Origin of the sequence: Nonomuraea sp. NPDC050691, assembly GCF_040654455.1 — a bacterium.
Classification (GTDB): Bacteria; Actinomycetota; Actinomycetes; order Streptosporangiales; family Streptosporangiaceae; genus Nonomuraea.
Map to the genome: position 1 here is coordinate 1 of NZ_JBFAIA010000023.1, position 54898 is coordinate 54898.

The 54898-nt window shown below is 71.3% G+C and carries 55 protein-coding genes and 1 tRNA gene (1 of these 56 cut by a window edge); 11 read left to right on the forward strand and 45 right to left on the reverse strand.

The features are described 5' to 3' along the window. The 4 genes from AB0H81_RS12680 to AB0H81_RS12695 form a co-directional block, all read right to left on the reverse strand. A partial coding sequence (locus tag AB0H81_RS12680) for a DNA-directed RNA polymerase subunit beta (RefSeq protein WP_358373141.1) occupies positions 1-2120 on the reverse strand: 2120 nt, incomplete at its 3' end. A 436-nt stretch (positions 2121-2556) separates the two neighbouring features. After that, complete coding sequence (locus AB0H81_RS12685) at positions 2557-3054, reverse strand: hypothetical protein (protein WP_358373144.1); 498 nt, start codon at positions 3052-3054, stop codon at positions 2557-2559. 28 nt (positions 3055-3082) lie between these two features. Then, positions 3083-3580: a hypothetical protein gene (locus AB0H81_RS12690; RefSeq protein WP_358373147.1), complete on the reverse strand. Its 498-nt coding sequence runs from the start codon at positions 3578-3580 to the stop codon at positions 3083-3085. Positions 3581-3820: 240 nt separating this feature from the next. Beyond that, on the reverse strand, positions 3821-4381 hold the full coding sequence (locus AB0H81_RS12695; protein ID WP_358373149.1) for a TetR family transcriptional regulator: 561 nt from the start codon (positions 4379-4381) through the stop codon (positions 3821-3823). 88 nt (positions 4382-4469) lie between these two features. Between AB0H81_RS12695 and AB0H81_RS12700 the strand changes: the two genes are divergently transcribed. Continuing rightward, positions 4470-4862 (forward strand): nuclear transport factor 2 family protein, encoded by a 393-nt coding sequence (locus tag AB0H81_RS12700; protein WP_358373151.1) that lies wholly within the window; start codon positions 4470-4472, stop codon positions 4860-4862. 402 nt (positions 4863-5264) lie between these two features. Here the strand turns inward: AB0H81_RS12700 and AB0H81_RS12705 are convergent, their stop codons facing one another. From AB0H81_RS12705 to AB0H81_RS12745, 9 genes are all read right to left on the reverse strand, one after another. Then, the gene (locus tag AB0H81_RS12705; protein ID WP_358373154.1) at positions 5265-7412 is read right to left on the reverse strand and encodes a glycosyltransferase family 39 protein; all 2148 of its coding nucleotides are present in this window, start codon (positions 7410-7412) and stop codon (positions 5265-5267) included. A 239-nt stretch (positions 7413-7651) separates the two neighbouring features. After that, positions 7652-8044, reverse strand: a complete 393-nt coding sequence (gene rplL, locus AB0H81_RS12710; RefSeq protein ID WP_175605165.1) for a 50S ribosomal protein L7/L12 — start codon at positions 8042-8044, stop codon at positions 7652-7654. Positions 8045-8113: 69 nt separating this feature from the next. Then, positions 8114-8638, reverse strand: coding sequence for a 50S ribosomal protein L10 (rplJ, locus tag AB0H81_RS12715; protein ID WP_358373157.1), 525 nt, complete (start codon positions 8636-8638; stop codon positions 8114-8116). Between the two features lie 272 nt (positions 8639-8910). After that, positions 8911-9738, reverse strand: coding sequence for an LppX_LprAFG lipoprotein (locus tag AB0H81_RS12720; protein ID WP_358373160.1), 828 nt, complete (start codon positions 9736-9738; stop codon positions 8911-8913). Between the two features lie 467 nt (positions 9739-10205). Continuing rightward, complete coding sequence (rplA, locus tag AB0H81_RS12725) at positions 10206-10925, reverse strand: 50S ribosomal protein L1 (protein ID WP_358373163.1); 720 nt, start codon at positions 10923-10925, stop codon at positions 10206-10208. Between the two features lie 59 nt (positions 10926-10984). Continuing rightward, on the reverse strand, positions 10985-11416 hold the full coding sequence (gene rplK / locus AB0H81_RS12730) for a 50S ribosomal protein L11 (RefSeq protein WP_175595475.1): 432 nt from the start codon (positions 11414-11416) through the stop codon (positions 10985-10987). Between the two features lie 117 nt (positions 11417-11533). Then, on the reverse strand, positions 11534-12328 hold the full coding sequence (gene nusG / locus AB0H81_RS12735; protein WP_358373166.1) for a transcription termination/antitermination protein NusG: 795 nt from the start codon (positions 12326-12328) through the stop codon (positions 11534-11536). Between the two features lie 80 nt (positions 12329-12408). Next, a complete protein-coding gene (gene secE / locus AB0H81_RS12740; RefSeq protein ID WP_358373168.1) occupies positions 12409-12654 on the reverse strand; it encodes a preprotein translocase subunit SecE in 246 nt (81 codons plus the stop codon). Between the two features lie 78 nt (positions 12655-12732). Further along, positions 12733-12805, reverse strand: a tRNA-Trp gene (locus tag AB0H81_RS12745). A 182-nt stretch (positions 12806-12987) separates the two neighbouring features. Between AB0H81_RS12745 and AB0H81_RS12750 the strand changes: the two genes are divergently transcribed. Beyond that, positions 12988-14196 carry a pyridoxal phosphate-dependent aminotransferase gene (locus AB0H81_RS12750; RefSeq protein ID WP_358373171.1) on the forward strand — a complete coding sequence of 403 codons (1209 nt, stop codon included), beginning with the start codon at positions 12988-12990 and terminating at the stop codon, positions 14194-14196. 48 nt (positions 14197-14244) lie between these two features. Here the strand turns inward: AB0H81_RS12750 and AB0H81_RS12755 are convergent, their stop codons facing one another. The 4 genes from AB0H81_RS12755 to AB0H81_RS12770 all read right to left on the reverse strand — a co-directional run bounded on the left by AB0H81_RS12755 (position 14245) and on the right by AB0H81_RS12770 (position 17249). After that, positions 14245-14748 carry a hypothetical protein gene (locus tag AB0H81_RS12755; protein ID WP_358373173.1) on the reverse strand — a complete coding sequence of 168 codons (504 nt, stop codon included), beginning with the start codon at positions 14746-14748 and terminating at the stop codon, positions 14245-14247. A gap of 27 nt (positions 14749-14775) precedes the next feature. Then, complete coding sequence (locus AB0H81_RS12760) at positions 14776-15609, reverse strand: hypothetical protein (protein ID WP_358373176.1); 834 nt, start codon at positions 15607-15609, stop codon at positions 14776-14778. A gap of 240 nt (positions 15610-15849) precedes the next feature. Then, a complete protein-coding gene (locus AB0H81_RS12765; RefSeq protein WP_358373179.1) occupies positions 15850-16752 on the reverse strand; it encodes a PASTA domain-containing protein in 903 nt (300 codons plus the stop codon). After that, positions 16749-17249 (reverse strand): SigE family RNA polymerase sigma factor, encoded by a 501-nt coding sequence (locus AB0H81_RS12770; RefSeq protein ID WP_358373181.1) that lies wholly within the window; start codon positions 17247-17249, stop codon positions 16749-16751. The genes AB0H81_RS12765 and AB0H81_RS12770 overlap by 4 nt, the downstream gene beginning before the upstream one ends. 69 nt (positions 17250-17318) lie before the next feature. On the opposite strand from AB0H81_RS12770, the gene AB0H81_RS12775 reads away from it, so the two are divergent. Further along, a complete protein-coding gene (locus AB0H81_RS12775; protein ID WP_358373183.1) occupies positions 17319-18338 on the forward strand; it encodes an adenosine deaminase in 1020 nt (339 codons plus the stop codon). A gap of 77 nt (positions 18339-18415) precedes the next feature. Here the strand turns inward: AB0H81_RS12775 and AB0H81_RS12780 are convergent, their stop codons facing one another. Next, complete coding sequence (locus tag AB0H81_RS12780) at positions 18416-19234, reverse strand: hypothetical protein (protein WP_358373185.1); 819 nt, start codon at positions 19232-19234, stop codon at positions 18416-18418. Beyond that, complete coding sequence (locus AB0H81_RS12785; RefSeq protein ID WP_358373187.1) at positions 19221-19760, reverse strand: RNA polymerase sigma factor; 540 nt, start codon at positions 19758-19760, stop codon at positions 19221-19223. Before AB0H81_RS12785 ends, AB0H81_RS12780 begins: the two co-directional genes overlap by 14 nt. A gap of 124 nt (positions 19761-19884) precedes the next feature. Between AB0H81_RS12785 and AB0H81_RS12790 the strand changes: the two genes are divergently transcribed. After that, a complete protein-coding gene (locus AB0H81_RS12790; RefSeq protein ID WP_358373190.1) occupies positions 19885-20619 on the forward strand; it encodes a methyltransferase domain-containing protein in 735 nt (244 codons plus the stop codon). Positions 20620-20637: 18 nt separating this feature from the next. Here AB0H81_RS12790 and AB0H81_RS12795 read toward each other — a convergent pair whose 3' ends face one another. The 5 genes from AB0H81_RS12795 to AB0H81_RS12815 all read right to left on the reverse strand — a co-directional run bounded on the left by AB0H81_RS12795 (position 20638) and on the right by AB0H81_RS12815 (position 27184). Further along, positions 20638-21522, reverse strand: coding sequence for a carbohydrate ABC transporter permease (locus AB0H81_RS12795; protein WP_358373192.1), 885 nt, complete (start codon positions 21520-21522; stop codon positions 20638-20640). Continuing rightward, positions 21522-22406, reverse strand: coding sequence for a sugar ABC transporter permease (locus tag AB0H81_RS12800; protein ID WP_358373195.1), 885 nt, complete (start codon positions 22404-22406; stop codon positions 21522-21524). The genes AB0H81_RS12795 and AB0H81_RS12800 overlap by 1 nt, the downstream gene beginning before the upstream one ends. 69 nt (positions 22407-22475) lie before the next feature. Continuing rightward, positions 22476-23747, reverse strand: coding sequence for an extracellular solute-binding protein (locus tag AB0H81_RS12805; RefSeq protein ID WP_358373197.1), 1272 nt, complete (start codon positions 23745-23747; stop codon positions 22476-22478). A gap of 203 nt (positions 23748-23950) precedes the next feature. After that, the gene (locus tag AB0H81_RS12810; RefSeq protein WP_358373200.1) at positions 23951-25813 is read right to left on the reverse strand and encodes an acyl-CoA dehydrogenase family protein; all 1863 of its coding nucleotides are present in this window, start codon (positions 25811-25813) and stop codon (positions 23951-23953) included. 99 nt (positions 25814-25912) lie between these two features. Continuing rightward, complete coding sequence (locus AB0H81_RS12815) at positions 25913-27184, reverse strand: APC family permease (protein WP_358373203.1); 1272 nt, start codon at positions 27182-27184, stop codon at positions 25913-25915. Between the two features lie 80 nt (positions 27185-27264). On the opposite strand from AB0H81_RS12815, the gene AB0H81_RS12820 reads away from it, so the two are divergent. Continuing rightward, positions 27265-27726 (forward strand): Lrp/AsnC family transcriptional regulator, encoded by a 462-nt coding sequence (locus AB0H81_RS12820; RefSeq protein WP_358373205.1) that lies wholly within the window; start codon positions 27265-27267, stop codon positions 27724-27726. Between the two features lie 472 nt (positions 27727-28198). Here the strand turns inward: AB0H81_RS12820 and AB0H81_RS12825 are convergent, their stop codons facing one another. From AB0H81_RS12825 to AB0H81_RS12850, 6 genes are all read right to left on the reverse strand, one after another. Continuing rightward, positions 28199-29344, reverse strand: coding sequence for an acetyl-CoA C-acetyltransferase (locus tag AB0H81_RS12825; protein WP_358373208.1), 1146 nt, complete (start codon positions 29342-29344; stop codon positions 28199-28201). Positions 29345-29404: 60 nt separating this feature from the next. Beyond that, positions 29405-30082 (reverse strand): hypothetical protein, encoded by a 678-nt coding sequence (locus AB0H81_RS12830; protein WP_358373210.1) that lies wholly within the window; start codon positions 30080-30082, stop codon positions 29405-29407. 23 nt (positions 30083-30105) lie between these two features. Then, positions 30106-30861, reverse strand: coding sequence for a class F sortase (locus tag AB0H81_RS12835; protein ID WP_358373213.1), 756 nt, complete (start codon positions 30859-30861; stop codon positions 30106-30108). A 7-nt stretch (positions 30862-30868) separates the two neighbouring features. Then, positions 30869-31735, reverse strand: a complete 867-nt coding sequence (locus AB0H81_RS12840) for a hypothetical protein (RefSeq protein WP_358373215.1) — start codon at positions 31733-31735, stop codon at positions 30869-30871. Positions 31736-31866: 131 nt separating this feature from the next. Then, positions 31867-32772, reverse strand: coding sequence for a class F sortase (locus AB0H81_RS12845; protein WP_358373218.1), 906 nt, complete (start codon positions 32770-32772; stop codon positions 31867-31869). Continuing rightward, positions 32772-34148: a hypothetical protein gene (locus AB0H81_RS12850; RefSeq protein WP_358373221.1), complete on the reverse strand. Its 1377-nt coding sequence runs from the start codon at positions 34146-34148 to the stop codon at positions 32772-32774. The genes AB0H81_RS12845 and AB0H81_RS12850 overlap by 1 nt, the downstream gene beginning before the upstream one ends. Before the next feature lie 183 nt (positions 34149-34331). Here AB0H81_RS12850 and AB0H81_RS12855 point away from each other — a divergent pair, with 183 nt between their 5' ends. After that, the gene (locus AB0H81_RS12855; RefSeq protein ID WP_358373224.1) at positions 34332-35477 is read left to right on the forward strand and encodes an acyl-CoA dehydrogenase family protein; all 1146 of its coding nucleotides are present in this window, start codon (positions 34332-34334) and stop codon (positions 35475-35477) included. Between the two features lie 81 nt (positions 35478-35558). Next, positions 35559-35720: a hypothetical protein gene (locus AB0H81_RS12860; protein ID WP_358373226.1), complete on the forward strand. Its 162-nt coding sequence runs from the start codon at positions 35559-35561 to the stop codon at positions 35718-35720. Here the strand turns inward: AB0H81_RS12860 and AB0H81_RS12865 are convergent, their stop codons facing one another. Beyond that, positions 35721-36152 (reverse strand): MarR family transcriptional regulator, encoded by a 432-nt coding sequence (locus AB0H81_RS12865; protein ID WP_358373229.1) that lies wholly within the window; start codon positions 36150-36152, stop codon positions 35721-35723. It abuts the gene before it with no gap. A gap of 20 nt (positions 36153-36172) precedes the next feature. On the opposite strand from AB0H81_RS12865, the gene AB0H81_RS12870 reads away from it, so the two are divergent. After that, positions 36173-36541, forward strand: a complete 369-nt coding sequence (locus tag AB0H81_RS12870) for a MarR family transcriptional regulator (RefSeq protein WP_358373232.1) — start codon at positions 36173-36175, stop codon at positions 36539-36541. Here AB0H81_RS12870 and AB0H81_RS12875 read toward each other — a convergent pair. From AB0H81_RS12875 to AB0H81_RS12885, 3 genes are all read right to left on the reverse strand, one after another. Next, on the reverse strand, positions 36538-37314 hold the full coding sequence (locus AB0H81_RS12875) for an alpha/beta fold hydrolase (RefSeq protein WP_358373235.1): 777 nt from the start codon (positions 37312-37314) through the stop codon (positions 36538-36540). The two genes, AB0H81_RS12870 and AB0H81_RS12875, sit on opposite strands and share 4 nt — an antisense overlap. Positions 37315-37331: 17 nt before the next feature. Continuing rightward, positions 37332-39551, reverse strand: coding sequence for a SpoIIE family protein phosphatase (locus AB0H81_RS12880; protein WP_358373237.1), 2220 nt, complete (start codon positions 39549-39551; stop codon positions 37332-37334). Between the two features lie 123 nt (positions 39552-39674). Further along, positions 39675-40382: a metal-dependent transcriptional regulator gene (locus AB0H81_RS12885; RefSeq protein ID WP_175595504.1), complete on the reverse strand. Its 708-nt coding sequence runs from the start codon at positions 40380-40382 to the stop codon at positions 39675-39677. Between the two features lie 104 nt (positions 40383-40486). On the opposite strand from AB0H81_RS12885, the gene AB0H81_RS12890 reads away from it, so the two are divergent. Beyond that, complete coding sequence (locus AB0H81_RS12890; protein WP_358373241.1) at positions 40487-41116, forward strand: UdgX family uracil-DNA binding protein; 630 nt, start codon at positions 40487-40489, stop codon at positions 41114-41116. A 39-nt stretch (positions 41117-41155) separates the two neighbouring features. Here AB0H81_RS12890 and AB0H81_RS12895 read toward each other — a convergent pair whose 3' ends face one another. After that, positions 41156-42391, reverse strand: a complete 1236-nt coding sequence (locus AB0H81_RS12895) for an MFS transporter (RefSeq protein WP_358373244.1) — start codon at positions 42389-42391, stop codon at positions 41156-41158. A gap of 10 nt (positions 42392-42401) precedes the next feature. Further along, positions 42402-43055 (reverse strand): pyridoxamine 5'-phosphate oxidase, encoded by a 654-nt coding sequence (pdxH, locus tag AB0H81_RS12900; protein ID WP_358373247.1) that lies wholly within the window; start codon positions 43053-43055, stop codon positions 42402-42404. Between the two features lie 176 nt (positions 43056-43231). Here pdxH and AB0H81_RS12905 point away from each other — a divergent pair, with 176 nt between their 5' ends. Beyond that, complete coding sequence (locus tag AB0H81_RS12905; protein WP_358373250.1) at positions 43232-44338, forward strand: citrate synthase 2; 1107 nt, start codon at positions 43232-43234, stop codon at positions 44336-44338. Between the two features lie 102 nt (positions 44339-44440). On the opposite strand, the gene AB0H81_RS12910 is transcribed toward AB0H81_RS12905, so the two are convergent. Further along, entirely contained in the window at positions 44441-46951 is a 2511-nt protein-coding gene (locus AB0H81_RS12910; RefSeq protein WP_358373252.1) for a hypothetical protein, read from the reverse strand. A gap of 179 nt (positions 46952-47130) precedes the next feature. Between AB0H81_RS12910 and serC the strand changes: the two genes are divergently transcribed. Continuing rightward, entirely contained in the window at positions 47131-48240 is a 1110-nt protein-coding gene (gene serC / locus AB0H81_RS12915; RefSeq protein ID WP_358373254.1) for a phosphoserine transaminase, read from the forward strand. 69 nt (positions 48241-48309) lie between these two features. Here serC and AB0H81_RS12920 read toward each other — a convergent pair whose 3' ends face one another. The 8 genes from AB0H81_RS12920 to AB0H81_RS12955 form a co-directional block, all read right to left on the reverse strand. Then, on the reverse strand, positions 48310-48933 hold the full coding sequence (locus AB0H81_RS12920) for a rhomboid family intramembrane serine protease (protein ID WP_358373256.1): 624 nt from the start codon (positions 48931-48933) through the stop codon (positions 48310-48312). 101 nt (positions 48934-49034) lie between these two features. After that, positions 49035-49799: a crotonase/enoyl-CoA hydratase family protein gene (locus AB0H81_RS12925; RefSeq protein ID WP_358373258.1), complete on the reverse strand. Its 765-nt coding sequence runs from the start codon at positions 49797-49799 to the stop codon at positions 49035-49037. A 6-nt stretch (positions 49800-49805) separates the two neighbouring features. Further along, positions 49806-50579: an SDR family NAD(P)-dependent oxidoreductase gene (locus tag AB0H81_RS12930; protein ID WP_358373261.1), complete on the reverse strand. Its 774-nt coding sequence runs from the start codon at positions 50577-50579 to the stop codon at positions 49806-49808. A gap of 48 nt (positions 50580-50627) precedes the next feature. After that, on the reverse strand, positions 50628-50966 hold the full coding sequence (locus tag AB0H81_RS12935; RefSeq protein ID WP_101785558.1) for an STAS domain-containing protein: 339 nt from the start codon (positions 50964-50966) through the stop codon (positions 50628-50630). A gap of 54 nt (positions 50967-51020) precedes the next feature. Then, positions 51021-51767: an ABC transporter ATP-binding protein gene (locus AB0H81_RS12940; RefSeq protein WP_358373263.1), complete on the reverse strand. Its 747-nt coding sequence runs from the start codon at positions 51765-51767 to the stop codon at positions 51021-51023. Beyond that, positions 51764-52519: a cobalt ECF transporter T component CbiQ gene (gene cbiQ, locus AB0H81_RS12945; RefSeq protein WP_358373265.1), complete on the reverse strand. Its 756-nt coding sequence runs from the start codon at positions 52517-52519 to the stop codon at positions 51764-51766. The genes AB0H81_RS12940 and cbiQ overlap by 4 nt, the downstream gene beginning before the upstream one ends. 16 nt (positions 52520-52535) lie before the next feature. Continuing rightward, positions 52536-53567 carry an energy-coupling factor ABC transporter permease gene (locus AB0H81_RS12950; RefSeq protein WP_358373268.1) on the reverse strand — a complete coding sequence of 344 codons (1032 nt, stop codon included), beginning with the start codon at positions 53565-53567 and terminating at the stop codon, positions 52536-52538. Between the two features lie 74 nt (positions 53568-53641). Beyond that, positions 53642-54898, reverse strand: partial view of a glycosyltransferase family 2 protein gene (locus AB0H81_RS12955; RefSeq protein ID WP_358373270.1) — the 3' portion only. 567 nt of this gene lie beyond the right edge of the window; only the last 1257 of its 1824 coding nucleotides appear in the window; its start codon lies off the right edge, out of view — the gene reads right to left on this strand; the stop codon is at positions 53642-53644.

The window sequence follows — 54898 nt, forward strand, 5'->3', positions numbered from 1 at the left end:
AACGCCACCAGCAGGTTCTTGCCCAGCGCCATCTCGCCCTTGTCGGTGCACGGACCGTCGGCGATGACCTGGTTGACCTCGACCCGGTCGCCCTCGGCCACGATGGGCTTCTGGTTGAAGCTCGTGCCCTGGTTGGAGCGCTTGAACTTCGCCACCCGATACGTCGTCCGGGTGCCGTCGTCGTTCATGACCGTGACGTAGTCGGCCGAGACCTCCTCGACCACACCGGCCTTCTCGGCGCTGATCACGTCGCCGGCGTCGGTCGCGGCACGGTACTCCATGCCGGTGCCGACCAGCGGCGCCTCGCTCTTGAGCAGGGGCACCGACTGACGCTGCATGTTGGAGCCCATGAGCGCGCGGTTGGCGTCGTCGTGCTCCAGGAACGGGATCATCGCGGTGGCCACCGACACCATCTGGCGCGGCGACACGTCGATGTAGTCGACCTCCTCGGCACGCGCCAGCTCGGTCTCACCACCCTTGGTGCGGACCAGGACGCGGGCCTCGGCGAACGAGCCGTCGGCGTTGAGCGTCGTGTTGGCCTGCGCCTTGACGTAACGGTCCTCCTCGTCGGCGGTCAGGTAGTCGACCTGGTCGGTCACCTTGCCGTCGACGACCTTGCGGTAAGGCGTCTCGACGAAGCCGAAGGCGTTGATCCGGCCGTAGGAGGCCAGCGAGCCGATGAGGCCGATGTTGGGGCCTTCAGGGGTCTCGATCGGGCACATCCGGCCGTAGTGGGACGGGTGCACGTCACGGACCTCGAAGCCGGCCCGCTCACGGGACAGACCACCGGGGCCCAGCGCGGACAGACGCCGCTTGTGCGTCAGGCCGGCCAGCGGGTTGGTCTGGTCCATGAACTGCGACAGCTGCGAGGTGCCGAAGAACTCCTTGATCGACGCCACGACCGGGCGGATGTTGATCAGGGTCTGCGGCGTGATCGCCTCGACGTCCTGCGTGGTCATGCGCTCACGCACGACCCGCTCCATGCGGGCCAGGCCCAGGCGGACCTGGTTCTGGATCAGCTCGCCGACGCTGCGCAGACGGCGGTTGCCGAAGTGGTCGATGTCGTCGATCTCCACGATGACCGTGTCGATCGGCGCACCCTCGGCCGCCGGCATCGACTCCTCGCCGGCGTGCAGCCGGACGATGTACTCGATCGTGGCGACGATGTCCTCTTCGGTGAGCGTGCCCTGAGTGATCTCGCTGGCGACCCCGAGCTTCTTGTTGATCTTGTAGCGACCCACCTTGGCGAGGTCGTACCGCTTGGGGTTGAAGTAGAGGTTCTCCAGCAGGGTCTGCGCCGACTCCTTGGTCGGCGGCTCGCCCGGGCGGAGCTTGCGGTAGATGTCGAGCAGCGCGTCGTCCTGGCCGGCCGTGTGGTCCTTCTCCAGGGTGGCCCGCATGGACTCGTACTGGCCGAAACGCTCGAGGATCTGCTCGCTGGTCCATCCCAGTGCCTTGAGAAGCACGGTGACGGCCTGCTTGCGCTTGCGGTCGATGCGCACACCGACGCTGTCGCGCTTGTCGATCTCGAACTCGAGCCAGGCGCCCCGCGAGGGGATCACCTTGCAGCCGTACAGGTCCTTGTCGGAGGTCTTGTCGACGTTGCGTTCGAAGTACACACCGGGCGAGCGGACGAGCTGGGAGACCACGACACGCTCGGTGCCGTTGATGATGAAGGTGCCCTTCGGGGTCATGAGCGGGAAGTCGCCCATGAACACCGTCTGGCTCTTGATCTCACCGGTGGTGTTATTGATGAACTCCGCCGTGACGAACATCGGGGCGGAGAAGGTCATGTCCTTGTCTTTGCACTCATCAACTGAGTACTTGGGCGGCTCGAATCGGTGGTCGCGGAACGACAAGGACATGGTCCCCGAGAAGTCCTCGATCGGACTGATCTCTTCGAAGATCTCTTCGAGGCCCGACTGGGTCGGGACGTCCTTGCGACCGGCCTGGCGAGCCGCCTCTACCCGGGCCTTCCACTTCTCGTTGCCGAGCAACCAATCGAAGGACTCGGTCTGCAGAGCGAGAAGATCAGGAACTTCGAGGGGCTCCTGGATGCGCGCGAAAGAGACGCGACGGGGACCGGCGGGTACGGCGGAGGCGTTGCGCGAGGCTGCCAACAGATGTCCTTCCGAGGGCTCGCGGCGGACTGACTACACGCACGCCAGACAACCTCGCAACGTGAGCAAGCGGAGCGGGTCGTCAAAGGGCAGCGCAAAGGGGCAGTGTAGCCGAACGGCACACGCCTGTCCACTTCGCCTTCGCTGCATGCTTCACGTTGGTCGCAGCATCGCCCGTTCGCGCGGAAACGTCAAGCCCACAAGCCGGACTTTCCGCCGACCAGGGGCCCGGACGCTGGGTTTTCTCCCCTGCGTGATCGGGCGCCTACCGTCAGGCCCAAGACGATACCCGCGAACGGGGACGGTTAACGCTCCGTCACACCGAGGACCGAACCCATGCCGGCGACCGGTGTGGTCATGACGGAGTTACCCCGTCCTTTGCCTGCGCCAAACCTCTTTTTTAGTGACAATTGAAGAACCCGCCGCGCCCAGCCCGTCAGACCGTCCCGATCAGCGTGGACAGGTCCGCCGCCAGCCACCCGCCGTCACCGCGGACCATGGTCAGCCTGACCCGATTCTGGCTGATCTGGCGCTGCGGCGCCGCCTCCCCCGGAACCTCCCTGACCGTACCGGTGTTCACGAACAAGAGCACCTCGACCCGCCCGGGTTCCGCGCGTTCGACCCCCGCCGCCGTGACGGACGCCGTCTGCACGGTCTTCTGCGCCTTCGCCCTGCCGGCCAGCGACCTGGCCAACTCGCCGTAGTAGCCGGACAGTGCGCCCGTCGTGCGCGCCCGGGCCCGCGCCAGGTCGCGCTCGACCGTGCGGTAGTCGTACGACATCAGGTCGGGCGCCGCCGTACGGGCCGCCGCCATCGCCTCCACGCCGTCCGCGTCGGCGTCGCGCAGGGCCCGCAGGTCGGCCCACATCACGCCGACGACCGCGCCCAGCACGAGCACGGCGACGGCCAGCACCGCGGCCATGACGACCCTCACACCCGCTCTCCTCTCCTCCGAGGCCTGCTCACATCTGCACGGCCTTGGACACCAGCCAGACCCCGCCCACCTTGGTGAGGTCCATCGACCACCGGTAGAACCGGTCCTGCGGCGGGGTCTTGGAGCCCTCCCAGCGGATGTCCACGTCGGCCACCACCAGCACCCTCGCCGCCGAGCCCGTCATCGACACGAGGCCGGTGGCGCGCAGCACGCCGTCCTGCACGACCTTGTTGGCGACCGTGGTGCTCTTGAGCCGCCCCAGGTTCGCCTCGTACTCCTCGCGGGCCGCCCCGGTGGAGGTGTCGAGGATGCGCCGCGCGTCCGAGTCGACGGTCTTGTAGTGCAGCGACAGCAGGCTCACCGCGTGCGTGCCCGCGGCGTCGAGCGCCGCCTTCCGGTCGTCGGCCCTGACTTGGGCGTCCCGCTCCTGCGCGCCGATCCACATGCCGGCAACGGCCAGCAGGACGAGCAGCGCGGACATCGCGAGGATCAGTGGGCGACCGAACCGAAGAGAGAGATTCGTCACGTCCGCGCACCCCTTTCGCCGGTCGCCGGATCATAACGCGGAGGTCACCGCGACTGGACGGGAAACGGCCGGACGGGCATGAGACGGTATGGATCGGTCAGCGACGGGCTCGGGACGCGGGCCGGCTGGCAAGCCTCGGGAGGTCGGGCCACGATCGGTCCCAGCGGGTCTGTTTTCGCGGGGCTCGCGGGGCGGCCTCGGTGGGGCGGCTTGCGCGGATGGGCCCTGGTGGGGCCGGTCTCAGGTGTCGGTCTCGGCGAGGGCGCGCAGGGCGGGGCGGAGGGCGGCGACGAGGTCGTCATGCGACGCTTCGCGCAGTTCGTCCAGCTCCAGGAGCTGGTGGCCCACGGTCACTCCGAGCAGGATCGTCGTCATCAGCGCCGCGCGCAGCGGGGCGTCCTCCCCGGGCAGTGACGCGCTGACCTGTTCGACCTGCCGGCTCAGCGCCTCGCGGGCCGTCGCGGCCGCCTCGGGGTGGGTGAGCATCGAGCGGAGCATCGCCAGAGAGGCGGGCGGCAGCCGCATCTTCAGGCCCAGGGTGCCGAGCAACTGCTCGACGGCCTCCTCCGGGCTCCCTGCGGAGTCGGCGGGGCCCGTCACGCGCACGGCCTCGGCGAAGAGGCGTCGCTTGTTGCCGAAGTACTGCATGACCAGCGCCGGATCGACCTCGGCGACCGCCGCGACGGCGCGGATGGTGGTGCGCTCGAAGCCGCGCTCGGCGAACAGCTCGCGCGCCGCGTCGAGGATTCGCTGCTCGGTCCTGCGGCGGCGCTCTGCACGCGGGAGCGCTGGCTCGGTCACGGCGCCGACTCTACACGCGTTGACCGGACATCCCGGTTCGCTCTACGCTCGTTGAGTCAACGCCTGTTGAGCGAAGAGGGGTACATCTGTGTCCATTGAGGAGATCGTCGCGGCGTTCCACCGCGCCATGCTGCACAAGTCGGCCGACGAGCTGGCCGGCCTGTACGCCGAGGACGGCCTGCACGAGTTCCCGTTCGGCGGGCTGCCGCCGCTCAAGGGCCGGGAGGAGGTCCGCGCCGCCTACCGCGTGTCGTGGTCCGAGACCCCGGCCGAGGTCGAGCGGGTCCGCCTGGTGGCGCTCCATGCCACGGCCGACCCCGAGGTCGTGGTGGTGGAGCAGCAGACCGACGTGACGGTGGCCGGCAACCCGATCACCGTGCCCGGCCTGCTGGTCCTGCGGGTCAGGGACGGGCAGATCACACACACGCGCGACTACATGGACGCCGCCGCCATCGGCCGCATCCGAGCCGCCGCCGCGTAGCCAGGACCGCGTGACCGGGACCGCGTGACCGGGACCGCGTGACCGGGACCGCGTGACCAGAGCCGCCGCCGCGCGGGCGTCAGGTGAGAACCATGCCGCCCAGGCCGCCGCATGGACCCGCGTGGACGTGACGGCCGAACCAGGTGACTCCGCCGCCGAGAACCCGGGGCCGGCAAGCCCGACGTCGGCCGCACCCCTGCCGGGGCCGCCGTTCGGACGTCGCGGGCGAACCGGACGCCCCCCGCGCCCGGGCGGCCGGTGAGCCGGGTGCCCCCGCCGCCACGACGCGACAGCCGGTAAGCCGGACGCCGGGCCGCGCGATCAGCCTCCGTGCGGCATCAGATGCACCCGGTCCCCCGGACTCCCCACATGGATGCCACGGCGGACCGGGTGGGCGGCCGGTCAGCCGGTGGTCAGGTCGAAGACCGTCACGCCGCCCACCGTGGTGGCCGTGAACGTCTCCTGGACCCAGGCCGCGATCTGGGCCGCATCGTCACTGCCGCCGCTGTCCGAGCCGCCCATGCCGCCCATGCCGCCCGCGCGGCCGCCCATCCCCATGCCCGTCCCGACGAAGTAGTGGATCTTCTTCTCGGCCACGTACTGCTTGAAGCGGGCGAGCGTCGGCGCCGGGTCCGTGCCGTTGAACCCGCCCACCGCCATCACCGGCAGGCCGGTCGCGAGCTGGTACCCGGCGGCGTTGTTAGAGCCGACCGTGGCCGCGGCCCACGTGTAGGAGGCGGCGTCCCGCTTCAGCAGGGCGGTCAGCTCCGCGGACGGGGTGCCCGCGCCGAGCAGCCCGCCCATGCCGCCGGGCCGCCCGCCGCCCATGCCGCCACGCCCCGCGGCGCGGCCGTCCGAGAACGGTCCGCCCGGCTGCCCCGTGCCCTGCTGCACTCCCCCGGGCCGGCCCTGCCCCGGCTGGGCGCCCATGGGCCCCATGCCCATCGCCCGGCCGCCGCCCCGGAACCCGCCAGGGCCTCCGTGTCCTCCAGGGCCTCCGGTGGAGGGTCCGGCCGTCGGGATGGCGCCGGTGTGCGGCGAGGCCGCGGTGTCCACCGCGTAGGCGGCCGGCCCGGCGAGGCAGACCACCACCGCCCCCACGACGACCGCGCCCCACCACTTCGGCGCCCGCCACCGCCCGGGCTCCCGCGCCGACAGTCCTCGTACGGCCGGCTCCCGTTCCGCGCGCTCCCCGACCGCACGCTCCCCGACCGCGTCCTCTCCGGCCGCGCTCTCCCGGACCACCGCGTGCTCGCGTTCCTCGGCCCCCCGTACGGCCTCGTGCCGCGCGCTGAGGCGGCCGAGCGTCAGGAGGGCCGCTGCCAGCGCCAGCCCGGCCACCAGCACCACGGGCCCCAGCCACGGGTTCCAGTCCTCGTCACGCGTCAGCAGCACGTACGACCACAGCGCCGTCACCCCCGTGACCGCCGCCGGCAGGATCGGCTCCCGCCGCTCCCACGCCAGCGCGGCACCCGTCCCCACCAGAGCGGCGATCGCCGGCGCGAGCGCGACCGTGTAGTACGCGTGGAAGATCCCCTGCATCATGCTGAAGATCACCCCTGTGACCACCAGCCAGCCGCCCCACACGCCGAGCTGCGCGCGGGCCGGATCCGTACGCGGCGCGCGCCGCGTCAGCCACAGCCCCGCCCCCAGCAGGATCAGCGCGGCGGGCAGCAGCCACGAGATCTGGCCGCCCGCCTCCGTGTCGAACAGCCGCAGCGGTCCCGCCTCCTGGTTCAGGTTGCCGAGGCCGCCGTAGTCGGCGCCGTTGAGCCGCCCTATGCCGTTGTAGCCGAGCGCCAGCTCCAGCACGCTGTTGGTCTGCGAGCCGCCGATGTACGGCCGGTCGGACTCGGGCACCAGCGCCACGGCCAGCAGCCACCACCCCGCCGACACCACCATGGCCACCCCGGCCAGCGCGAGCTGCCCCACCCGCCGCCACACGCCCGCCGGGGCGGTCAGCAGGTACACCAGCGCGAACCCCGGCAGTACCAGGAACGCCTGGAGCATCTTGGCCAGGAACGCGAACCCCAGGCACACCCCGGCCAGCACCAGCCACCGGGTGGCGGCCCGCTCCTGCGCCCGCACCACGCAGTACGCGGCGAGCGTCATCAGCAGCACCAGGAGCGCGTCCGGGTTGTTGAAGCGGAACATCAGCACCGCCACGGGCGTCAGCGCCATGCCGGCGCCGGCCAGCAGCCCCGCCCAGGCCGGGAAGCGCCGCCGCACCGTCGCGTACACCACGGCGACGGTCGCCACCCCCATGAGCGCCTGCGGGACGAGGATGCTCCACGTGTTCAGCCCGAAGATCCGCGCGCTGAGCTCCATCGGCCACAGGGACGCCGGCGTCTTGTCCACGGTGATCGCGTTGGCGGCGTCGGACGAGCCGAAGAAGAACGCCTTCCAGCTCTGGGTGCCGGCCTGCACGGCGGCCGAGTAGAACGCGTTGGCCCAGCCGGACGAGCCGAGCCCCCAGAGGTAGAGCACGGCGGTGGCGGCGAGCAGGCCGCCCAGCGCCCATCGGGTCCGGACATGCGTAGTGGTGGTCACGTACGCCAGGCTAGGAACGGCTCCTCCGCCGGCCATGAAAGGCGCATGAGAATCTCGTGAGCACCCGAGAGAGCCGTACGGGCGCAGGCACGCCGGCACTGTACGGGCCCCAGGCGCACATAAGCCGTACGGGCCCCGGGCACGCAGAAGGGGCGGCACACCCGGCACCAGGGTGTGGCCGCCCCTTCTGGACGAACGACCTCCGCGAGGCGCCCGCGAGGGGCGCCCGGAGAGGGGTGTTACTTGACGGTGACGGTCGCGCCGGCGCCCTCGAGGGCAGCCTTGGCCTTCTCCGCCTGCTCCTTGTTGACCTTGCCGTCGAAGACCGGCTTGGGAGCGCCGTCCACCAGGTCCTTGGCCTCCTTCAGGCCGAGGGACGTGAGGGCGCGGATCTCCTTGATGACCTGGATCTTCTTGTCGCCGGCGGCCTCGAGGATGACGTCGAACTCGTCCTGCTCCTCGACCTCGGCGGCGGCGGCGCCGCCACCGGCCGGGGCAGCGGCGGCAACCGCGACGGGGGCGGCGGCCTTGACGTCGAAGACGTCCTCGAACTGCTTCACGAACTCGGACAGCTCAAGGAGGGTCATCTCCTTGAACGCGTCGAGCAGCTCGTCGTTGCTGAGCTTCGCCATGATGGTTTCCTCCGTATGGGACTTGCGAAATTTAGGAACGGGACCGCGGGGTGTGCGGCAATCCCCGAGTTACTCGCCCGCCTCTTCGCGCTTCGCGCGAAGGGCTTCGGCCAGCTGAGCCATGTTGGTGGGCAGCGCGGCGAACATCGCGGCAGCAGCGCTCTGCTTCGCCTTGATCGCGCCGGCAAGCTTCGCGAGGAGGACCTCGCGGGACTCGAGGTCGGCGAGCTTGGTGATCCCAGCGGCGTCGAGGGCCTTGCCCTCGAGAACGCCACCCTTGATCACCAGAAGGGGATTGGCCTTGGCGAAGTCACGCAGACCCTTGGCCGCCTCGACGACGTCGCCCTTGACGAAGGCGACGGCGGTCGGGCCGATCAGCAGGTCGTCCAGACCCGTCACGCCGGCCTCGTTGGCCGCGATCTTGGTCAGGGTGTTCTTCGCCACGGCGAACTTCGCATTCTCACCAAGAGCAACGCGCAGCTGCTTGAGCTGGGCGACGGTGAGACCGCGGTACTCGGTCAGAACGGCGGCGGCGCTGCCTTCGAACTCGCTCTTGAGCTCGGCAACCGCTGTCGCCTTATCCGCCCTCGCCATGGGCCTCCTTCCAGATGTGCCACCGGTGAAGGCCCAGAAACGAGAACAGCCCCGGGCGCAGGGCGCACACGGGGCTCACACACATGGATCAACCATGCGGGAAACTCGCATCACACCTGCGCGGGCCGTCCGCTTACGCGGATCCTTCGGTTGTCAGGTAGTGAGGCACCCGACAACAGCCGGCGGTCTTCGGCAACGACCAGAGTAAGGCCTGGCCGCCGAGTTTCCAAATCGCTCTCGAGACCGATCGCTCGGTCGGTGGTGGACTTGTCTTAGTTGGTGGTGCCCTTGGGCAGCTCGCCGACCTGGTCGGCGGGCGGCGCCTGGATGTTCACCGGCTCGTTGAAGCCCTTGAAGAACAGCGTGGCGTCGAGCGTGCTGTCCTGCTCCTTGCCGTTCAGCGCGAGCTTGCGCGGCAGGCCGTCGGAGCCCACCCAGACGTCGAACTTGACGTCCTTCAGCTCCGCCAGGCCCCTGCGAGCCTGCTCCTGCTCGTCGGCGGGGAGCTGCTTGACGGCCACGTCCGTCGGGAACGTGCCGCTGTAGTGAGTGGTGTCCGTGCCGTCCACGGTCTCCGTGCCGACGGACTTCACGTCCTTGGACGTGGTGACCATCTTGGTGACGTTGGCCAGGTCGAACTGCTGGATCTGGTCGAGCGTCTGCTTGACCTGGTCGGAGCCGCCCATCTCGCTGAGCGACACCTTGATCCACGGCTTGGTGGCGCCGACGAGCTCCTTCAGCGCCTCGACCTTGACGTACACCGTGTCGCCCTGGAGCACGGCACGCACCCCGCCGGGCAGCGAGCGCTGGCCCACGTCGACGGTGTCCAGCGTGAGGTCGACGGCCAGCTGCGGCTTGCTCTGATAAAGCATCCGCCCCTGCACCTTGCCCCCGTCGTCCCGCGGGCTCGTGACGTCGACGACGGCGTCCACGGTGTAGCTGGTGACCTCCGAGGTCTTCTGCGCGGCCTGCGCCAGCACTTCGGAGGCGGCCAGGTTCACCTGGATCGGCTGCGCGTTCGAGCCGCAACCGGTGAGCGTGACCGCCACTAACGCGGCACCGGCCGCGGCAGTGGCGAGAGAAATCCTGCGCTTCAGCATGTTTTGACCCTACGTGTCAGTAGCCGGAAATGCCGTCTTCCCCGGAGATCTAAGGGAAAACCCAGGGTCGTCCCGGACCATCTCGTGGACCTGTCCTCTGTCCTGGTCAGCGGTCTTGGCGGGTACGTGCCCCTTCGGAGGCCGGCGGGACGACTCCGGCGGGTGCCACGAACCCTCCGATGCGGCATGGGCCCCTCGGTGGCGCGCCGCAGCGACGGGACGAGGGACGCAGGGGCGGGTGCGGGACGCGGGGGGCTCGGAGGCGGGTCGGTCAGCACGCTGTGGGACAGGCGGGGCGGGCACGAGCGCCTGAGGCGCGCGCATGTGCGTCTCAGGCGCGTGAAGACCCCCGCCCCCATACGCCCATACGCGAACACCCATATACGCCCAGACGCACCCAAAGCACGAACGGCCCCCGCCGGTGGAGGCGGGGGCCGTTCGGGGTGCGCCTGGAGGCGCGGAGGTCGTTACGCGTCGAGCTCGGCCGTGAGGCCGCGCGTCGCGTTGGGGTCGACCGGGACGCCGGGGCCCATGGTGGTCGAGAAGGTGACCTTCTTGACGTAGCGGCCCTTGGCGGCCGACGGCTTGAGCCGGAGCACCTCGTCCAGCGCGGCGGCGTAGTTCTCGATGAGCTTGCGCTCGTCGAACGACGTCTTGCCGATGATGAAGTGCAGGTTGGCCTGCCGGTCGGTGCGGAACTCGATCTTGCCGCCCTTGATCTCCGTCACGGCCTTGGCGACGTCGGGCGTCACGGTGCCGGTCTTGGGGTTGGGCATGAGACCACGCGGGCCGAGGACGCGGCCCAGGCGGCCGACCTTGCCCATGAGGTCCGGGGTGGCGACCACGGCGTCGAACTCGTTGAGCCGGTTGCCCTTGGCGATCTCGTCGATCAGCTCGTCGGCGCCGACGATGTCGGCGCCGGCCTCGCGGGCGGCCTCGGCACGGTCACCGGTCGCGAAGACCAGGACCCGGGCGGTCTTACCGGTGCCGTGCGGAAGGTTGACCGTGCCGCGCACGATCTGGTCGGCCTTGCGGGGGTCGACGCCGAGCCGGAGGGCCACCTCGACGGTCGCGTCGAACTTGGTGGTCGACGTCTCCTTGGCGATCTTGGCCGCCTCGGCCGGGGAGTAGAGCTTGTCGCGGTCGATCTTCGCCGCGGCGTTCTTGTGCGCCTTGCTGCGCTGCATGATGTCTCCTTGTGGTCCGCGGGCCAGCGCTCGGCCCTCCCACGGGATAGGGAAAGGTCTCAGTCGGCGACGGTGATGCCCATCGACCGGGCGGTGCCGGCGATGATCTTCTCGGCCGCCTCGATGTCGTTGGCGTTGAGGTCGGGCATCTTGGTCTCGGCGATGCTGCGAAGCTGCTCGCGGCTGAGCTTGCCGACCTTGTCCTTGTGCGGGACCGCGCTGCCCTTGTCGAGCCCCAGAGCCTTCTTGATCAGCTCGGGCGCCGGGGGCGTCTTCGTGACGAAGGTGAAGCTGCGGTCCTCGAAAATGGTGATCTCAACGGGGATGATGTTGCCCCGCTGGGCCTCCGTCGCAGCGTTGTACTGCTTGACGAAGTCCATGATGTTGACGCCGTGCGGACCGAGGGCGGTACCGACCGGCGGGGCGGGCGTGGCCTGGCCAGCGGGAAGCTGAACCTTGACGAGCGCCGCGATCTTCTTCTTCGGAGGCATGAGTCCTTCTCCGGGTCCTGATCGTGATGCTGTCCGGCCGCGGGTGCGGCCGGACATGTCGGAAGGCCGCCCTTCGCGACAGGCGGCCAGCCGAACGTCTAAGTGTATGTGATCGTTTTAGATCTTCGAGACCTGGTTGAACGACAGCTCAACCGGGGTCTCACGGCCGAAGATCGAGACGAGCACCTTGAGCTTCTGCGACTCGGGGCTGATCTCGCTCACCGAGGCGGGCAGCGTGGCGAACGGGCCGTCCATGACCGTGACGGACTCGCCGATCTCGAACTCGACCGCCGGGCCGCTGCTGGTCTTCGCGGTGGCCTTCTTGCTCTCCTCGGAGGGCTCCGGGGCGAGCAGCTTGGCGACCTCGTCGAGGCTCAGCGGGCTCGGCTTGTTGGACAGGCCGACGAAACCGGTCACGCCCGGCGTGTTGCGCACCGCGGCCCAGGACTCGTCGGTCAGCTCCATGCGCACCAGCACGTAGCCGGGCAGCACCCGCTCCTTGACCGGGACCTTCTTGCCGCTCTTGAACTCCTGGACGGTGTGCGTCGGCACCTCGACCTGGTAGATGTAGTCCTCCATGTTGAGAGACACGTTGCGGCTCTCGATGTTGGACTTGACGCGGTTCTCGTAGCCGGCGTAGGAGTGGATCACATACCACTCGCCGGGAAGGCCGCGCAGACCGCGCTTGAACTCCTCGACGGGATCGACGTCGGGCTCAGCGTCACCGTCCTCGGCTGCGGGAGCCTCGTCGTCGGCGGCCTCGTCGCTGTCCGCGAACTCGTCGCTCTCCGCGAACTCGTCGCTCTCCGCGAACTCGGCGCCGTTGGACTCCTCAGCGGCCTCGACGGCCTCTTCCGGCTCGTCGCCCCACTCGCTACGGGGCTCCTCCGCCGGCACTGAAGACTCGGACACGGTGACTTTCCTCTTCCGTCGAATTTCGTCGAGAATCGAATGGCGACTCCGTCAGGCGGCACCGGCGACCTCGGACCGGATCAAGCTCCGCCGAAGATCCGGAGGACGGCCCAGCCGAGGGCGGCGTCCAGCCCGTACACGATGGCCACCATGATCAGAACGAATACCAGGACGACCGTGGTGTAGGTGACCAGGTCCTTGCGTGTCGGCCAGATGACCTTGCGCAGCTCATTGACGACCTGCCGGTAGAAAAGGGCAGGCGTAGTGCGAGACTTCTTCTCACCACTGGGCTTGCCTGCGGTCTCGCCGCGCGTGTCGATCGCCACAGTCCTCACCTGATCTGTCGTATCCAACGCAGTTTTGCGGCGCGCATTACACGCCCATTATTGCGCGGACCGCACTCGCAGGGCACGAGGGACTCGAACCCCCAACCGCCGGTTTTGGAGACCGGTGCGCTACCAATTGCGCCAGTGCCCTATGTCGCCAACCACACTACCCTGATCAGCTCACTGCCTGGACCGAACCGCACATCGACATGCGGCGGCACGACCAGGCGAAAGTGTATCGGTGGATCCCCGTTCCGTCGAACCCATTCCGATCTCGCAGGTCAGACCCCCTGCAACGGGCCGACACGGCGAGGAGATGCGAGCATGGGGGTCATGTCCATGCGACCTCGCATCTCCACGCGAATCTCCGCGATCTCCGAGTCAGCCACCCTCGCCGTGGACGCCCGGGCGAAGGCGATGAAGGCGGACGGCCGCCCGGTCATCGGCTTCGGCGCCGGCGAGCCCGACTTCCCCACACCCGACTACATCGTCGAGGCGGCGGTCGAGGCGGCGCGCGACCCGCGCTTCCACAAGTACACGCCCGCCGGGGGCCTGCCCGAGCTGAAGCTGGCCATCGCCGACAAGACGCTGCGCGACTCCGGCTACCGGGTGGAGCCCACGCAGGTCCTGGTCACCAACGGCGGCAAGCAGGCCGTCTACGAGGCGTTCGCGACGCTGCTCGACCCGGGCGACGAGGTCCTGGTCGTCGCGCCGTACTGGACGACGTACCCGGAGGCGATCAAGCTGGCGGGCGGCGTCCAGGTCGACGTCGTGACCGACGAGACGACCGGCTACCTGGTGGGCGTCGAGCAACTGGAGGCGGCACGCACGGAGCGCACGAAGGCGCTGCTGTTCGTCTCGCCGTCCAACCCCACGGGGGCGGTCCACACGCGCGAGCAGACCGTGGAGATCGGCCGCTGGGCGGCCGAGCACGGCCTGTGGGTGGTGACGGACGAGATCTACGAGCATCTCGTGTACGGCGGCGCGGAGTTCACCAGCATCGCCACGGCCGTGCCGGAGCTGGCCGACCGGGTGGTCGTGCTCAACGGCGTGGCCAAGACGTACGCGATGACGGGCTGGCGGGTGGGCTGGCTCATCGGTCCTCCCGACGTGGTGCGGGCGGCCACGAACCTCCAGTCGCACGCCACCTCCAACGTGGCGAACGTCTCGCAGATGGCCGCGCTGGCGGCGGTGCGGGGCGACCTGTCGGCGGTGGAGCGGATGCGTGAGGCGTTCGACCGGCGCCGGCGGACCATCGTGCGGATGCTCAACGAGATCCCGGGCATGGTGTGCCCGGAGCCGAAGGGGGCGTTCTACGCGTACCCGTCGGTCAAGGAGCTGCTGGGCAAGGAGCTGCGCGGGCGGCGGCCCGCGTCGTCGGCGGAGCTGGCCGAGCTGATCCTGGAGGAGGTCGAGGTCGCGGTGGTGCCGGGCGAGGCGTTCGGCACGCCCGGGTACTTCCGGCTGTCGTACGCGCTCGGCGACGACGACCTGGTCGAGGGCGTCAGCCGGATCGCCAAGCTGCTGTCCGAGGCGCACTGACACTCGGGCGGTCCGGTTCGTCGGCCGTCCGAGGTCGTCCGGGGCGGGTCAGCCGTCCTGGGCGACGCCGTCGGCGACCTCCTTGACCTCCTGGGCGAGTCCCGGCGTCGCGGCGACGTACACCGCGACGCCGGGCCGTTCGAGCCACATGAAGTTGCGCATGTCGCCGCGGGTGCGCCAGCGCAGCGCCGGCATGCCCTCGTACGCGCCGAGCCCGGCCCTGCTGACGAGGGTGGCGAACGTCTCGACCGAGCGGACCCCGCACACGACCCCGACGAGCAACTGCTCGCCGCCGGTGCCGCGCCAGCTCCGGCCGCGCACGTGGAGCTTGCGGGTCAGGGACTTGATCCGGTCGAACGTGGGGCCGGGGGTGAGCCCGGACGGCACGTGCGTGATCGCCAGCTTGCCGTCACCGCAGGTGAGATCCGGGTACGGCGTCTCGTGGACGGTGGCCGGGCCGGGCGTGGTGCGCGCGGTGTGCGTCACGGGCACGTCGGAGCCGCAACCGGCCACCGCCAGCACGATGGTCACCGAAGCCAGGCGGCGGCGCATCGACCCCCCATGACTATGTGTGGAGACTCAGGGAAAACCTCCCCAGTCTCCTACAGGACTCCGCACGGAGGCGGCAACAGGAAGCAACTCCCCGGCGAGAGGCTCGCCCACCCGGACGCGGACGCCGGTGCCGGGACGTTCGAGCCAGACGATGGTCCGGCCGCCGCGCGGGTCGCGGCCGACCATGGCGGGTCTGCCGCGGACGGCGGTCTCCCTGGACCCGGGAGGGGCGGTGCGGCGGTAGGCGGCCCAGCTCGCGGCGATCGCGCCGTGGTCGGCGCGGGCCTCGACGAACCTGTCCCGCGGCCCGTACCCGCCCCTGTCGCCCGGTCCGTCCCCGGCGTCGCCCGGCCCGTTCCCCGCCCGTACGGCCCAGACGGCCCACGCGGCCCGTGAGCCGGGGCCCGTGTCGGCCACTCCCCCGCCGGTTCGGGTGAGCCCGGCCGGGAGGTAAGTGAACCAGAGGTCGCCGGAGACGACGGCGAGGGTGGAGGCGGGGTCGGGAGGCGGCGGCGCCAGCGCGGGCCCGGCAGGGGCAGGGGCAGGGGCGGAAGTCCCGGCCGTGGATGAAGCGGGCGCAGGCGAACCGGCCGTGGGTGAAGCAGGCGGCGGTGAAGCGGGCGGCGGTGAAGCGGGCGCCGACGAACCCACGGGGACCGGCGACATGGCGGGCGGCGGGTGGAGGGCGGCGGCGTGGGGCGGCCGGCCGAACCCCGAGGAGAAGATCCCGTAGACGGCCGCCGCCGCCACCCCGAACGCGCCGAGCGCGAGCACCGCCCGCCACCACTGCCCGCCCTGGCGGACGCCCGAAAAGATCTCCGCGCGTTCCCCGAGGGGCCCCGCCGCACGAAGAGCACCCATCTCTCGCGGGGACGGCGTGTCCCGCGGAGCGCCCGCCGCCCCCGAGGTTCCCGCCTCCTGGAAGGGTCCCGCGTCCCGCGGGGGCGGCGCGTCCTGCGGGGGACAGGGGGTCATCGCCTCAGGGGTCATGACCGTAGGATCCCCGCTCCGCCGCCGCCCGTGGTGCCGTTCGCGCGACTGGCCCCCCGTACGGCCGCCCTCACGGGACGACCAGCACAGCCGGCGGACCGGCGGCACAGGTCACTTCGCCGGTTCGATCCCCTCGGCGATCTTCTTGAGCTCGGCCGCGGCGTCGACCTTCTTGGCGTACACCGGGCTGATGTACACCTCGACCGCCAGCTTGTCGCGGAGGAAGAAGCCGATCGTGGCCGTGGTGTCGTCCCCGGGCTCCTTCGCGACCTCCCCTCCCTCGGAGACGTCGGCGAGGTAGCCCTCACGGTCGCCGATCTTGACGGACGGCATGGCGCCCATCCGCTTCCGGACGAACTGGGTCGCCTCTCCCTCGAACACGACGATCTGGACGCCGTAGCCGTCGGTCTCGTCGCCGCCGGGCGCGTAGGAGGTGGTGTAGCTGGTCTTGCCGAAGCCGTTCTTGCCCGACCATCGGCTCCAGTCGAGGCCCTCGGGCAGGTAGCCGACGTGGATGCCGCCGAAGGTGCGGCCGTCGCCGAGGTCGCCGAGGTCCTGCGGACCCTTGGCGCGGGTCATGGATTTGAGGACGACGAGCTCTCCCCTCGCGACCTCCACGCCGGCGGCGGGCTTCTGCGTGACGACGATCTCGTCGGCCGACTCGGGGCTGACCGGCTCCGGGCCGTCCACGCCCAGACCGGCCGCGCGTACGGCGGCGACCGCGTCGGCGATCTTCATGCCCGTGACGTCGGGCATGGTGACGGAGTCCACCACGGCGCTGTCCTGGCCGGAGGTGGGCGAGCTCGCCGCGGGAGCCGATGCGGGTCCTCCGGTGTTGAGGGCCAGCGGGACGGCCACGGCGACGGCGGCGGTCACGAGGGCCGCCCCGGCCGCGCGGAACCTGATGACGTGGGCGCGGTGCCGGCGGCGTACGGCCCGGCCCAGCGTGGGCGGTGCCTGCACGTGGCCGACCTGGCGCTCCATGGCCTCCGCGAGGAGGTCCTCGACCTTCATCGCAACACTCCTTCTGTGACGTTCATGCGTTCGCGGATCTTGGCCAGGCCGCGCGCGGCCTGGGACTTGACGGTGCCGGGCGAGCAGCCGAGCAGGGCGGCGGTCGCGGCCTCGGACTGGTCCTCCCAGTAGCGGAGGACGAGCACGGCCCGCATCCTGGGCGGGAGCCTGCGCAGTTCCTCGAAGAGGGCGTCGCGCAGGTCGAGGTCGGGTGAGGGCGCGGCCGTCTCGGGCGGCCGCGCGAACGTGATCTCCTGAATCAGGCGGCGGCGCCGCGCCTTGCTGATCGCCGCGTTGACGACGACCTTGCGCGCGTACGCCTCCGGATTGTCGCGCCGGATCCTCGGCCAGTGCCGATAGACCTTCTCCAGCGCGTGCTGGACGAGGTCTTCTGCGTCGTGGCTGGTGGCGCCACAGACCAGGATCGCGGTGCGCATGAGCGAGGTGCTCCGGGCGGCGATGAACTCGTCGAACGCCGCTTCGTCTTCATCCGTCATGAGCGAGGGTCCCCTTTCGCCCTCCTCAACGCGTGAATGCCGCGTCGGGTTGAGTGGCACCATAGGGAAATGGCACGTCCGCTCGACGCTCTCCCCAAGGCCCACCTCCACCTGCACTTCACCGGCTCCATGCGGCATTCGACGCTGATAGCGCTGGCCCGGGAGCAGGGCCTGCACCTGCCGGACGCCCTGGAGCAGGACTGGCCGCCGCGGCTGCGGGCCACCGACGAGCGGGGCTGGTTCCGGTTCCAGCGGTTGTACGACATCGCGCGGTCGGTGCTGTCGCGACCGGAACACGTCTACCGGCTGATGCGGGAGACGGCCGAGGACGAGGCGGCCGAGGGCTCGCGCTGGCTGGAGATCCAGGTGGACCCGTCGGGTTACGCGCACCGCTTCGGCGGGCTGACGGCGACGATGGAGCTGGTGCTGGACGCGGTGGGCCGGGCCGCGGAGCACGCGGGTGTGGGGATCGCGGTGGTCGTGGCGGCCAACCGCACGCGCCATCCGCTGGACGCCAACACGCTGGCGCGGCTCGCGGCGCAGTACGCGGGGCGGGGCGTGGTGGGCTTCGGGCTGTCGAACGACGAGCGCCGGGGGCATGCCCGTGACTTCGAGCGGGCGTTCCGGATCGCGCGGCGGGCGGGGCTGCTGGCGGTGCCGCACGGGGGTGAGCTGCTGGGGCCGCGCAGCGTGGCGCAGTGCGTGGAGGACCTGGGCGCCGACCGGCTGGGGCACGGGGTGCGGGCGGCGGAGGACGAGCGGCTGATGGAGCTGCTGGCGCGGCAGGAGATCTGCTGCGAGGTGTGTCCCAGCTCGAACGTGGGGCTGGGGGTGGCCGAGCGGGCGGGCGACGTGCCGGTGCGGCGGTTGTTCGAGGCGGGGGTGCCGATCGCGCTGGGGGCCGACGACCCGCTGCTGTTCGGGTCGCGGCTGGCGCGGCAGTACGAGCTGGCGCGGGAGGTGTACGGCTTCGCCGACGCGGAGGTCGCGGAGCTGGCGCGGCAGTCGGTGCGGGCGTCGGCGGCGCCGGAGGAGACGCGCAAGGAGCTGCTGAAGGAGATCGACGACTGGCTGGCCGCTCCCGAGTGAGCGCCCCCCGAGTGAGCAGCACCCCAGAGTGAACGCGGCCCCGAGTGAGCGCCGCTCCTGAGCAGACCGGGGCCCGGTCAGCGGAGGGAGGCGGCGATGCGGGCGGCGCGGTCCTTGTCCCCGGCGCCCTCCAGGCGGTGACCGACTCCCCCGGTCTCCCAGATGAGGGTGGGGGCGGCCTGCCGGAGCGGCACGGAGGTGCCGTCCTCGCGCTTGATGTAGCCGAGGGGGTGGGCGCCGCCGATCCACAGGGCGTCGAGGCCCGCGGCGTGGACCTCCTCGGGGAAGGGCGGGCCGAGCTGCTTCCACAGGTACGGGCTGATGGTGCCGTCGAACTGGTCGAGGCGCAGGCCGCCGGGCCACAGCATGGAGACCACGCGCCCGCCGTCGGAGACGGTGACGGCGTCCGGGGCGCCGAGGGCGCCGGGGGTCCTGACGGGGAAGCGGGCCGTGGCGCGGGCCTGGTCGAGGGTGACGGCGCGCTCACCCGGGAGCGAGGTGGGCGTGGGCTCCACGGGCACCGGGGCGCCGCCGAGGCGCAGCTCGATCCCGGCGTACCGGAGGATCTGGGCCACGGCGGCCCTGCCCTGCGGGGTGGCGGCCGTGAGGGCGGCCACGGCGAGCACGACGGCGGCGACGACCGCCCACCTGCGCCCGCGCCTGCGCTTCAGGGGGCGGCCGGCCGGGGTGGCGGGGGTCGTAGGGGCGGGGGTCGTGGGGGCGGGGGTCGTGGGGGCGATGCCGGTGGTCAGGCGGGCGCGGACGGCCGCCGCGACGTCGGCGGGCGGCGGCGCGGGGACGTCGAGGGAGTCGCCGAGGGCGAACAGCTCGGCTTCGAGGTCACCGAGGCCGCCGAGGCCGCCGCGATCGTCGTCGTGGGGTTCACGCGAGCTCACCACCCACCTCCTCCCTCAGCCGGGCCAGCCCGCGATGCGTGCTGGACTTGACGGTGCCCACGGGGCGGCCGAGCACCTCGGCGGTCTCGGCCTCGCTCAGCTGTAAGAAGTACCGGCAGACGACGGCGTCGCGTTCCCCGTCGGGCAGTGCGCGCACGGCCTCCAGCAGGCGGGCGCGGCGGTCCTTGGCCACGGCGGCGCCCTCCGGGTCGTCGGGGGCGACGGGATCGGTGACGGCGCCGAGCCGCACGGCGAGGCCGGTCCTGCGCCCGCGCGAGCGGGTGAGGTTGTGCGTCTCGTTGGCCACGATCCGCAGCAGCCACGGCCGGAACGGCGAGCCCTGCCGGAACGACGACAGGTGCCGGTACGCCTTGACGAACGCCTCCTGCACCACGTCCTCGGCCTCGTCGGCGGCGCCGAGCATGGCGGCGGTGCGGTGGGCGAGCACGCTGTAGCGGGCGACCAGCGCCTCGTAGGCGGTCAGGTCGCCGTCGAGGGAGCGGGCGATCGCCTCGTCGTCATCCATGGGCGTGTCAGATTTCACCGCATCCTGGACGTGCTGGGAAGGGTGTTCGGCGCATCATGTGACCTTCGAGCCCGGCCGGGCACTAGACTCGGGCCAATCCGCGAGCCCTTTAAGGAACGGGACTATGTCTTCAGGGTATGACCGTGTAGTGCAGCCGGCGGCCGGTGACGAGGCGTTGGAGAACCACCTCGGCGGCGACGAGGCCAAGAACTACCGGCAGTACGAGCTGGACATGGTGGCCCCGCACGTCGGGCGGTCGATGCTGGAGATCGGCTCCGGCCTGGGCCACTTCGCCGAGCAGTTCCTGCCGCGGCTCGACCGGCTCGTGGTGAGCGACTTCGACCCCTACTGCGTCGAGCAGTTGCGCAAGCGGTTCGCGGGCCGCGACGACATCGACGTGCTCCAGTTCGGGCTGCCGACCGACATCCCGCTGGAGGACAAGGTCGACACGGTCGTGATGATGAACGTCCTCGAGCACATCGAGGAGGACGCCGAGGCGCTGCGCTCGCTGGCGCGGGTGACGCTGCCGGGCGGGCGGATCATCATCTGGGTGCCGGGCTACATGCAGCTGTACGGGGACTTCGACCGCAAGGTGGGCCACGTGCAGCGCTACACGCCCAAGACGCTGCGCTCGACGGTCGCCAAGGCGGGGCTCGACATCGACGTGCTCAAGCCGATCAACTTCCTGGGCGGCATCGCCTGGTGGGCGGCGGTGCGGCGGGGCGGGGTGGGGTACCCCGACCCGCGGCTGGTGAAGATCTACGACCGCACGGTGGTGCCGGCGACGCGGCTGATCGAGCGGTTCGTCACGCCGCCGTTCGGCCAGACGGTCTTCTGCGTGGCTCGCGTCCCCCAGTAGCCCCATCCGAGGTAGGCCTCACTTGATGGAGCCGGCGGTGAGGCCGCCGACGACCTTCCGCTCGATCAGCGCGAACAGGATGATCACCGGGATGGTCGCGATGACGGAGCCGGCGAACAGGTTCTGCCAGTCCACCTGATACTGGCCGATGAACGAGTTGAGGGCCACGGTGAGCGGCTGGTTCTCGGGCGTGGTGGTGAGGGTGAGCGCCACCACGAACTCGTTCCACGCGGCGATGAAGGTGAAGATCAGCGCCGTGATGACGCCGGGCATGGCGAGCGGCAGCGTGATGCGGAACAGCGCGCCGAAGCGGCCGTTGCCGTCGATGAACGCGGCCTCCTCCAGCTCACGCGGGATCGAGGAGAAGTACGCGTTGAGGATCCACACCGCGAACGCCAGGTTGAACCCGCCGTTGACCAGGATGAGCGACCAGATCGAGTCGACCAGCCCGAACTGGAAGAACTCGCGGTAGATGCCGACGAGCATGGCGGTCGGCTGGAACATCTGCGTGATGAGCACGAGGATGAGGAACGCGGTGCGCCCCCGGAAGTTGTGGCGCGCGGAGTAGTACGCGGCGGGCAGGGCCACGAGCAGCACGAGGATCGTGGACCCGGCGGCCACCTTGAGGGTGACCATGAGGTTGCCGGCCAGGCCGCTGCTCCAGAAGTTTGCCAGGTTCGACCATTCCCACGTGGTGGGCAGGAGGGTGGCCTCGCGCAGCGACTCCTGGGGCCGCAGCGAGGTGATCAGCATCACCAGGTACGGGAACACGAAGATGAACGCGATCACGTAGGCGGCGGCCGCGATCATCGTGGTCTTGAGCCTGGGCATGGCGCGCCGGGCGGCGGGCCGGGGCCGGGCGTGGTGGGGGGCGGTGGCCGGGGGCGCGGTCGTGACGGCCATCAGGCCACCTCCTTGTTCCAGCGGGAGACCTTGAGGAAGATCGCGGTCAGGACGAGCACCATGCCGAAGTTGACGACGGACATGGCGGCCGACTCTCCGATGTTCGAGCCCTTGAGGATGAACATGAGGATCGTCGAGGTGGCGGTGGAGTAGCCGGGCTGGCCGTGGGTCATCGCCCAGATGATGGGGAAGCTGTTGAAGACGTTCATCACGTTGATGAGCGCGGCCACGGTCAGGGCGGGCCGCAGCAGGGGCAGCGTGATGGACCAGTACGTGCGCAGCTTGGACGCGCCGTCCATCTTGGCCGCCTCGTAGACGTCGGCGGGGATGGTGGCCAGGCCAGCGAGCAGCGCGTACGTGGTGAACGGCACCGAGACGAAGACGGCGACGAAGACCAGCCACGGCATGGCGGTGGAGGCGTCGCCGAGCTGGTCGGCCGAGGCGCCGCCGAGCGCGTCGATGAGGCCGAGCTTGAGCCGGATCTGGTTGATGACGCCGACCTCGGGGTCGAGCATCCACTTGAAGACGATCGCGGTCATCAGCACGGACGCGGCCCAGGGCGCGATGAGCGCCCAGCGGGCGACGCGGCGGCCGGGGAAGCGCTGGTTGAACAGCTGGGCGAGGGCGAGCGAGACGAGGACGGTCAGGGCGACGACGGCGACGACCCAGATCACGCTGCGGAGCATGATGTCCGCGAAGTCCTTCTCGTCGAACAGCTTCTCGTAGTTGGCGAAACCGTTGGAGCCCTGCACCACCCCGAACCGGCTGATCTTGAGGAACGACGACCGGATCATCTCGACGACGGGCCAGAGCACCACGACCGCGATGAGCACGACGGCGGGCCCGGTCCAGGCCAGCGGCTCCAGGGCGCGCAATCTTCTCATGAAGTACCTTCCATGACGGTACGGCCGGCGTCCCGGCTGCGAGACGGCCGGCCGTACGGTGCCCAGGGGTCAGCTGGCGTCAGCGGCCTTCTGGAGCTCGCCGAGCACCTTGGCCGGGTCTTCCTTGACGGCCCCGCCGATGGTCTGCTTGATCGCCGGGTTCACGTCGGCCCACTTGGGGTCCTGGAACGGGTAGAAGCTGGCGTTGGGCAGGGCGTCGAGGAACGGCTTGAGCTTCTCGTCGCCCGACAGCTTCTGGATGCCGCTGGTGGTGACGGGCAGCAGCTTGTACGTGTCGCTGATCTTCTGGGCGGCGGAGCCGGTGTAGAAGAAGTCGAAGAACTTCTTGATCTCGGCGGCGTGGCCGTTCTTGTTGAACGCCATGATCCAGTCCATGACGCCGAGCGTGGTGTCGAGCGGGCCGGACTTGCCGGGGATGGGCGCGACGCCGTACTTGTCCTTCAGGCCGGCCGCATCGAAGATCGGGATGGACATGGGGCCGCCGTTGACCATGCCGACCTTGCCGGCGCCGAAGTCCTCCCAGACCGTCTTGCGGTCCTTGGTGCCGGGGTTCGGGGTGGTCAGGCCGGCGTCGACGAGGCCCTTGAGGTAGGTGAACGTCTCGACGTTCTGCGGGGAGTTGATGGCCCACTTGCCGGAGGCGTCCTTGTAGCCGCCGCCGTTGCCGAGCATCCACAGGAACGACTCGCCCTGGGCCTCCTCCTGGCCGAGGGGCAGGCCGAACGGCTGGCTGACGCCGGCCTTCTTGAGCTTCTCGGCGGCCGCCTTGAGCTCGTCCCAGGTCTTGGGCGGCTCGGCGACGCCGGCCTTGGCGAACAGGTCCTTGTTGTAGAACAGGGCGCGGGCGGAGGAGACGAACGGGATGCCGTAGGCGGCGCCGTCGACCTTGCCGAACTCGGCGAACTTCTGCAGCATGTCGCCGGAGACGTTCGGGGAGAGCACCTCGTCGACCTTGTAGAGCAGGCCGTCCTTGACGAAGCCGGAGTAGTCGCCGGTCTGCAGGATGTCGGGCGCCTGGCCGTTCTGGACCATGGTGGCGACCTGCTTGTCGATGTCGTTCCAGTTGATGACCTGGACGTCGACCTTGATGTTCGGGTTGGCCGCCTGGAACTCGTCGACGACGCCCTTCCAGAACGTCTCGCCCGAGTTCGGCTTGCCGGGGCCGTCTCCGTAGTCGGCGGCGACCATCTTCAGCGTGACCGCGCCTCCTTCGGAGGCCTTCTGGTCGCCGGCCGTGCCGGAGCCGCCCGAGCCGCAACTGGACAGGACCAGCATGGCCGCCACGCCGAGAGCGGCGCCGCCCGCAAGCTTGATTCTCACCTGTAGTACCGCCTTCTCGTCGGACGGGGTCCTGCTGGTCCGTACCAGTCGCCGTCCCGCCCAGAGGGTTTTGGGGGTGCGTGAGCCATCGCGCCACGCGTTTGCGTCAGCGTAAGCCTGCTTTCGGCAGCCGGTCTATACCGGATCGTCTCGGTTCGGCAACATCTGAGGCAGAAAGTGGCCGAGACTGGTCTAGACCGGAGTCAGGTGATCTTCCTGCGGACGTTCTCCCCGCCCTCGGGCGCGCCGACCCACGGTCCCTCGATCGACGGGTCGAGGACGCCCTCCTCCAGGAACCCGTAGCGGCCGTCGAGCACGTACCGGGCCAGACGGACGTCGGCGCTGTCGCTGTTGTCCCAGAGCCGGGCGAACAGGGCGTCGGCCCGCCGCCTGGCCTGCCGGCAGAAGGTGTCGGCCAGTTCGTACGGCCGGCGTCCCAGGTCGGCGGCGTCCTCCTCGGCCCTGACGCAGACCGCGGTCATGGCGAACAGCTCGGCCCCGACGTCCACGATCCGGCCGAGGAACGCCTGCCGGTGCTCCAGGCGTCCCTGCCAGCGGGACATGCCGTAGAACAGCGAGCGGGCGAGCTTGCGGCTGGTCCGCTCCACGTACCGCAGGTGCGCGGCCAGCGGGCCGAAGTCGGCGTACGAGGTGGGCAGGTTGCCGGTGCCGGCCACGAGGGTCGGCAGCCAGCGGGCGTAGAAGGCGCCGGCCCTCTTGAGCGCCCGGGCGCGCGCCTGCGGGGAGGCGTCCGGGTCGATCAGCTCGCCGGCGGCCGACAGGTGGGCGTCGACCGCCTCGCGGGTGATGAGCAGGCGCATGATCTCGGAGGAGCCCTCGAAGATGCGGTTGATGCGGGAGTCGCGCAGCATCTGCTCGGCGGGCACGCCGCGCTCACCGCGGGCGGCCAGCGACTCGGCGCTCTCGTAGCCGCGGCCGCCCCTGATCTGGACCAGCTCGTCGAGCACCTGGTAGGACAGCTCCGAGGCGTACAGCTTGGCCAGGGCGGCCTCGATGCGGATGTCGTTGCGCTGGTCGTCGGCCATGCGGCTGGTCAGGTCGCAGACGGCCTCCAGGGCGTACGCGGTGGCCGCGATGAAGGAGATCTTGGTGGCGACGGCCTCGTGCCGCCCGACGCTGCGGCCCCACTGGACGCGGGCGTTGCCCCACTCGCGGGCGATCTTGACGGCCCATTTGGCGTTGCCCGCGCAGGTGGCGGGCAGGGAGAGGCGGCCGGTGTTGAGCGTGGTGAGGGCGATCTTCAGGCCCTGCCCCTCGCGGCCGATCAGGTTGCGGGCCGGCACCCTGACCTGGCGGAACTCGGTGACGCCGTTCTCGATGCCGCGCAGCCCCATGAACCTGTTGCGCCGTTGCACCGTGATGCCCGGCGTGTCGGCCTCCACGACGAACGCGCTGACCTTCTCCCCCGTGCGGGCCATGACGACGAGCAGGTCGGCGACGACGCCGTTGGTGGTCCACAGCTTGACGCCGTCCAGGACGTACTCGTCGCCGTCGCGCACCGCGGTGGTGGACAGCCGGGCGGGGTCGGAGCCGACGTCCGGCTCGGTCAGCAGGAACGCGGAGATCTCGCCCCGCGCGCACCGGGGAAGGTACTCGCGTTTCTGCTCCTCGGTGCCGAACAGCTTGAGCGGCTGCGGCACGCCGATCGACTGGTGCGCCGACAGCAGGGTGGCCAGCGCGGGGCAGTATGAGCCGACCAGCATCAGGGCCCGGCAGTAGTACAGGTACGGCAGGCCGAGCCCACCGTACTCCTCGCTGATCGTGATGCCGAACGCCCCGAGCCCGGCGAGGCCCTTGACCACCTCGTCGGGCACCTGGGCGGTGCGCTCGATCTCGGCGGGGTCGACGTGCGCGTCGAGGAATTTGCGTACCGCCCGGACGAACTCCTCACCCCGCTTGGCCGCCTCATCGGCGGGGGCCGGCGCCGGGCGCACGAGGTCCAGCCGGAAGTTTCCGAGGAACAGTTGCTTCGCGAAGCTGGGGCGGGTCCATTCCTTCTCGCGGGCCTGCTCGCCGAGCTCTCTCGCCTTCGCGTACTCGCTCATGGCATCCTCCCGCCGACGTTACGCTCCCTGGGGATGCCTGTGTACCCGGCGCTCCGGCGGGGTCACCTCAAGGAAGCGTCACCACAGGTGATCGCCGTCTCAAGGGATCGTCACGCGCGCCACCGGGCGGCGGGCCGAGGCGCGCGTCGCCACCAAGGCCACCAGCGCCAGCGCGGCCGGCACCAGCAGGTACGGCCCGCAGCAGGCGAGCGCGGCGAGCGCGAGCACGGTCGCGACCACGGCCATGACTCGCAGCCGCCCGCGGGGCAGCACCCGCACGGCCGCCGCCGTGCCGGCCGCGGTCACCGCCGCCAGGCAGGCCGACGTGGCCCGCATCAGCGTGTCGAGGTCCACGGTCCAGACCAGCGCCAGGACGGTCACCACGACGGTCGCCGCCCCCAGCAGCCCGAGGCTCCGGTACGGCGTGCTGCCCGGCCCGCCGCCCCGCGCGAACCAGGCGGGCAGCGCGCCGTCCCTGGCCAGCGCCGCGCCGAGGCGGGAGGCGCCGGCGACGTAGGTGTTGATCGCGCCGAAGGTGAGCAGCACCGCGACGCCGCCGACGACCGGCCGGGCCGCGGAGCCGGCGCCGATCTCCAGGAGCGCGGCCAGCGGCACAGTGGTCTCGGCCGCGCCCCGGCCGAGCACGCCGATCGTGGTGAAGGCCACGCCCAGGTAGAGGACCGTGATGATCGCCAGGGTGGCCACGGTCGCCCGGGCGAGCCCGCGGCCGTCGGCGAACTCGGCCGACAGGTGGCTGGCGGCCTCCCAGCCGACGAAGGCGAACAGCAGCACCCCGGCCGCGTCCACCACCCCCGGCAGGCCGTACGGGGCGAAGGGGGCGAAGCGGACGGCCTCGGCGTGCGGCGCGGCCGTGACCACGGCGACGGCCAGCACCGCGACCAGGGCGAGCACCATGCCGAGCTGGAGCCGTCCCGAGGTGCGCAGCCCGGCGGCGTTGGCGGCGAACGCCAGCAGGAGCAGCGCCACGGCGACCGCCCAGGTGCCGGCCCGGGAGTCCACGCCGAGGGCGGCGGCCACGTACTCGCCGCCCACCAGCGCCCCGGCCAGCGTGCCCACGGGGATGACGCCGTAGAACCACCAGCCGACGACCGCCGAGGCGCGCCGCCCGAACGCCAGCGCCGCGAAGCTGGCCACTCCCCCGCCGTCGGGGTAGCGGGCGCCGAGCGCGGCGAAGGTGAGCGCCACCGGCACGCTCAGCAGCAGCAGCGCGGCCCACGCCAGCACCGAGGCGGGCCCCGCCGCGGCTGCCGCGAGGTGCGGCAGCACCAGCATCCCCGGCCCCAGCACCGCGCCCACGAGCAAGGCCGTCCCCTGCGCGGCCCCCAGCCGCCCACTGATCTGTCCTGTCATACCGCGAAAAACTAGTCATTCGCCCGCCTTGATAGGGAAGTGACCGAACAGACGGGCGGAACCGGTGCCAGACTGCCGTCATGGACGAACTAGATTCGGCGATCGTGCGCCTTCTCCAAACAGATGCGCGCCAGTCCAACCGGGAGCTGGCCCGCCAGTTGGGCGTGGCGCCCTCCACCTGCCTGGAGCGGGTGCGCGCGCTCACCCGCCGGGGCGTGATCCGCGGCTACCACGCCGACATCGACCCCGCGGCACTCAACCGGCCGGTCCAGGCGATGGTGTCGGTGCAGGTGCGCCCGCTCAGCCGGGAGGTCATCGACGCGTTCAAGCAGTCGGCGGCGGAGCTGCCGGAGGTGCTCAGCGTCTTCGTGCTGGCGGGCGGCGACGACTTCCTGCTGCACGTGGCCGTGCAGGACCTCGACCACCTGCACGCGTTCCTGCTGGACCGGCTGAGCAAGCGGCGCGAGATCGCGGGTTTCCGCACGTCGGTCATCTTCCAGCAGGTGCACAACACCGCCCCCACGCGGCTGGAGGCCGAATAATCGGTTGCGCCCCTTCCACGCCGCCCCTTACCGTCTAGGACATGCGCTTCTACCTGTGATGTGCCGGGGCCGACATCGGCCCGGCCACTCGGCAGCCCATCCGCCGTGCGGTGTCCACACCCGCCGGCGAATCCGTTTCAGACGCGGCAGCTGAGCTTGTCGACCGGCGTTCCATGGCCGCGTCGCGAGTCACGTGAAGGAGCCTCGTATGCGAGTACGTGCCAGCGGTAAGCGAAAGAAGAACGCCCCGAGTCTTCCGGGGAATCCGGCCTCGCCGGTGCCGCGGAAGATGCCCAAACTGCCGCAGCGGCCGATCGCGCCGCCGCGGCGCATTCCGCCCAAGGGGCGCTAGACCACTACCGGGATGGTGGTGAGTGCGGCGCGCGGCCCGCTACGCCATGGGCCCCCGCACACCACCGCGGCGCCCCGGCCTCCACGTGGGGCCGGGGCGCCGCGCTGGACCACTCGCGGGTCAGAGCCGCTCGATGATGGTGACGTTGGCCTGGCCACCGCCTTCGCACATCGTCTGCAGGCCGTACCTGCCGCCGGTGCGCTCCAGCTCGTGCAGCAGCTTGGTCATGAGGATGGCGCCCGTGCCGCCCAGCGGGTGGCCGAGGGCGATGGCGCCGCCGTTCGGGTTGACCCGGGCCGGGTCGGCGCCGAGCTCCTTGGTCCAGGCGAGCGGCACCGGCGCGAACGCCTCGTTGATCTCCACCACGTCGATGTCGTCGATCGACATGCCGGCCTTGTCCAGCGCCTTGCGGGTGGCGGGGATCGGCGCGGTCAGCATGTAGACCGGGTCGTCGCCCATGAGGGCGAGCTGGTGGATCCGCGCGCGCGGTGAGAGGCCGTGCTCGCGTACGGCCCGCTCGGAGGCGATGAGCACCGCGCCGGAGCCGTCGGAGATCTGCGACGAGGTGGCCGCGGTGATCCGGCCGTCCTCCTTGAGCGTCTTCAGCTCGGCCATCTTCTCCAGCGACGTGTCGGGACGCGGGCCCTCGTCGTCCTCGACGCCGTTGACCGGCGCGATCTGGTCGCGGAAGTAGCCGTTGGCGACGGCCTTGGCCGCCCGCTGGTGCGACTCGAACGCGAACCGCTCCAGCTCCTCCCGGGTGAAGCCCCACTTCTGGCACATCAGCTCCGCGCCGCGGAACTGCGAGATCTCCTGCTTGCCGTAACGCTCGACCCACATGTCACCGAACGGGAACGGCATGCCCTTCTCCAGGGCCGCCGTGATCGACGAGCCCATCGGCACGACGCTCATGGACTCGACGCCGGCCGCCACGACGAGGTCCTGGGTGCCGGACAGCACGCCCTGCGCGGCGAAGTGGATCGCCTGCTGCGAGGAGCCGCACTGCCGGTCGATCGTGACGCCGGCGGTGGTCTCGGGGAGCCCCGCCGACAGCCAGGCGTTGCGCGCGATGTCCATGCTCTGCGGGCCGAACTGCATCACGCACCCCATGATGACGTCCTCGACCGCCGCCGGGTCGACGCCGGTGCGGTCGATCAGCGCCTTGAGCGTGTGCGCGGCCAGGTCCGTGGGGTGGACGGTGGAAAGGCCGCCCTTCTTCTTGCCGACCGGGGTGCGGACCGCCCCGACGATGTACGCCTCTGCCACAGTGCCTCCTGAAACCGAGCATTATTCGGTTATAGGGAGAGACTACAACAGAACGATGCTCTACGCCTTCCCGGCCGGAGGCAGCAGATCGGCCACGGCGTCCACCCGGAACCGCCACCGGTCCACCACCAGGCCGTTCAACGCCTCGGCCAGCCGCAGCGCGAACGCGCCCAGCCGCTCCAGGTCGTCGCCGCGCAGCTCGATCGCCGTCAGGTCGGAGGCGAACGGCAGCAACTCGCCCACGGCCGGCGGCCGGCCCTTCTGCGGCACCACGAGCACCCGCACGCCGTCGCCCGCGTGGACGAACTCCTCCTCCTGCTCGACCTCGCCCAGCTCGGCCTCCAGCAGGGGGCGCAGCTCGTCGTCCGCCGGCCGTACCGGGACGATCACGGCGGGACCGCCGCCCTCCTCGTCGGCCGGATCGCTCACCTCGCCCCGGCACACCGCGAGCCCGCCCAGCCGCAACGCCAGCCCCTCGGCGAGGTAGCGGTCGAAGAAGTCGAACGGCAGCGGCCCCTCGGCCGACACCCGCACCGCCCACACCTGCTCCAGCACGCCGCCCACCAGATCGGGCTCGGCCTCCACCGGCGCGTGGACCCGGACGTCGGCCGCGACGACGTCCTCACCGTCCTCGCGGGCGTCGGGGTCGGCCAGCCGCACCAGTCGCAGCACCTCGCCGCGGGCCGGCTTGGCGGGCAACGCCGCCGTCGGGCCAGTACGCAGTCTCCGCTTCGCCATCCAGCCCATGCGCGCCTCCGCGATCAGCTTCGGTAGGAGCTCGTCATCGTCGCGTAGACGATGATGTTATCGGTGTAGTGACCGCTCACGTGGTTGTACGTGCCACCGCACGTGATGAGGTGGAGCTGCGCGTTGGCCCGGCTGCCGTAGACGCGCTCGGTGGGGAACGTCTTCTTGCTGGCCTGCTCGATGCCGCCGACCGTGAAGACCGCCGTGACGCCGTCCTGGCGCTTGACCTCGACGGTGTCGCCGTTGCGCAGCTCGTGCAGGCGGCTGAAGACGGCGCTGCGCGTGTAGGTGTCCTTGTGGCCCAGCATGACCGCGGCGCCGGCCTCCCCCGGGGTGGCCATCTCGCGGTACCAGCCCACGAGGTTCGGGTTGGCGGCCGGCGGAACCTGGATCGTGCCGTCCTTGGCCAGGCCGAGCGACTTGATCGGGGCGTTCACGCCCAGCTTCTTGATCACGATGCGGACCGGGCTGGAGGGCATCATCGGCGGCGCCGGGTCGGGCAGCGGCAGAGGCGGCGGCACCGTCGGGGCGGCGTTGAACAGCGCCTGCGCCGGCTGGCCCGTGGCCTTGCCGTCGGGCTGGGAGCCCAGGGCGAGCTGGTCGCGCTGCGAGGAGGCCAGCCCGTACTCCTCGGGGGAGTTGAAGACGATCAGCATGCCGGCCACGACCGTGATCACACCCGCGATGGCGGCCAGGATGAGCACGATTCGCAGCACCCGCCCGCCGGGGTCGTCGGGCGGCTCGCCTCCGTAGGGGTGATGCTGGGCCATGGCGCCGTCAGCCCTTGTTGATGCCGCGGCGGCGCATCGCCAGCCCGCCGACGCCCGCGGCCAGGATCAACGCGGCTCCCACCAGCACGAACATCCGCCCGTCGGGGCCCATCTCACCACCGGCACCGGTGTTCGCCCCGGCCTTGGGGGTCCTGGACGAGCGCTTCTTGGGGGTCTCGACCACGGTGACGTAACTCGTCTTGGTCTGCTTCGGGGTGGGGGTGGTCTTGGTGGCGCTCGGGGTGGGGGTCGGGGTGGTGGGGGTGGTGCTGGGGGACGGGCTGGAGCTGGTCGACGGCGAGCCGGTGCCGACGACGAGGTTCATCGAGGGACCGCCGGAGGCGCCAGGCGCACAGTTGTACCAGGTGGTGCCGTTGACCTTGAGCGAGAAGCCTCCGCCCTTCACGGCGACCGTGCCCGTCGCGGTGGGGCGCACCAGGAACGTCATGGTCGGCAGGGGCATGGGCGCGTTCGAGGTCACGGTCGCGTAGGGAGAGGCGGTCGCGCCTCCGGTCACCGCCGTGCTCGGCACCGGGCTGCCGCTCGGGGTCACCGTGCCCTCGGCCACGACGGCGCTCGACGGCGTGATCGCGGCGGTCGCGAGGAGCTGGCTCTGAGTCGCGGTGGGCTGGCGGATCTCCCACGTCAGGGTGACGGTCGCGCTGGCGGTGGGCTGCACGAGCGGAGTCTTCAGCTCCATCTGGAAGGGCACGTTGGAGGCGACCCCGCCCACCTGGCCCGTGCAGCTGTAGACCACGTCCACCGGGGTGGCGAGGGCGGCGACGGCGGGGACGACACCGAAGATACCTGCACCTGCTGCGGCTAAGGCGGATGTCTTGAGGGCGAGGCGGCGCCTCGCCTTGGACGTCAGCACTGTCCTTCTCCGTTTCGGCACAGGTTCAACAGGCGTACCAGACTGGCAGCCACTGGTCACGGTTAGGTTGAGATCCTACGAATTGTCCCTGTAAATCTCCTGTAAACCGGGAAACCCGCGCAAATACGGCGTTAGCCCTTCTTCTTGGACAAGGTCGCATAGACGATGACGTTGTCTGTGTAGGAGTGGGCCGTCTTGTTGAAGACGCCTCCACAGGTGATCAGCCTGAGCTGGGCGTTCGTGGTGTTGCCGTAGACCCGGCCGGTCGGGAACGACGTCTTGCCGACCTGCTCGATCCCGCTGACCGTGAACTTGGTCACCTTCTTGTCCGACCGGTACACGTAGATCGCGTCCCCCTTGGCCAGCTCCCGCAGGCGGGAGAAGACGGCGGCGCCCTTGCGGGTGCTCACGTGGCCGTTGATCACCGAGGGGCCCAGCTCGCCGGGGACGGGCGAGAAGCGGTACCAGCCCGTCTGGTTGGGCTTGGACAGCGGCGGGGTGGTCAGATTGCCCTTGAGGTCCACCGTGACCGACCCGATCAGCGCGTTGACCTTGATCTTGGGGATCTTGATGCGGGTCGGCGCGGGCTTCTTCTTGGCCGTGGTCTTCACGGGCGGGATCGGCGCGACGACCGGGGCCGCGGCCGGGGGCGGCGGCGCGTCGAGGCGGGCCGGGGTCAGGGGCGCGTCCTTGCCGCCCGGGCCGACCGTCGGCGACAGGACGAAGGCGCCCGCGTTCTGGATCTGCACGGTGCTCGGCTCGCCCTGCGCGACCACGCCCGCGACGGGAGCCGAGCCGTCGTCCACGGCGGGGGCCAGCGACAGCAGCCCGGCCATGATGGCGCCCACGCCGCCCAGGGAGCCGGCGACCAGCAGCCCCGGCATCGCCTTGTTGAGCGCCGCCTTGCGCGCCCGCGCGCGCTCGCCCGTCTGCCCCGGCGTCTGCCCTGAGGTCAGCTCGGGCGTCTGCCCGGACGTCAGCCCGTTCGTCGGCTCGGGCGTCGGCTCGTTCGTGTGCCCGTTCGTCTGCTCGCTCATCAGCGGCCTCCTCCGGCGTGCGCGGCCTGCCGCCGGCGCAGCAGCAGCCCGCCCGTGGCGCTCCCCATCAGCAGCAGCGAGCCGCCGGCGATCAGCCCGTACGAGGAACTCGCGGGCTCCGGCGCCTCACCCGTGTCCACCCCGCCCTTGGGGGTCTTGGCCACCTGGGCCTTCACGTACTTGGTGGTGGTCGCCTTGGGCGACCGGGTCGGCGTCACCGTCGCCGTGGCCGTGGCCGTTCGCACGCCTCCGGTGACCACGCTGATGTGGGATGTGCCGGGGCTGTGGGAGTAGGGCCAGGTGTTGGTCGGGTTCGGCGAGGTCGGGGTGCCGGTTCCGGTGCCCGTCGGCCGCGGGGTCGTCACCGTGGGGGTGGGCCTCGTCGGCGTGGGGCTGGTCGTGGGGCCGGTCGGGGTGGCGCCGGGCACGACGAGGTCGATGGCGCCGGGGTCTCCCTGGATCACGCAGTGCGCCTCGTCGTACGGCGGAGGCGCCTCGCTGTCACCGGTGGTCACGCGGAAGGCGTCGAGGTACGCCTTCTTCGTCTCGGCATTCACGATCTTGATGGTGTGCGGGCCGTAGGTCAGCACCGGCGACTTCCAGAGGACCTCCTTGGACCTGGTCCCGGTCATCGGCGTGCCGTTGGTGTCCTTGCCCGGCTCGACCAGCGGGTCGGTCACGGCGCGGCCGTCCAGGTACACCCGCACGGGCCCGAGGTCCCGCTCGCGCCTGCCGATGTAGGCGACCTGCGTGCCGGTGAAGGTGAGCTCGGCGGAGGCGTTCTGCTCCCCCGTCTCACTCAGGTCATAGAGGTGGTCGCCGAACTCCTCCTCAGTGCCGTGTGACCACCATGGGGGGTCGTACTTGATGGCCTTGTTGGAGTTGTTGACCATCACCTCGCCCTTGGCGGGCTTGAACCTGACGGTCAAGGCGCCCGGCTTCACGCGGATCTTTCCGGGGCGCTGGATCGACCCCGCGTCGGACAGCCCCTCCGGCAGGTCGAGGAAGTCGCCCGGCACCAGCTCGGGCTGCTCCTTGAACCCGGTGGGCCGCAACTGGCCCCTCCAGGCTCCGGTGATGTCCACCACGCCTTCGAGGTCGAGCGTGGAGCCCTTGGCGAAGAAGCCCGGAGATCCGAACCTTCTGTTCTCCTCCAGGTAGCTCAGCGACCAGCCGACGTCGAGCATGCCGCCGGCCGCGATCCTGGGCGTGACCCTCGCCTCGACCTTGACCCCTGCTCCCGCGATGCCGTCGCCGCAGAGATAGGTGACGACCAGGGAAGCCTCGGCCTGCCCAGGGTGGGATGCCGCCACGAAGGCGGCGGACGCGGCCATGCCGACCGTTGCGCCGATCAACGTCTTGCGCCACCGATTCACCGGACACTCCCGACACACATCGACCGAAGGTAGATCTTAGGGCGATTCCACTTTCAATCCGGCGATGTTCGGCACTTGTGATGAAGCCGTGTCCACGCCACAAAGCGGGCGCTCAACCGGGGTATACCTCGGGGTAACAGAATCGTATTCTGGCGTTCGCATCGCCTGTGCTGGAGGAGACCGATGGAGCGAGACCTCTTCGAGGAGGAGCACCTGCTCTTCCGCGAGACCGTGCGCGAGTTCATGGCCCGGGAGGTCGTCCCGCACCACGACCGCTGGGAGAAGGACGGCCTCGTCCCGCGCGAGGTCTGGAAGAAGGCCGGCGAGATCGGGATGTTCGGCTTCTCGGTCCCCGAGGAGTACGGCGGCGCCGGCGTCACCGACTTCCGGTACAACACGGTGATCGTCGAGGAGATCATGCGCCACGGCGCCACCGGCCTCGGGTTCTCGCTGCACAACGACGTCATGGCCCCGTACATGGTGGAGCTGACCGACGAGGGGCAGCGGCAGCGGTGGTTGCCGGGCTTCGCGAGCGGCGAGCTGATCACGGCGATCGCGATGACCGAGCCCGGCGCGGGCAGCGACCTGCAGGGCGTGCGCACCACCGCCGTCCGCGAGGGCGACCACTACGTGCTCAACGGCCAGAAGACGTTCATCACGAACGGCGTCAACGCCGACCTCGTCGTGGTCGTGGCCAAGACCGATCCGGAGGCCGGGGCGCGGGGCATCACGCTGCTGGTCGTGGAGCGCGGGATGGAGGGGTTCGGCCGGGGCCGCAACCTCGACAAGATCGGCATGAAGGCGCAGGACACGGCCGAGCTGTTCTTCGAGAACGTGCGCGTGCCCGTGGCCAACCGGCTCGGCCCCGGCGAGGGCGAGGGATTCTTCCAGCTCATGCGCAACCTGCCGCAGGAACGCATGTCGATCGCGGTGGGCGCGGTCGCGGCGGCCGAGACCGTGCTGGAGCAGACCGTGGAGTACTGCCGCGGCCGGCAGGCGTTCGGCCGGAGCATCGGGTCGTTCCAGAACACCAGGTTCGTCCTGGCGGAGCTGGCCACCGAGACGGAGATCGCCCGGCACTACGTCGACAAGTGCGTCCTCGCGCTCAACGCGGGGCGGCTGACCCCGGTGGACGCGGCCAAGGCCAAGTGGTGGACCACCGAGCTGCAGACCAAGGTCATCGACCGCTGCCTCCAGCTCCACGGCGGCTACGGGTACATGATGGAGTACCCCGTGGCCAAGGCGTGGGTGGACAGCCGCGTGCAGACGATCTACGGCGGCACCACGGAGATCATGAAGGAGATCATCGGCCGGTCGTTCGGCTTCTGACGGGCATCCGGCCCGCGACTCCCGGCGCAGACCCGGCATGGCCCCGCGCGCCGGGCCTTCCGGCGACGCATACTGGGCACCATGGACGGCGGCCTGATCCTTCTGGTGTTCCTCGCGTTGCTGTTCGCCTGGGGCCTGAACCGCGTGCGGCGCGCGCTGCGCCTGGGCCCCGTCGGCTACGTCGGGATCGTGATCGTCTTCGTGATCGTCATGCTGCTCCTCTGGGGCCGGACCTTCCGTTAACTAACCGCCCGGCAGCGACTCGACGAAGCGTCCGAGCAGCAGCGCGAACTGCGCGCGCTCGTCGTCGGACCAGCCGGCCATGGCCCGGTCGAAGGTCGCGCGCCTGCCCTGGTGGGCCCGCTCGACCGCCTCCCGCCCCGCCTCGGTCATGACGAGCAGCGCCCGGCGCCCGTCGGCCTGGTCGGCCTCGCGCCGGACCAGGCCGGCCGACACCGCCGCCGCGACCAGACGGCTCGCCCGCGGCTGGTCGACCGACAGCGCCTCGGCGACGGCCGACACCGTCACCGGCTCACCCGCCGCCTCCAGCACGTCCAGCACCTCGTGCTCCGGGGCGGGCGCGCCGTGCAGCCGCGCCAGGGCGCGCCTGCTCTGCCTTCGCCGGATGGCGACCATCGCGCGTTCGACTGCCTCAAGGTAGTTGTCATCATACATATGATTGCTATTATACATCCATGCAGAAGATGATCGGTTACTGGATCAAGCACCTGGACGAGCTGTTCGAGGGCACCCTCATCAGCACACTCAACGCGGAAGGGGTGTCACGCCGGGAGTGGCAGGTGCTCAACGTGCTGGCCGCCGGAGACGATCCCCGCGCCGAGCTCTCCCCGTTCTCCGGGGTGGACGACGCGCGGGAACGCCTGGCGGCCCGCGGGTGGGCCGACGGCGCCGGGCTCACCGAGGAGGGACGGCGCGCGCACACGGCACTCGCGGAGCAGGTCGGCCGCATCCGCCGCCGCGCCGCCAAGGGGGTGAGCCGGGAGGAGTACGCGGCCACCATCGACGTGCTCCGCCGCATGGCGGCCAACCTCGAAGCCGCCTAGCCGCCGCTGCCCTCCAGCAGCACCCTGGCCACCAGCTCCGGGTCGTCGCTCATCGGCAGGTGCCCGCAGCCGAGCAGCAGCCTGGTCCGCTGACCCGACCACCGGGCGGCACGTACAGCCTGACGGCGCGGCAGCAGCCGGTCGTGCTCGCCCCAGGCGATCATGATCGGCGCCTTGGGCGGGGCGGGCGGCATCATCCCGACGAACGACTCCAGCGTCTCCTCGAAGCCCGGCGCGGCGGCCATCGCCTGCGAGGCGGCCACCAGCGCCTCCGGCGCCAGCCTGGAGGGGTGGGCGACCAGCAGACCGGCGATCAGCGCCCGGCCCGCCGAGGTGGAGGCGGCCCGGGCCGCCTGCTCGGGCGGCAGGGCCGTGGCCGCCGCGCGCAGGGCACGCAGCACCGTCCGGCCGTACAGGAGCTCCGAGGGCGACCAGAAGCCGGCCGGCGACAGCGCGGTGGCGGTGCGGACCGCGCCGCGCGAGGCCAGCTCCAGCGCGATGTAGCCGCCCAGCGAGTTGCCCGCCACGTGTGGCTCGCGCACACCCAGCAGCTCGCAGAACGCCTCGACCGCGTCGGCCAGCGCCTCCGCGGTGTACGGCGTGCCGGCGGGCAGCGGCGGGGAGACCCCGAAGCCGGGCAGGTCGAGCGCGATCACCGTGCGTGAGGCGGCCAGCCGGTCCATGACCGGCAGCCATGCCTGCCAGTGGTGGCCGATGCCGTGGACGAGGATCAGCGGCGGACCGGCGCCGCGCCGCTCGAAGGCCAACTCCATGCTGAGGAGTGAACCACTCAGCGGCTACGGGTGGGAATCTCGAACCAGACGGCTTTGCCTTCCCTGGTAGGACGCGAGCCCCAACGCCGGGCGAGCTGGTCGACGAGGTAGAGGCCGCGGCCGCCCTCGTCGTTCTCCCCCGCGCTGCGGATGCGCGGCAGCCGCAGGTCCTGGTCGAACACCTCGACCCAGACCGCCTCGTCGCCCCGGCGCAGCCGCAGCGTGAACTCCTTCTCGCCCACGACCTCGTCCTCGAAGCCCGGCACGTCCCACGACTCGTCGAACGGCAGCGGACCGTCCACGGTCAGCTCACGGCGCGGCACGCTGGCGCTGGCGGCGTGGAGCACCACGTTGGTGACGACCTCGGACACGAGCAGGCAGGCCAGCTCGGCCCGCTCCTCGGGTACGTTCCAGGCGTCGAACGCCTCGGAGGCCATGCGCCGCGCCTCACCCACCATGATCGGCTGAGCGGGGAACGTGCGCTCCTCCACGTCCAGATCGGCCTGGCTGGAGCGGACCACGAGGATCGCCATGTCGTCGTCGATCTCGCCGGGCACGGCCACCGTGGCGGCTTCGGCGACCCGCTCCACCTCGGCGTCGGCGTGCTTGGCGAGCTTCTCGCACAGCACGCCGAGGGTCTCCTCGTCGCTCGGCATCCGGCCGTCGCGGTTGGGGCGGCGGTCCACCAGGCCGTCGGTGTAGAGCAGCAGGGCGGCGCCGGGCGGCAGCACCCGGGTCTGCTCCTTGTAGACCAGGTCGGCGTGCAGGCCCTTGGCGCGCACGCCCAACGGCTGGCCGACCTCCTCGATGTCCAGCTCGACGCACTGGCCGTCGACCAGCAGCAGCGGCGGCGCGTGGCCGGCGTTGGCGAACGACAGGGTGCGCGACCAGGCGTCGTAGACGAGGTACTGGCAGGTCACGATGGGCGGGACGCTGACGTCGGCGCCGTTGTCGTCCTTCTCGGGAGTGGCGATGATGCGCGTCCACTCGTCGAGCCGGGCGAGGATGTCGGCGGGCGACTTGTCGTCCTGGGCGAAGGCGCGAAGGGCGGCGCGGAGCTGCCCCATGATCGCCGCGGCGCGGGCGCCCCGGCCCTCGACGTCGCCGATGACGATGCCGACCCGGCCCGCCGACAGCGGGATCACGTCGTACCAGTCGCCGCCGACCTGGGTCTGGATGCCCTGGCCGTGGGAGGCGAGCGGCGCCGCCGGGTAGTAGCGCACGGCGATCTGCAGGCCGTCGAGCTTCGGCAGCGCCCGCGGCAGCAGGTGCTTCTGGAACGACTCGGCGGTGTGCCGCTCCTCCTCGAACAGCAGCGCGTTGTCGATGGCGAGCGCGACCCGAGTGGCGATGGCGCCGACGAAGTCGCGGTCGAAGGCGTCGTAGTGGGGGCTGCGCCGGTCGGTCAGGTTGGACAGGCCGAGGTACATCTGGCCGAGCGTCTCGCCGCGCACGCACAGCGGCGCCACGATCGCGGAGGTCATGCCGACCTCGCCGCACAGCTTGGCGCTGTTCTCGCTCGGGGCCGGGAAGCTGCTGGAGGAGAAGTCCTCGACGAGGATCGTCTCCTGGCGGCGCATCGCGACGTCGGCGTAGTGGCCGGGCGGGTAGCGGATCTCCGCGCCGACCGGCTTCCAGGTGCCGGGCGGCGGGGTCCAGCCCTGCACGTGCTGCGACACCCGGCGCACCAGGCGGTCGCCCTCCATCAGCTCGATGAAGCAGTGGTCGGCGAACTGCGGGACGAGCATCTCGGCGACCCGCTTGAGGGTCTCCTCGACGTACAGGGAGCCCGCGAGCCGCTCGCCGATGCGCTCCAGCAGGCCGAAGCGGTCCTTCTCACGCTCGTTGCTGCGCAGCGCCTCGCGCGCCGTGATCACGATGCCGGTCACCGAGCCGGAGGAGTGGCGCAGCGGCACGGCCTGGGCGCGCACGTAGACGATCGTGCCGTCGCCGCGCCGCACGTCGAACGTGCCCTCCCAGACGCCGCCCTTGAGCACGTGCTTGGCCAGCTCGATCGCGAGCGGGTGGTCCTTCTCCAGGATGCCGAGGGACAGCACCGACGAGTCGCTCGCCACGGACTTGCCGGGCCGCCCGAACAGCTTCTCCGCGAAGGGGTTCCAGTACAGCAGGTTGCTGAAGCGGTCGGTCACGACGACGGCCATCTCGGCGTGGTCCAGGACGGACTCCGCGGCGAGATGGTCGGCCGCGTCCTCGGACAGATCCCCCCAGCGCTTCATCCGGAGACCACTCCTCGGGGAGGCATGTGCGCAAAGCGAACCACGGGCGCTCCTGCAACAGTCTTGACCGGAGGGGAGTGGAGGGCCTCCCTCGAGGGATTCAACCAAGCAGCAGCGCGCGCGTCAGCGCTTGGAGACGAAAACGTGCGCGGCAACGTCGCGCGGTAGCTCCGCGGGAGTGTTGTTCGCGTCACCGTCACCTGTCACCCGTACACCGTCGTCGCTCGCCGCGAGCGTGACCTCGCGTCCGGGTTGTATCCCAACTTGCTTGAGTTTAAGCATCACGGCGGGATCGCTTTGCACTTGTTCGCTAATTCGCCGCACGACGACCGGTACGTCCCGCGGGCCGGCGAGCGCCGACATCGAGGTCAGGATGGACAGGCCAGTCTCGTCGGCCGGCTCCTTGGCCCCCAGCTCCGCCAGGCCGGGGATGGGGTTGCCGTGCGGGCAGGTCGTGGGGTTGTGCAGCAGCGTCACCAGCCGCGCCTCGACCGACTCCGACATGACGTGCTCCCAGCGGCACGCCTCGATGTGCACCTCCTCCCACGGCAGGCCGATCACCTCGGTCAGCAGGCACTCGGCGAGGCGGTGCTTGCGCATCACGCGCGTGGCGAGCGTGCGGCCCAGCTCCGTCATCGACAGGTGCCGGTCGCCCTCGACGCGGACCAGTCCGTCGCGCTCCATGCGCGCCACGGTCTGGCTCACCGTCGGGCCGCTCTGCTGGAGGCGCTCGGCGATGCGCGCCCGGAGAGGGACGATGCCCTCCTCCTCGAGCTCGTAAATCGTCCGGAGATACATCTCCGTCGTGTCGATCAGGCCGTGTGCGGTCAAGGCTCCTCCCAACTGGAATGCTACGCCGGTCACGGCGGGGACTGAGCCCGTCCGCCTCGGGCACACAAGTCAGAGGAAACCCTACTTGCGGACAAGGACCAGCGATGGCAATGGACGGCAACAACGGGGCGGCCCCGTTCCTTCCCGACCGCCTCGATCTGGACTCTCTGCGTGAGGCGGCGGCCTGCTGCCGGGGCTGTGACCTGTACCGGAACGCCACTCAGACCGTCTTCGGCGAGGGGCCGGCGCGGGCCAGGTTCATGCTGGTGGGCGAACAGCCGGGCGACCAGGAGGACCGCAAGGGCGAGCCGTTCGTCGGGCCCGCCGGGCGGATCCTGGACCGGGCGCTGGAGGAGGCCGGAATCGACCGCGACGACATCTACGTGACGAACGCGGTCAAGCACTTCTCCTTCGTGCTCAGGGGCAAGCGGCGCATCCACCAGAAGCCGACGGCGGCCGAGGTGGAGGCGTGCCGGCCGTGGCTGAGCGCCGAGCTGGCGCTGGTGGAGCCGGAGGTGGTCGTGGTGCTGGGCGCGACGGCGGCGCGGTCGCTGCTGGGGGCCGCCTTCCGGGTGACGCGGCAGCGGGGCGAGCCGGTGCCGCTGGGTGACGCGCTGGCGATCGCGACCATCCACCCGTCGGCGGTGCTGCGCGCCCCCGACCGGGACGCGGCCTACGCGGGCCTGCTCGCCGACCTCCGGGTCGCCGCGGGCACCGTCAAGGGCGCGGCCTGAGCCCGCCGTACGGGCTCGCGGGAAGGCCGCCTCGTACGGTCAGCGCGCCCGGTAGTCCCTGAAGCGGGCGACGGAGAGGCCGACGGCCAGCACGGCGGCGGCGCACGCCAGCCCGCCGCCCACCCAGGCCGCCCCCAGCCCGAACGCGACGGCCGTGGCGCCGGCCCGCAGGTCGCCGAGCCGCGGCCCGCCGGCCACGACCACGAGGAAGACCCCCTGCATGCGGCCGCGCATCTCGTCGGGCGCGTGGAGCTGGAGGATGGACTGCCGCCACACGGACGACACGACGTCGGCCGCCCCGCCCACGGCCATGAACGCCACGACGGCCCACAACTGGTGGACGAGCCCGGCGGCGGCGACCGAGAGGCCCCACACGGCGATGACGGCGACCAGGGCGATCCCCTGCCGGGTGACCCGGCCGACCCAGCCGGAGAACAGCGCCCCGGCGGCCGAGCCGATCGCCATGGCCGCGTTGAGCCAGCCGAGGGCGAGGGGGTCGCCGCCGAACCGCTCGGCCGCCACCTCCGGGAACAGGGCCCGAGGCAGGGCGAGCACCATCGCGATGATGTCGACCACGAACGACATGAGCAGCACCTGGCTGCCGAGGATGAACCGCAGCCCCTCGATCACCGCGCGGGCGCCCGGCCGGCGCACCTCGCCGAGCGGCGGGAGCGGCGGCAGTCGCAGCGCGGCGTACAGGCCGGCGCCGAACAGGACGGCGTCGAGCGCGTAGACGGCCGCGTAGCCGGACCAGGCGAGGACGAGGCCGCCGAGCATCGGCCCGGCGATGGCGCCGAGGCTGTACACGAGGGAGTTGAGGGCGTTGGCCGCCGGCACGAGCTCGGGGGTGAGGACGCGCGGGATGATCGCGCCCCTGGTGGGCGAGCTGATCGCGAAGCCGGTGGCGCTCAGCGCGACGGCCGCGAGCAGGACGTGGACGTTGTTCAGCCCGAGGAGCGCCTGGAGCAGGACGACCAGGGTGCCGGCCCACGAGATGGCCGAGCCGGCGAGCAGGAGGCGGCGCCGGTCCACGGCGTCGGCGACCGCTCCTCCCCACAGGCCGAAGGCGACCAGCGGGACGAAGTTGGCCATGCCGAGCAGGCCGACCCACAGGGACGAGTGCGTGAGGACGTAGACCTGCTGGCCGACCGCGACGAGGGTCGCGGCGTTGCCCACGTGGGAGACGGACTGGCCGATCCAGATCCGCCGGTACGCGGGCACGCCCAGCGGCCGGGTGTCCAGTAAATGACGTCTAACCAGCTCCCCGATTGCCACTTAAGGCACATTAGGGGGCAAGTCTCTCCAAGACCCACCGGGATCCGGTTCGCCGGTAACGGAGGCGGTCGTGCATCCGGTCGAGCTGCCCCTGCCAGAACTCCACCTCCAGCGGCACGACCCGGTAGCCGCCCCAGAAGTCGGGCACCGGCGGATCGTCCGGCCAGCGCGCCGCCAGCTCCTCATAGCGGGCGTCCAGCTCCTCCCGCGAGCGCACCACCGCGCTCTGCCGCGACGCCCACGCGCCGATGCGCGAGCCGTACGGGCGGGAGCGGAAGTAGACGGCCGACTCCTCGTGCGACAGGCGCATCACCGAGCCCTCGACGCGCACCTGGCGGCGGATGGGGTGCCAGGGGAACAGCAGCGAGGCCCGGGGATTCTCGGTCAGGTCGCGGCCCTTGCGCGACTCGTAGTTGGTGTAGAAGACGAAGCCCCGCTCGTCGTAGCCCTTGAGCAGGACGGTGCGGGCGCTGGGCCGGCCGCCGGCCGAGGCCGTGGCCAGCACCATGGCGTTCGGTTCGGGCACGCCCGCCTGCAGCGCCTCCTCGAACCAGACGCTGAATTGGGTGATCGGATCGGCGGCGGCCCCGGATTCGAGCAGCGGCTCGCCCTCGTACGTGCGGCGAAGCCCGGCCAGAGAGGGCGGGCGCGAGGTGGCATCCACGAGACGGTATTCTTGCGCGCCCGGCCGCGGACCCCATACCGAGCCCCCGACCTGGGGCGATGGCGTTTCAACGGGTCCGGAGACCGAGCATGACTCGGCAGGGGGTTAAATTGACCCGCCGGTATCTCGACATCAAGGCATTGCCGGAACATGGCAAGAAAGGGAGGCGGCCAATAATGTCCGACTTCAAACCCGGCCTCGAAGGCGTCGTGGCCTTCGAGACCGAGATCGCGGAACCGGACAAAGAAGGAGGCGCCCTTCGATACCGGGGCGTCGACATCGAGGAGCTGGTCGGCCGTGTCCCGTTCGGGCACGTTTGGGGCCTGCTGGTGGACAACAAGTTCCAGCCGGGCCTGCCCCCGGCGGAGCCGTACCCCATTCCCGTCCACTCCGGTGACATCCGGGTCGACGTGCAGAGCGCCCTGGCCATGCTGGCCCCGGCGTACGGCTTCAAGCCGCTGCTCGACATCTCGGACGAGGAGGCGCGTGACCAGCTCGCCCGCGCCTCGGTGATGGCCCTGTCCTTCGTGGCGCAGTCGGCGCGTGGCCTCGGCCTGCCGATGGTGCCGCAGAGCCGTGTGGACGAGGCGAAGACGATCGTCGAGCGGTTCATGATCCGTTGGCGCGGCGAGCCGGACCCCCGGCACGTCAAGGCCATCGACGCCTATTGGACCTCCGCCGCCGAGCACGGCATGAACGCCTCGACGTTCACCGCCCGGGTCATCGCCTCGACCGGCGCCGACGTGGCGGCGGCGCTGTCCGGCGCCGTGGGTGCCATGTCGGGCCCGCTGCACGGCGGCGCCCCGGCCCGCGTGCTGCACATGATCGAGGGCGTCGAGCAGATGGGCGACGCCAAGAAGTACGTGCAGAGCGAGCTGGACAAGGGTCAGCGGCTGATGGGCTTCGGCCACCGCGTCTACCGCGCCGAGGACCCGCGGGCCCGTGTGCTGCGCCGTACGGCCAAGGAGCTCGACGCCCCGCGCTACGAGGTCGCGGCCGCGCTGGAGCAGGCGGCGCTGGAGGAACTGCACGCCCGCAAGCCCGACCGTGTGCTGGCCACCAACGTGGAGTACTGGGCCGCCGTGGTCCTGGACTTCGCCGAGGTGCCCTCGCACATGTTCACCTCGATGTTCACCTGCGCCCGCACGGCCGGTTGGGCCGCGCACATCCTGGAGCAGAAGAAGACGGGCCGTCTGGTCCGCCCGAGCGCCAGGTACACCGGTCCGGCCTCGCGTCCGCTCAGCGACGTGCCCGGGGCCGCCGAGGTCACCGGCACCATCTGACCCGGCACCGCATCGGTCCGCTCGCCGCCCGGGTGCACGTCATCCGGGCGGCGCAGCACGGCGTTGCGCGGTACCGCCCCGCGCGGCCCAGCAGGCCGCCGCTCACCCCGGCGGCGCGGCGCAACCCGCCAGCGCCGCCGTCGGCCGGCACACCCACATCGCCCGGATGGGCTGCCCCGACTCGACGCTCATGAGCCACACCTCGCGCCCCTGCGCGTCGTGGTCCTTGGCGTCGCCGGAGAAGGCCACCGTCCCCGTGGCGCCGTCGAAGCGCAGGCCCCGCAGGTTGTAGTGGACGCCGTCGCGGACGTCCTCCACGCCGCTCTGCGTCCGGTACGCGTCGACCGCGATCGCCACGGCCTGCGCCGCGTCGTAGCCGAACGAGGCGTGCGCGAACGAGAACACCCACGCGTTGCCCGCCCACTGCCGCAGCGTCTTCTGCCCCTGGTTGAGCGAGGCGTCGCGCACGTCGGTCAGCGACACGAACGACAGGGTCGTGTCGTGCCCGCGCCCGTTGGAGGCCACGTCGTTGGCGACGGCGCCGGTGAGGTCGTCCGAGACGAGCAGCCGGACCTTCCGCCGCTCGCAGGAGGCGCCCCAGGCCCGCTTGAGACTGTTCAGGAAGTCGGCCCGGCCCGTGTAGTAGACGACCCGCGCCCCGCTCCCGCACGCCGCCTCCATCGCCGCGCCCAGTGAGGCGTCGTCGCCGAAGGAGTGCTCGGACCTGGGTCCCGGGTAGTCGCGCAGGAAGAGGTTCTTCAGGTCCTCGCTGTACAGCTCGCCCGGCTGGCGCTGCCAGACCACGGCCACGCTCGGCCGCGGCCCCAGGTCCTCGGCCAGGCCCAGCGTGCCGAGCCAGGCCACCGTGGCCTTGGTCTGCAGCTCGTCCACGACCGCCAGCCGGAACAGGTAGGCCGAGCGCTGCTGGCCGACCCCGGCGATCTGGCCGACCGTGCTCACCGTGCTGACCATCGGCAGGTTCGCCCGGGTCAGGACGTCCACGGCCCGCCTGACCTCCTCGCGGCTCCAGGCGAAGCCCACGACCGCCGTCAGGGACGGGTCGTGCCGGGCGCGCTCCTCGACGTCGCGGGCCGCCAGCTCGGCGCTGACGAAGTCCTGGCCGGTGTTGGCGAAGACGACCTTCATCTTCCAGTCGGACTTGCCGCGGTTGTAGCTGTCCTGGTACGCGCCGATGCCGGTGAGCTCGCCCGCGACCGCCGCCATCTGGCCGTCCTTGAACGCCGCTCCCGGCTGCGTCGTCAGCGGCCCGAGGTAGGCGACGGTGAAGACCTTCGCGGTGAACGGGATCTGCGCGTTCTGCCGCTCGATGCGGTCCAGCACCGGCTGGACGAGCGGGTGGGGCGCCATCTTCTCCAGCGCGCCGAGGCCCACGCACTGGTCGGCCACCCGGGTCAGCTCGGCGCCGCAGCCGGCGGTGGCGACGACGGCCCCGGTGAGGGGCAGCACGAGCAGCGCCGCCACCGCCAGCCAGTACGCCAGCGGCCGGACGGGCAGCAGTCTGCGGGGCTCGTCCTTGCCGGCCCGGGCCCGCGGCCCGGCCTCGATCAGCAGGTACGGGCTGGGCCGCACCCGGCGCACCCGCTCGCGCCAGTCGTGGAAGAGCTCGACCGCGTCCGGCTCGGGGCCGGTGGGCGGCTCCACGGGCTCGGTCGCGGGCGCCACGGTGGTGGAGGCGACGACCAGCAGCGGGCCCTTCTGCCCGGCGACCGTCCTGACGTCGTTGAGCAGCTCCATGAAGCGGCGGCCGGCGGTGCCGGGGTCGGCGTTCCTGAGCTGGAGCACCGGATAGGTGTCGCGGCCCCAGCCGGGCCACGGGATGACCCGGCGCTGGTAGGCCTGGCGCAGGTCCTCCAGCAGGGCGGCGACCAGCAGCCGTTCGACCTCTTCTGAGGGTGCCTCGCTGATGCGCACCGCGTACTCGACGACACTCTCGTCGCGCCCGCGCCGTAAGTACGGCGCCCGCCGGAACCAGCGGTAGAAGATCGGCCCGCGGATCAGCAGCAGGGCGTGGACCAGACCGCCGATGAGGGCCACGGCGATGCCCGCCCCCCACACCAGCAGGCTGAGGCCGTCCACGAGCTTCTGCAGCCCGTACGCGGCCAGTCCGGAGGCGGGGATCCAGGTGGTCATGGCGCGGCCCACGTAGTCGGCCATGGCCCGGCGGACCCGGCCGGTGCGGGCGCGTTCCTTGCGCCACTCGGTCATCCACTGCCGGAACACCAGCCGCTTCACCACGGGGTTGGGCGGGGTGCCCGCGCCGGGGACCTCGGCCCCGCGCCGGCTCCACGCCCACAGGGCGAACAGGGTCAGCGGGAAGCGGGGCGGGGGCAGCAGCGTGCCGCGCACCCAGGTCGACAGCATGCCCTGGGCGCCGGCCAGCCGCTCGGCGATGGCGGCCACGTCCGGGAAGTCCCCGGCGTCGATCTCCGCGTACGGCACCCGCCGCCCGAACCACGCCGCGGTGCCGGCCGCCTGCCCGGCCGCCGCCGGTTCCCCGGTGAACACCAGGATCGGCAGCCCGCGCTCCCGCGACAGCGGCGACGGCCGCCGCACGGCCTCGTCGATCACCTGGTACACCGGGGTGCTGGGCATGCGCGATCGAGCCTCCGGACCGTATGTCTCCCCCGAGATTCGTCTGACGAGGCAGAGCGTATGTGATCACCGTGAGACGAGACCAGGTCCGCGCACATCTCAGAGGAGGCCAGGTGCCCGCGTATCTCACAATCCGGACCCGGGGCGAGTCACCCCGACCGGCTCAGTAACCTGGTCAGGTGGCTGACATCGTGATTCCCGCTGACATCAAGCCCGCCGACGGCCGCTTCGGCTGCGGGCCCTCGAAGGTTCGCACCGAGCAGCTGGCCGCCCTCGCCTCCGCCGGGGCGAGCGTCATGGGCACCTCCCACCGCCAGAAGCCGGTCAAGGAGCTGGTCGGCCGCGTGCGCTCCGGGCTGGCCGACCTGTTCTCGCTGCCCGAGGGCTACCAGGTCGTCCTGGGCAACGGCGGCACCACCGCCTTCTGGGACATCGCCTCCTTCGGGCTCATCCGCGACCGCTCGCAGCACCTGTCGTTCGGCGAGTTCTCCTCCAAGTTCGCCACCGTGGCCCGCAAGGCGCCGTGGCTGGGCGAGCCCTCGGTGATCAAGTCCGAGGTCGGCACTCACCCGACGCCGGTCGCCGAGGACGGCGTCGACGTCTACGCGCTCACCCACAACGAGACCTCGACCGGCGTCGCCATGCCGATCCGGCGCGTCGGCTCCGACGACTCGCTCGTGCTCGTGGACGCCACCTCCGGCGCGGGCGGCCTGCCCGTCTCGATCGAGGAGACCGACGTCTACTACTTCGCGCCGCAGAAGAGCTTCGCCTCCGACGGCGGCCTGTGGATCGCGCTGATGTCGCCGCGCGCGCTGGCCCGCGTCGAGGAGATCGCCGCCACCGGCCGCTACGTGCCGGAGTTCTTCAGCCTGCCGGTCGCCATCGACAACTCCGCCAAGGACCAGACCTACAACACCCCGGCCGTGGCCACGCTGTTCCTGCTGGCCGACCAGCTCGACTGGATGAACGGCAACGGCGGCCTGGCCTGGACCACCGCCCGCACGGCCGACTCGGCGCAGCGGCTGTACTCGTGGGCCGAGAAGTCGTCCTACGCGACGCCGTTCGCCGCGCCGGAGTACCGCTCCCAGGTGGTCGGCACGATCGACTTCTCCGACGAGGTCGACGCGGCGGCCGTGGCCAAGGTGCTGCGCGCCAACGGCATCGTCGACACCGAGCCGTACCGCAAGCTGGGCCGCAACCAGCTGCGCATCGCGATGTTCCCGGCGATCGACCCGGCCGACGTCGAGGCCCTGACCGCGTGCGTCGACCACGTGGTCGAGCGCCTCTAGCCACCCGAGCACGCGGGAAGGCCCCGCACCCGCCGCAAGGCGGCGTGCGGGGCCGTTCGCGTCGCGAGGTCAGGCCGGCAGGGCGGCGGGGCGCTTGCGGCGCAGCACCCAGGCGGCCACGACGCCGCCGATCAGGCCGAACAGGTGGCCCTGCCACGAGATGCCCTGCTGGTTGGGCAGCAGCCCCCACAGGATCGAGTAGTACGCGATCGCCACGCCGACGCCGATGACGATGTCCAGGGCGCGGCGGTCGAACAGCCCCCGGCACACCACATACCCGAAGTAGCCGAACACCAGCCCGCTGGCGCCGACCGTGATGATCTCCGGGCTGGTGAGCCAGGTGCCGAGGCCGCCGATGACGATGATGAGCGCGCTGGCCGCGAAGAAGCGGCCGAGGCCGCGCACGGCGGCCAGGAAGCCGAGCACGAGCAGCGGCAGCGAGTTGGCCATGAGGTGGCCGAAACCGACGTGCAGGAACGGCGCGAACAGGATGCCGACAAGCCCGTCAGGCTCCCAGCCGACGATGCCGAACTGCCGGTCGAGGGCGCCGTTCCCCATGTAGTCCACGACCTCGACGCCCCACATCACGCCGAGGATCACCAGCATGACGACGAAGGCGCTCAGCGCGCCGGTGAGCAGCGTGCCCGCCCCGTGCCTGACCGACTCGTACCTCGACCTGGAATAGCCGCTCATACATCCTCCCGCTCCACGCCCTCTCCTTTACCGTACGCAGGGCCCGTCATGCGCGCGTGAGGAAAGAACCCCCTCCCCGCGAGGAGGAGGGGGGAACCGGGCTACTCGCCCTTCCACTGGGGGGCGCGCTTCTCGGCGAACGCCGCCGCGCCCTCCATGGCGTCCTTGGAGCCGAACACCGGGTTGATGATCTCGCCCTGGCGGCGGAACATCTCCTCCAGCGGCCAGTCCTGGGACTCGATGATCACCCTCTTGGTCGCCGCGAGGGCCAGCGGCGCGTTGGCCGCGATCTTGCGGGCCAGCTCCAGCGCCCCCTCCAGCGCGGCGCCGGGCTCGGTGATCCGGTTGACCAGGCCCAGCTCGTACAGGCGCGAGGCCGGGTAGTGGTCGCCGGTCAGGGCGATCTCCATGGCCACGTGGTACGGCACGCGGCGCGGCAGCCGCATGATGCCGCCCGCGCCCGCGACCAGACCCCGCTTGGGCTCCGGCAGGCCGAAGATCGCCTCGGAGGAGGCCACGACCAGGTCGCAGGCCAGCGCCAGCTCGAAGCCGCCCGCGAGGGCGTACCCCTCGACCGCGGCCACCAGTGGCTTGCGCGGCGGCGCCTCGGTGAGGCCGCCGAAGCCGCGCCCCTCGACCACCGGGAAGTCGCCGGCGAGGAAGCCCTTGAGGTCCATGCCGGCGCTGAACGTGCCGCCCGCTCCGGTCAGGACGTAGGCGGACACGTCGGGGCGGCCGTCGAGCGCGTCCAGCGCCTCGGCGATGCCCCGGGCCACCGCGCCGTTGATCGCGTTGCGTGCCTTCGGGCGGTTGATCGTGAGCACGGCGACGCCGCCGGACTCCTCGACGAGGACGTCGTCAGACACGTGACCTCACTTGGGCTGGAAGCGGATGCCGCCGTCGAAGCGGACGACCTCGGCGTTCATGTAGTCGTTCTCGACGAGGGAGCGGACGAGGTGGGCGAACTCGCTCGCCTGGCCCATGCGCTTGGGGAAGACGACCGGGGCGACCAGTTTGGCCTTGAACTCCTCGGCGTTGGGGTTGAAGCCGTAGATGGGGGTGTCGATGATGCCGGGGCAGATCGTGTTGACGCGGACGCCGATGGCCGCCAGGTCGCGGGCGGCGGGCACGGTCATGCCGACGATGCCGCCCTTGGAGGCGGAGTAGGCGAGCTGGCCCGTCTGCCCCTCCAGGGCCGCCACTGACGCGGTGTTGATCACCACGCCGCGCTGGCCGTCGCCGTCCACCGGCTCGGTCTTCGCGATGGCGGCGGCGCCGATGCGCATGAGGTTGAACGTGCCGATCAGGTTGACCTCGATGACCTTGCGGTAGGAGGCCGCGCTGTGGGGGGCGCCCTCGCGGTTGACCGTGCGCTCGGCCCAGCCGATGCCCGCACTGTTGACCACGACGCGCAGCGGCTTGCCGGTGGCGACGGCGGCATCGACGGCCGCCTGCACCTGCTCCTCGTCGGCCACGTCGGTGCGGACGAAGACGCCGCCGAGCTCGTCGGCGACGGCCTTGCCGCGCTCCTCGTTCAGGTCGGCGATCACGACGGTCGCGCCGTGGCGCGCGAGCTCGCGAGCGGTGGCCTCACCGAGGCCGCTGGCGCCGCCGGAGATGATTGCTGCAGATCCGTTCACGTCCATATCCCGGACCCTAACCCGCCGACCGAATGAAGTTCTACTCGGGGTGGGTTAAATCTCACCCACAGCGCTGTCGACGTCGGAGTACACCTTGATCCGCCGGTCGAGGCCGGTGGTGCGCAGGATCCGGGCCACCGGAGCCTGGGGCGCGGCCAGCGACACCCCGCCGCCCTCGCCCGTCGCCAGCCGCCACGCCTCGATGAGCACCGACAGGCCGCTGGAGTCCATGAACGACAGTTGCTGGAGGTCGAGGACGAGCCGGGCGCTGTCCTGCTTGATGGCGTCGCGTACCTCGTCGCGGAGGAACGGCGCCGTGAAAAGGTCGAGCTCACCCTCCACGGCCACCACCACGGCGTCACCGAGGGCGTGTCGCGCAAGCCGCAGCTTCATTGGGCCCCTCCTCGATGAGCCACTGTACTTCTCCCGGAGGCGCCGTGGCGCGGCTCAGGCGGGCTCGGCGGGGGCGGGAACGGCGAAGCCGTAGGGGAGCTCCAGCCGGTGGGCCGCGAGCAGCTCGCCGTCGGCGAGCAGGTCGCGTGTGGGCCCGTCCGCGGCGATCACCCCGCCGGAGAGGATCAGCGAGCGCTCGCACAGCTCCAGCGCGTACGGCAGGTCGTGCGTGACCATGAGCACGGTCACGTCGAGCGAGCGCAGGATCTCGGCCAGTTCCCTGCGGGCGGCGGGGTCGAGGTTGGACGACGGCTCGTCCAGCACGAGGATCTCGGGCTCCATCGCGAGCACGGTCGCCACGGCCACCCTGCGCCGCTGGCCGAACGACAGGTGGTGCGGCGGCCGGTCGATGGCCTCCAGCATGCCGACCCGTTCGAGGGCGCCCACGACCGCGCGCTCCAGCTCCTCGCCGGTCAGGCCCATGTTGGCCGGGCCGAAGGCCACGTCGTCGCGGACGGTCGGCATGAACAGCTGGTCGTCGGGGTCCTGGAAGACCAGGCCGACCCGGCGGCGGACCTCCTTGAGGGTGTCCTTGCGCACGGGCGTGCCCGCCACGGTCACCGTGCCGTGCCCGGCGGTGAGGATGCCGTTGAGGTGCATGACGAGCGTGGTCTTGCCCGCGCCGTTCGGGCCGAGCAGCGCGACCCGCTCGCCCCGGCCGATCGTGAGGTCCACGCCGAACAGGGCCTGCGTGCCGTCCGGGTAGGCGTAGGCCAGACGGGAGACTTCCAGTGAGTTCACAGCGACAGTCCCAACACCGCTAGAGCCGAAAGCGGCAGCAGGAGCGCGACCCCCCACTGCGCGGCGGACGCCGAGACCTCGCCGAGCATCGGCATCCGGCCGGAGTAGCCGCGGCTCAGCATCGCCAGGTGCACTCTCTCACCCCGCTCGTACGAGCGGATGAACAGGGCCCCCGCCGAGCGGGCGACCGCCGGGAGCTGCCGGACGTCGCGGGCCTCGAAGCCGCGCGACTCTCGGGCCACCCGCATCCGGCGCATCTCGTCCAGGATCACGTCGAGGTAGCGCAGCATGAACATGGCGATCTGCACCAGCAGCGACGGCACGCGCAGCCGCTGCGCCCCGAGCAGGATCACCCGGGGCTCGGTCGTGGCCGCGAGCAGGATGGAGGCGACCACGCCCAGCGTGGCCTTGGCCAGGATGTTCCACGCCGCCCACAGCCCCGGCACGCTGAGCGAGAGGCCGAGCACCGTGGTCCGCTCCCCCAGCCCGATCACCGGGATGAGGAACGCGAACAGCACGAACGGCAGCTCGATCGCCATCCGCCGCAGCACGTGGCCGGGCGGCACGCGAGCGGCCCAGGCCACGGCCGCCAGCATCAGCGCGTACAGGCCGAACGCCCAGAACCGCTCGCGCGGCGTGGCCACCACGACCACGGCGAAGGCGAAGACGGCGAGCAGCTTGCACTGCGGCGGCAGCCGGTGGACCACCGAGCCGCCCGGCAGGTAGAGCTGGTGGTGGTGCCCCGCGCCCATGATGTGCCCTTTGAACCTAGACCTTGACCTTGTCGTCCCCGGCGGCGTGGGCCGGCCCGCGGGTGCGCGCCGCGTAGGCGACCGCGCCCGTGACGAGCAGCACGATGCCCACGCCGATGACCCCGGCGACGCCCACGGGGATACCGCCCACCTCACCGTAGTCGCCGAGCGGCGACCAGCTCATCAGGTGCTCCTTGGCCTGGTCGATGAAGCCCTTGTTCTCGGCCACCGCCTCCAGGCCGTCGGGGCTGGAGGAGGCGAAGAACGACACGACGCCCGCCAGCAGCAGCGTCAGGCCGACGCCGCCGAGCAGAAACCGCCGCAGCGCCTTGCCGGCCGCCGCCGGCCGGGCCTCCGGCTCCACCGTCGTGACGCCGTCCGGACCGCGCAGCACCAGCGGCGAGGCGAGCCCGCGCGCCCCGTGGACGAGGTCCGGCCGGACGGCGAGGACCGCGCCGACGGTGAACGCGGTGATCAGGCCCTCGCCGATGCCGATGAGCACGTGGACACCGCCCATCGCGGCGGCGACCGCCGACACCTCGATCGGCGCGGTGCCGCCGATCCAGAACAGCAGCGTGAACACCAGCGCCGCGGCGGGCACCGAGACCAGCGAGGCGAGGAACGCCGCGGCCGTCACCCCGCCCTTGCCCCGCACGAGCTGGGTGACCAGCCGGAAGACGCCCCAGCCGACGAGCACGGTGACGATGCCCATGATCGTGATGTTGATGCCCAGCGCCGTGAGCCCCCCGTCGGCGAAGAACACGCCCTGGACGAGCAGCACCACGGCCATGCACAGGACCCCTGTGTAGGGGCCGACCAGTATCGCCGCCAGCGCACCTCCGAGCAGGTGCCCGCTGGTGCCGGCGGCGACCGGGAAGTTCAGCATCTGCACGGCGAAGATGAACGCCGCGACGAGGCCCGCCATCGGCGCGGTGCGGTCGTCGAGCTCACGCCGGGCGCCGCGCAGGCACACCGCGACTCCGGCCGCGGCCACCGCGCCGGCGGAAACGGACACGGCCGCGTTGAAGAAGCCATCGGGTACGTGCATGGCACATCCTTCACGTAGGGCAGCACAACAGCCCTACTTTAGGACATTGTCTTGCACCTGCACATAGGTGGCAATTAGGGCAAGATCCTCCGTAACACGGTACGAGCGGTGAGCTTCCGGACGACCGCGCTCAACCGCCCCTTCCCCGGGGTCGCGTACGGACGGACGCTGCGGAACACCGCCCCTCCCCACAGGCGGCGCGGCGCGGCCACCGTCTCGGCGTCGGCCTCGACCCGGAAGCGCGCGGGCGGCCCGCCCACCACCACCTCCAGGTAGGCGTCCCAGGTGCCGGGCGACAGACGACCGATCGCCGGCCGGGCCGCGAAGCCGCCGCCCGGCAGCGGCACCACCCGCTCGGCCCGCTCGTCACCGGTGCGCCGCTCACGCCAGATCAGCCGGCGCAGCGCCGACGCCCCGGGCGCCGACCCGCCGACCGTGACCTCGCCGTCCATGGCCAGCCGGTTGCCCAGCGCCCACCGGGTGCGGGTGACGCGCACGCTGCCCGGCACCGCCGCCAGGTGCCCGCCGACGTCGACGCTGAGATTGCCGTTGTCCTTGGTGAAGTACGGGATGACGACCGCCTCGCCGACCAGGCGGGCGGCGGGCCGGGTGACGTCCTCGTCGCGGTCGGCCCCCAGCCGGCCCGTCCGCATCACGCCCTCCAGCTCGATCGCGATCCGCGCGTCCCAGATCCCGGAGCCGAGCTCCGAGACGTCCAGGCGGGCGGTGAAGCGCTCGCCCTCGCACGCGGCGGGCACGACCACCTCGCGCCCCGCGTCGTGCCGGTCGCGCAGCACCAGCGACATCGCGTACGGCAGGTGGACGCCGTCGAGCCCGGCCGTGCCCGCGACCACGAGCACGCCGTCCTCCCAGCGCAGCGCCGTCAGGCGGCGGCGGACGGCGGCGGCCTCGATGTCGGCCAGCCGGCCCAGCCGGTCGACGTCGTCGAGCGAGGCGATCCGCTGCCGGCCCATGCGGCCGAGCCGCGCGTGGACCCCCGGCGTCAGCCACTCGTCGCACAGCGCCGCCACCTCCTGCGCGATGCCCTTGCGCCGCACCTGGCCGGCCTCCAGGAACGGCACGCCGAGCTGGGCCAGCACGTCCAGCCGGAAGTGCCGCAGCAGCAGGTGGTCGCGCAGCGGGCCCGGCGGGACGTGCTCCAGCATGAGCTGGACCGGCCCGCGGATCATGGCCAGCCAGGCCAGCGGGTCGCGGCTGCCGGACTGCTGCATGATGCTGCTGCCGTCGGGCCGGGCCACCAGGTGGTAGCAGTCGTGCTCGGCGACCACGGAGATCACGCCGGCATGGCAGTAGGCGTGGACGGTGAAGTA

What these genes read in the sequence shown, in the direction of transcription:
- rplL (WP_175605165.1), bottom strand. Translation starts at nt 8,044, where the DNA reads ATGGCGAAGCTCAGCAACGACGAGCTGCTCGACGCGTTCAAGGAGATG.
- rplJ (WP_358373157.1), bottom strand. Translation starts at nt 8,638, where the DNA reads ATGGCGAGGGCGGATAAGGCGACAGCGGTTGCCGAGCTCAAGAGCGAG.
- AB0H81_RS12720 (WP_358373160.1), bottom strand. Translation starts at nt 9,738, where the DNA reads ATGCTGAAGCGCAGGATTTCTCTCGCCACTGCCGCGGCCGGTGCCGCG.
- rplA (WP_358373163.1), bottom strand. Translation starts at nt 10,925, where the DNA reads ATGCAGCGCAGCAAGGCGCACAAGAACGCCGCGGCGAAGATCGACCGC.
- rplK (WP_175595475.1), bottom strand. Translation starts at nt 11,416, where the DNA reads ATGCCTCCGAAGAAGAAGATCGCGGCGCTCGTCAAGGTTCAGCTTCCC.
- AB0H81_RS12750 (WP_358373171.1), top strand. Translation starts at nt 12,988, where the DNA reads ATGTCCATGCGACCTCGCATCTCCACGCGAATCTCCGCGATCTCCGAG.
- AB0H81_RS12755 (WP_358373173.1), bottom strand. Translation starts at nt 14,748, where the DNA reads ATGCGCCGCCGCCTGGCTTCGGTGACCATCGTGCTGGCGGTGGCCGGT.
- AB0H81_RS12760 (WP_358373176.1), bottom strand. Translation starts at nt 15,609, where the DNA reads ATGGGTGCTCTTCGTGCGGCGGGGCCCCTCGGGGAACGCGCGGAGATC.
- AB0H81_RS12765 (WP_358373179.1), bottom strand. Translation starts at nt 16,752, where the DNA reads ATGAAGGTCGAGGACCTCCTCGCGGAGGCCATGGAGCGCCAGGTCGGC.
- AB0H81_RS12770 (WP_358373181.1), bottom strand. Translation starts at nt 17,249, where the DNA reads ATGACGGATGAAGACGAAGCGGCGTTCGACGAGTTCATCGCCGCCCGG.
- AB0H81_RS12775 (WP_358373183.1), top strand. Translation starts at nt 17,319, where the DNA reads ATGGCACGTCCGCTCGACGCTCTCCCCAAGGCCCACCTCCACCTGCAC.
- AB0H81_RS12785 (WP_358373187.1), bottom strand. Translation starts at nt 19,760, where the DNA reads ATGGATGACGACGAGGCGATCGCCCGCTCCCTCGACGGCGACCTGACC.
- AB0H81_RS12790 (WP_358373190.1), top strand. Translation starts at nt 19,885, where the DNA reads ATGTCTTCAGGGTATGACCGTGTAGTGCAGCCGGCGGCCGGTGACGAG.
- AB0H81_RS12795 (WP_358373192.1), bottom strand. Translation starts at nt 21,522, where the DNA reads ATGGCCGTCACGACCGCGCCCCCGGCCACCGCCCCCCACCACGCCCGG.
- AB0H81_RS12800 (WP_358373195.1), bottom strand. Translation starts at nt 22,406, where the DNA reads ATGAGAAGATTGCGCGCCCTGGAGCCGCTGGCCTGGACCGGGCCCGCC.
- AB0H81_RS12810 (WP_358373200.1), bottom strand. Translation starts at nt 25,813, where the DNA reads ATGAGCGAGTACGCGAAGGCGAGAGAGCTCGGCGAGCAGGCCCGCGAG.
- AB0H81_RS12815 (WP_358373203.1), bottom strand. Translation starts at nt 27,184, where the DNA reads ATGACAGGACAGATCAGTGGGCGGCTGGGGGCCGCGCAGGGGACGGCC.
- AB0H81_RS12820 (WP_358373205.1), top strand. Translation starts at nt 27,265, where the DNA reads ATGGACGAACTAGATTCGGCGATCGTGCGCCTTCTCCAAACAGATGCG.
- AB0H81_RS12830 (WP_358373210.1), bottom strand. Translation starts at nt 30,082, where the DNA reads ATGGCGAAGCGGAGACTGCGTACTGGCCCGACGGCGGCGTTGCCCGCC.
- AB0H81_RS12835 (WP_358373213.1), bottom strand. Translation starts at nt 30,861, where the DNA reads ATGGCCCAGCATCACCCCTACGGAGGCGAGCCGCCCGACGACCCCGGC.
- AB0H81_RS12845 (WP_358373218.1), bottom strand. Translation starts at nt 32,772, where the DNA reads ATGAGCGAGCAGACGAACGGGCACACGAACGAGCCGACGCCCGAGCCG.
- AB0H81_RS12855 (WP_358373224.1), top strand. Translation starts at nt 34,332, where the DNA reads ATGGAGCGAGACCTCTTCGAGGAGGAGCACCTGCTCTTCCGCGAGACC.
- AB0H81_RS12860 (WP_358373226.1), top strand. Translation starts at nt 35,559, where the DNA reads ATGGACGGCGGCCTGATCCTTCTGGTGTTCCTCGCGTTGCTGTTCGCC.
- AB0H81_RS12865 (WP_358373229.1), bottom strand. Translation starts at nt 36,152, where the DNA reads ATGTATGATGACAACTACCTTGAGGCAGTCGAACGCGCGATGGTCGCC.
- AB0H81_RS12870 (WP_358373232.1), top strand. Translation starts at nt 36,173, where the DNA reads ATGCAGAAGATGATCGGTTACTGGATCAAGCACCTGGACGAGCTGTTC.
- AB0H81_RS12875 (WP_358373235.1), bottom strand. Translation starts at nt 37,314, where the DNA reads ATGGAGTTGGCCTTCGAGCGGCGCGGCGCCGGTCCGCCGCTGATCCTC.
- AB0H81_RS12880 (WP_358373237.1), bottom strand. Translation starts at nt 39,551, where the DNA reads ATGAAGCGCTGGGGGGATCTGTCCGAGGACGCGGCCGACCATCTCGCC.
- AB0H81_RS12890 (WP_358373241.1), top strand. Translation starts at nt 40,487, where the DNA reads ATGGCAATGGACGGCAACAACGGGGCGGCCCCGTTCCTTCCCGACCGC.
- AB0H81_RS12905 (WP_358373250.1), top strand. Translation starts at nt 43,232, where the DNA reads ATGTCCGACTTCAAACCCGGCCTCGAAGGCGTCGTGGCCTTCGAGACC.
- AB0H81_RS12910 (WP_358373252.1), bottom strand. Translation starts at nt 46,951, where the DNA reads ATGCCCAGCACCCCGGTGTACCAGGTGATCGACGAGGCCGTGCGGCGG.
- AB0H81_RS12920 (WP_358373256.1), bottom strand. Translation starts at nt 48,933, where the DNA reads ATGAGCGGCTATTCCAGGTCGAGGTACGAGTCGGTCAGGCACGGGGCG.
- AB0H81_RS12930 (WP_358373261.1), bottom strand. Translation starts at nt 50,579, where the DNA reads ATGGACGTGAACGGATCTGCAGCAATCATCTCCGGCGGCGCCAGCGGC.
- AB0H81_RS12935 (WP_101785558.1), bottom strand. Translation starts at nt 50,966, where the DNA reads ATGAAGCTGCGGCTTGCGCGACACGCCCTCGGTGACGCCGTGGTGGTG.
- cbiQ (WP_358373265.1), bottom strand. Translation starts at nt 52,519, where the DNA reads ATGGGCGCGGGGCACCACCACCAGCTCTACCTGCCGGGCGGCTCGGTG.
- AB0H81_RS12950 (WP_358373268.1), bottom strand. Translation starts at nt 53,567, where the DNA reads ATGCACGTACCCGATGGCTTCTTCAACGCGGCCGTGTCCGTTTCCGCC.